Origin of the sequence: Gimesia benthica (assembly GCF_009720525.1) — a bacterium.
In the GTDB taxonomy this organism is placed as follows: Bacteria; Planctomycetota; Planctomycetia; order Planctomycetales; family Planctomycetaceae; genus Gimesia; species Gimesia benthica.
In genome coordinates, this window is record NZ_CP043930.1 from 4,321,960 (window position 1) to 4,377,592 (window position 55,633).

The following is a 55,633-nucleotide window of genomic DNA, read 5'->3' on the forward strand; positions in this document are numbered from 1 at the left end:
CACTGTCAAAGGTAAGCAGGGTGAATTGAAGTTTACCTACCATCCGGCGATGAGTGTGGAATTTGATTCGGAAGCCAACGAGGTCAACGTGATTCGTCCTGACGATGAGCGTAAGAATCGTGCTCTGCACGGTCTGACCCGGGCACTGATTGCCAACATGGTTCAGGGTGTGGAAACACCGTTCGTCAAAAAGCTGGAAATTCAGGGCGTGGGTTACCAGGCATCACTGAATGGTCAGAAACTGAGCCTGCAGGTCGGGTTTGCCAACACAATCGTGCTGGATGTGCCTCAGGGAGTGAATTGCGAACTTCCTAACGCAACCAACATTGTTGTCAGCGGACCGGACAAGCATATGGTAGGTCAGTTTGCAGCGAACATTCGCAGCGTACGTCCTCCTGAACCTTACAAAGGTAAAGGGATTCGTTACGAAGGCGAATACGTACGGCGCAAAGCCGGTAAGGCCTTTGCTAACTAACGGTTTTCAACTGCTGGTGATCCAGGTATTCTGACGGTCAGGCCGATGGCCACTGTTTAAGAGAAGATGACGGTAAAATGAAACTAGAAAAAACGCTGAAAAAACAGAAGTCACGACGTTCGTTCCGGATTCGTAACACAGTCCGTAAAACGGGCCGTTACCGTCTGTCTGTTTATCGTAGCAACAATCATATTTATGCCCAGATCATTGACGACACTGCAGGGGCAACCCTGGTTTCAGCCAGCACCAAAGACAAGTCTCTGGCCGGCGAAATCAAAGTGGGTGGCAACATTGCTGCCGCTGAAAAGGTTGGCAAACTGCTGGGTGAGCGGGCCGCTGAAAAAGGGATCAAAGAGGTCGCCTTCGATCGCGGACCTTACCGCTACCATGGTCGGGTAGCAGCCCTGGCAGATGCTGCCCGTCAGGCAGGGCTGGATTTTTAATCGAGACAACACTCAATACGGGTTGGAGAAGATACCGTGTCAAAAGAATCGACAAAACAAACGCCAGAAACCGTCATCCAGATCCGCCGTTGTGCCTGCGTAGTCAAGGGGGGCCGTCGGTTCAGCTTTACTGCTCTGGTCGTCGTAGGCGATAAAGAAGGCCGGGTAGGCTGGGGTTATGGCAAAGCGATCGAAGTGCCGCTGGCTGTGGATAAAGCAGTCAAGCAGGCCAATCGCAACATGGTCAAAGTGCCGATCGTTGAGCACACCGTGCCTCACGAGGTCGTCGGTCGCTTCGGTTCTTCCCGCGTTCTGCTGTTACCCGCTCGTCCTGGTACTGGTATTATTGCCGGCACTGGTGTGCGTTCTGTGGTAGAAGCAGTCGGAATTACCGACATTTACACAAAGAGTCGTGGATCCAACAATCCAATCAATGTAGTGAAAGCCACAATTGATGGGCTCTCAAAACTGCGAACCCGTGACGATATTGCACGCTTGAGAGGAGTAGAAGTCTAATGATTATTGATGACGTTCACCGCGGAATTCAAAAGAATAAAAAACGCAAGCGTGTTGGTCGTGGTCCGGGATCGGGTCATGGTAAAACATCGTCTCGCGGTCACAAAGGTTATGGCAGCCGTGCGGGTGCATCCCGTCGTACCAGCTTCGAAGGGGGGCAGACCCCGCTGGCAATGCGTGTTGCTAAACGTGGCTTCAATAATAAACAGTTCGCCAAGAAGGTTGCTGTTGTTAACGTAGCTGCTCTCGAGCAGGCCTTCGACAACGGTGCTGAAATTACTCCGGAAATTCTGGCTGCGAAAGGACTGGCTAAAGGTCGGTTCGATCAGGTCAAAATCCTGGGTAACGGCGATCTCAGCAAAAAGCTGAGCGTGACTGCTCACCTGTTCTCCGCATCTGCAGAATCCAAGATTCAGGCAGCCGGTGGTTCAGTCAGTCGGATTTTGTCATAAGTAATTGATTCAAGGACTTGATTTCAGCAGACAGGAATACGATTCCCCTTTTCTTCTCTATTCGTTAAGATCTGAAGCACAAAGATTATCCATTTTTCTTCTGCTGAGTTATGACACAAAGGACCGCTATCCATGCTCGGTAAATTAACTGTACTCTTCAAGATTCCCGAGCTTCGTCGAAAAATTCTGCTGACACTCATTCTGCTGGCAGTTTACCGGATGGGGTTCTGGATTGCGCTGCCGTTCATCGATCAGGCACAGCTTTCCGAGACATTACAGGATCTGCAAAACCAACAGGGTGGCCTGGGACAGGTGATGCAGGTGATCTCACTGTTCTCGGCCTCGAATATTGGTCAGAGTACCATCTTCGGTCTGGGCATTATGCCTTACATCTCTGCTTCGATTATCTTCCAGCTGATGGGGACAGTCTATCCACCGCTGGAACGTCTGCAGAAAGAGGGTGAAGCCGGGCGCAAGAAGATTAATGAATATACACGTTATGCAACGGTCGTGATCTGTCTGGCACAGAGTTACTTCTGGATCCATACTCTGGCGGGTGGTCTGGGCTCGGGTAAGAGTCTGATCCTCGACGGGTACGGCGGCCTCTATTACCAGATGGTGGCGACCATCACCATGACCACCGGGACGATCTTCCTGATGTGGATTGGTGAGCAGATCGACGCTTACGGAATCGGAAACGGGATCAGTCTGCTGATTATGGCAGGAATCCTGGCCCGGATGCCGCAGGCAGGCTGGAGTCTGATTGAACCGGCTCTGGATAAAGGGATCGCACTGGGAACCGACACCGGGATTGACCGGTTGCTGATTCTCGCTCTCGTGTTTGTCTTCGTCGTTGTCTGGGTGATTGCGATTACCCAGGGACAGCGTCGGATTCCGATTCAGAGTGCCAAGCACGTACGGGGTCGTCGGGTTTCCGGCGGTCAGCGTCAGTCACTGCCGCTGCGTGTTAACCAGGCAGGTGTGATGCCGATCATCTTCGCTTCCAGTCTGCTGATGTTCCCTTACTTTGTCTTCCACTGGATGAGCTCGGTGTGGACCAGTTCCACCTTCCTGTCCATGCTGGACGGGGCTTTCCAGCCGATGAGTCGTGGTTTTGTATACACAATCTCTTATGTGATATTGATTTACTTCTTCTGCTACTTCTGGACGGCGATTACCTTTAATCCCAAGGATATGGCAGAAAACCTGAAAGATTACGGTTCGTTCATTCCGGGATATCGTCCTGGTGCCCGGACAGCCGCCTATCTGGAAGCAGTCATGGTTCGTATCACATATGTGGGGGCTGCGTTCCTGTCACTGGTCGCGATTATTCCAACGCTGGTATCAACCTGGCTGGGTGTCGACTTCCTGGTGGCGAGTTTTTACGGTGGAACCGGATTATTGATTGTGGTTTCTGTAGTGCTGGACCTGGTCAACAAGATTGACAGCCATCTGGTTATGCGAAACTACTCTGGATTACTTGAGAGCGATCTGTAAGGCATAAACGGGCGAGTCGCAGCGAAATTCACCAAAAAAGGGGTGTTTCGCTTGTCGATTTACGCATAATGCGTTTATAATTTCCTGATTCGCTCCGCTTCGGAAATTGTACAGGTTTGATACGAAGCCGGAGTTTGCTCATTTTATGGGCGCAACTATCTGAATTTACACGAGTTACAGTGTTTGAGCCGGAGAGGTTCTCTCTGCTGACTCGCCAAACGTGAACCAAACTAATAGAGAAATCGTAGTACGATGAAAGTCCGAGCCAGTGTTAAGCGGATTTGTGAGAGCTGTAAAGTCATCAGACGGAAGGGCCGTGTTTACGTGATCTGCTCTTCCAACCCTCGTCATAAACAGCGCCAGGGTTAGTCTCGCACTCAGTTTGCATGATTTAATTTCAGTTTTTACAACCAGCGGAGTGAAATAAAATGCCTCGTATTCTCGGTGTTGATATTCCGAACGAAAAACCTGTTTATGTTTCCCTGACTTACCTGTACGGCATCGGTCGGGTAACGGCTCTTGATATCTGCTTCAAGCTGGAAATCAATCCCCAGATGAAGGCCAAAGACCTGACCGACGATGAGCTGAGTCGTATCGTGAACGTACTGGATACCGACTATTCCGTCGAAGGTCAGTTGCGTCGAACCACACAGCAGGACATCGCCCGTCTGCGGGACATTCAGTCATACCGCGGAATTCGTCATCGTCGCGGACTGCCCGTACGCGGCCAGAATACACAGACCAATGCCCGTACCCGCAAAGGTGGTAAGAAAACCGTTGCTGGTAAGAAGGGTGTTAAGGACGCTCGCCACTAAGACCGGTCCCTGGTTCAGGGTATCTGATCAGAGGCGAGTTGAGAGACGATACAATGCCGGCATCATGTTCGGCTTAACGAGAAAACATTCCATCAAAATGAGTTTCAGTTTCTGAGATCCAACAGACAGAAACATCAGGAGTTGCAGAGTGGCTAAAGTCAAACGAAAAAAAGTGAAACGTCACATCACTAAAGCGATTGCTTACATTAAAGCAACGTTTAACAACACCACGGTTACGATTACCGATCTGAACGGTGATGTACTCTGCTGGGCCACAGCAGGTACTTCCGGATTCAAGGGAAGTCGTAAGAGCACTCCTTTTGCTGCTCAGCGGGCTGCAGAAATCTGTGCGGAAAAAGCTTCCAAGTTTGGTGTGAAAGAAATGGAAATTCGCGTCAAGGGACCTGGTTCCGGACGGGAAAGTGCAATCACCGGTCTGCAGACAGCTGGTATCTCGATCAAGGCGATCGAAGACATCACCCCGCTGCCACACAATGGTTGCCGTCCTCCGAAAAAACGTCGCGTCTGATCCGTTACGCAGGTGACGCTGTGAAGACTGTGCGCGAAAGCGTTCAGACTGAAATTAAAATATAACGAGAGTGCCGGTTTCCGAATCGCATTCTGTTTAAATGTGTTCTTGGGAGATTATTTCAATGCGAATCCGTTGGCGAGGACTGGAATTACCAAGCCGTGTCATCCCTGACCGGGACTCAATGACATCCACCTATGGTATGTTTGTAGCCGAACCATTCGAACGTGGATTCGGTGCGACGATCGGCAACAGTCTGCGGCGCATTCTGCTTTCCAGCCTGGAAGGCAGCGCAGTGACACGCGTCAAAATTCAGGGCGTGCAGCACGAGTTCACCACGATTCCCGGTGTTGTCGAAGACATTACCGAAATCTGCCTGAACCTCAAGTCGCTGATCGTCAAGAACTCCAGCTCGACTACCAAGACACTGCGAATTGAAAAACACGAGCGTGGTGTGGTTACCGGTGCTGACGTCATTACCGACGATCAGGTTGAAGTGATCAACAAAGATCTGGTAATCGCCACCATGACCGACGACGTTCCACTCAACATGGAACTGACCATTGATAACGGCCGTGGATATATCCCCGCTTCCGAGCATGCTCAGCATGAAACCGAAGTGGGTGTGATTCCCCTCGATGCCACGTTCTCACCGGTCGTTCGCGTCCGTTACAAAATTGAAGATACCCGTGTTGGTCAGCGGACCAACTACGACAAGCTGATCCTGGAAATCTGGACCAACGGTACCGTGAAACCCGATATGGCCCTGGTAGAAGCTTCCAAGATTCTGCGGAAACACCTCAATCCGTTTATTACTTACCGTGAACCCGGTCCAGAAATGCCACCGGAAGGCGGTCTCAAAGGAATGCTGGATACGACCGGTTACGCACCGATCGACCTGGAACTGGAAGAGAAACTCAACCAGAGTCTGGCCGAGCTGAACCTGTCTGTCCGGGCGACCAACTGCCTGGAATCGGAAGGGATCAACACCGTTCGCGACCTGGTCGGCAAAACGGAAGATCATCTGTTACACGTACGTAATTTCGGGGAAACCACACTGGTTGAAGTTCGTGAACGACTGAACCAGATTGGTCTGCGTCTGGGGATGAAGATTCCCAGCTCGTCTTCACAACAGCCGCGTTAATCGGACAGAGCAACGCGATTATTGGTTATCAAACATCGAGTTCTTTACTCTCAGCAATCAGAATAATTCAGAGTTAAGTCATGCGACACCGAATGAGAGGCCGCAAATTAGGCCGCAATGCATCACACCGTAAGGCGATGTTCCGCAACATGGCGGTGAGCCTCATCAAGACCGTCCGGATCGACGAGGAAGCTGAAAACGCTCCCAAGGTTTCCGGTCGGATCACCACCACCGTGCAGAAAGCCAAAGAACTGCGTCCGTTCATCGAAAAGCTGATCACGGTTGCCAAGAAAGCTCAGCCACACATCGAGAACGCTGCCCAGTACGCAACTTCCGCTGAGAAGAACTCCAGCGAATGGAAGACCTGGCGTGAATCTGAGCAGTGGAACCAGTGGAACCAGGCTCTGGCACCAGCTCTGAGCTACCGTCGTCGGGCATTCGCAGAACTGCGTGACAACGAAGCCGTCGATATCCTGTTCAACGAACTGGCAGAACGCTTTGCAGAACGCAATGGTGGATACACCCGCATTGTGCGTCTGGCAACCGTCCGTCTGGGCGATGCCGGTGCGCAGGCTATCATCGAATTCGTCGGCGAACGAGATCGTGTTAAGCCGACCCGCCGCAGTGAAACACTGGGTTCTGCCGCAACAGAGGAAGCACCAGCTGACGAAGAAGCTCCCGCTGAAGAAACAGCAGAAACAGAAAGCGAAGCAGCCGCTGACGAAGCTCCTGCCACTGAAGCAGAAGCCTCAGAAGGGGAAACTGCTGAAGCTGAAGAAGAGAAAAAAGAGGAGTAAACCGTCGCGAGTCGAATTCGACTTTGCGGAAATCCGGTTTCCCGCTAAAATTTTAAAGCTAAGAGTATCCCTGATATGCTCTTAGCTTTTTTTACGTCCGGAGCGATAACAATGGAATGGAATAACCGACCGCATCCGGACGGAAAACAGTACCCGGCTCGACCTTGTGTCGTTGTGAAGTTGTAGCGGAAAGGATTCTGGCGCAGCATGTCAACGCAGCCTTTTAATTTCAGTCACGCGATGTACCGCCTGTGCAGCGACGTCTCGCGTCGGCTGCCTGAATTTCATCATGTCGATATGGACCGGATCGCGGTCGCCTTTGCCCAGGCCCGCCGCAATGTGCCTTACGGTATGCAAGCTAAGTTGACGCCTCTGCGGTTTGAGAACGGGGCTCTGCAGACCACGCGCTACGGCCGGAAGTGGACGGTGCAGCGGGTGTATCAGGATCAGCAGGAGATGCTCTATATTCTGACGTTCTATCTGCCGCGGTTCCTGAACCATTCGTTCAAAGAGAAGATGATCACGGTGCTGCACGAGCTGTATCACATCAGCCCGGCTTTCGATGGCGACATCCGCCGCCTGGCAGGTCATTACCACGTGCATTCACACAGCCAGAAAGAATACGACGCCCATATGGCGGTACTGGTCGACCAGTACATGAAACTGAACCCACCCTCCGAACTGTTCGGGTTCCTCAAGTGCCGCTTCTCGACGCTGCAGAAAAAGCACGGCGGCGTGGTGGGGCTACAGATCCCGATTCCGAAACTGATTCCGGTGACCGATACGCGGATTGCGTAGTTGTCATTCGATTCTAAAACAGGTGAGAGATCTTCGTCCGTTTATGACAGCGACGCTTTTAATTCCTGCAGGCGGTTGAGCTCATCGAATGTGGCGTGGAGCAGTTCCTGTCCCTCCTCTTCGACCACCAGGGCCTGCGCGCTCACTTTTGGTTCCAGTCCATAGTGCTGCAGATAATGGAAGAGCGCGTTCTTGTGATCTGCGATTTCCATTTGTGCGATGATCTGTGGGAAGTTGGCAGTGATGCGCTGCAGGCTGTGATCGACCGACCAGGGCATTTCCGGTTCGACGATCAGCAGCAGAACCGCTCCCTGGGCATGTGGGCCATGATAATATGCCTGCCCCAGCTTCTGACCAACGGCGATCATACCTAAGGCGTGGCCGTTGACCACCGACAATGAGTGGCGGGCATCGGAAAGTTCGGGGATTTCTTCTCTTTCACCCAGCCGCTTGAGCTCCAGTGCCGCCTGCGTGCGTTCCGGGGGCAGGGAGCTCATCTCATTCGCCCAGGACCAGAGCCAGCTGGAATCGCCGTCGGCTTCGGTTCCCAGGATCTCTGCCTGAAATTCATAGCGGTCTCCGAATGTGAGGAGTCCGGTAGAAACGTCGTAACCCCAGTCCAGGTCTTCTACCAGGTCAGCTAGAAGCAACTGTCGATCGAAGGCAAAACAGAGGTGCTGATTCAGGAGCGTGTTGTAGTCCATGCGTTTCTTTCCGGATGAGAGTCAGAAACCGAGAGAGTTTCGAGACGGTTACAAAGCGGCCTGATTTCCAGTGTAACTGCTGAAGTTGTGAGAGCGAGGAGAAAGTGAGAGATCATGCTGATTTTGGTGGGTGATTTCGTGTTAGCCTTCGTCCAGCCATGGTTCATCCCAGACAGGCGTTTGCTGATCGGGCAGGAAGAAGGCGGGGATGCCGTCGCTGGTGGCGAAGGCGGCCTGGGGGCCGCAGTGTTTGGCGAGTTCGCTGGCGATGCGGACAATCAGCGTGAGATGGCCCTGGAAGCTGAGGGATGGACTCTGGTCGGGGGGATGGAGCCGGTAAATGTCGGCGGATTCTCTGGGGCTGGTGTGGGGACCGCCGAAGGCCTGGTTCAGCAGCGGGTCATCGGATTTATATTCCCAGTTGACCATCTCTTCGGAAGCGACGGTGGCGGTGAAGTCCTCTGCGGAGCCGCGGACATCGCCGGTGAAACCTGCCAGGGATTCCAGGATCTGTGTGAGATCGGCGCGGCTCACAGAGCGGCCGGCGGGTGTTTCCAGCGAAATCGGCACGCCACACTCGCGTCCCCATTCCAAGAGCTGTGGTGTGACAGGCGTGAGGATGTAGCTGATACTCATATGGTCCTGACTCCTGCTACCGAGTTTGTGATGGTGCTGTTTTATCTGCTACCTGAGTTGATAATACTTTTTCGGGGCGATCAGCATCAACAGTTTGGGGCCGATGATCAGGTACATGATCAATGTGCCGACCAGGGCAGAGCCGGCGGCGACGGGCAGGCTGCTGTTATTCAGAAAGAGTGGCCCGATGATGGTGCCGGCGATCAGGCCGATCAGCGGGGAGATCCAGAGGTACCACCAGGAATAAATCGGGGGAACTTTGGTGCGGAGGCGTCTGCGGTAGTCATCCAGTTGTTCGCCGGTATCGGCCCAGTGGAAAGTGCGTAATGCGCGGGGGCCGCCACAATGGGCGCAGACGGTTCCCAGGCAGAGATTAAAAGGGTTGCATAAGCCTTCGAAGTCGCCGCCATTGACCTGGGTGGATTGCCGACATTTCTGATGGACGTAAACACGCCCTTCGCGCAGGGTATATGAAGCTTTGGCCATCGGGTGCTCACTATAAGTGGGTTATCAAAGTAGATGGTCGGTGGGCAGCCAGCTCAGCGCTGTGGTTGCCCGTCGTCAGTGTGCCTGCGGACTTTGATTTTAGCGTGATGGGAGTAGGGTGCCAGTGAAAACTGTTGATTTCTGTTTGCGATACATGTTGAATGGCGATCATCTGCAATCATTCATGAATTCTGCTGCGAGAATCAGAGAGCCTTGTCATGTCACCCCGCATCAAGCACTTCGATGATCTGTTACCCGAGGATTTCTTACCGGATTCGATCTGGGTGGATGCCGAGTCTGGCGACTGGTTTCCCGGTTGTCCAGCACTGCCTGCAGGACTGGAAGAGGATGATACGGTGGAAATTCCTGCAGACTGCTATCGAGGTCAAATTGATCTGTTGCGCGAGGTGGGCCGGTTTTATGTGAAAGGGGGGCTCTGTTTTTCTGATGGTTCAGAGCACTTCGGCCGGGTTGCTGTCCGGGCTTATGATCTGACTCCTTACTGTGTGGATGTGTTTCATGCAGGGGAGTGGCTCTTCATCGCACATGAGGCCAGAGAACTGTGTCGAGTTCAAGAGAGGGTTGCACTCTGCAGCGCCTTTCAGACCAACCTGGATAAGATCTTTCCGTTGCTTGTGCAGATTCAAGTAGAAGGGTTGCCTGCGATCTCTGCTGTATTTGAACTGACAGAAGACTGAACGACGGTTAGCGAGTTCTCATGAAGTTGACATTGTCAGTCAGTGCGCGTGCAAAGGCCGATGATTCTTTCACCCGGTTAGAATCATCGGCCCTGCTGGTGGGTAGACTTTTTAGTTTGGTTGCGGTTCGCTTCCTGCGAGAGGCCGCTTTGAGTTCAGAATTACTCAGATGGTGGTCCGGCACAGCGGATCAGGTGGTCGTGGTCGATGTAAACCACTTCTTTGGTCTGATCAGTGTTGGAGAACGGAATGGGCCAGTCTGAGCGAATGGTTTTGTCGTAGTAGACGGTGCACTTGTAGTGACAGTGGTGCTGACGAGCTGGTCCAACCATGGGGTAGAAGCGGCACTCGCCAATCCGGTCTACGATGGGTTCTACCACCATGCGGACATTGTTGCGAGTGGTTTCTGCCAGGAACCAGACTCCGCCACCGGTTTTATCCGGCAGAGCACGAATGACTTCATCCGGGCTGGGTGGATCGAGACAGAACAGCGGTGCGTGTTCGCCTTCGACCGGATCCAGAATAGGAACTTTGTTGTAGCGTTCTTCTTCCCAGTACGTGTCTTCAACCAACTGTGACCAGTAGGCGGTGACCGGGATGAGAGGAGTGGTCCGCCAGAAGACAGAGCCGGCGTAGGCCACTTCCACAAAGCCTTTCACCAGCGTACAACCACTGGTATTGATTGTTAACAAGCAGGCACAGCCCAAAAGCAAAGCACGGCTGAATTGCTTCCCGATTTTGAACATCCTTCTTCCTCCGGGTGAATTGAACGAAGTGGTTTGATGTGTTTTTGACTTCGTCATCAGTGTTAGTGAGCGGTGAGCTCGATAAGTAGATGTCATGTTCTGTCGTCTGGCTTCTTGCCTGATGGAGACAGACTATGACTCCCTGTTCTTCTTATCGGACTCTGCGTCCGTGAATCTTGTGAAAATTTAACGGTTTTGACGATTTCGTCGGTAAAAACCGTTGTGATGGCCTGGCGGGAGCGTGTTCACTGTGTGTTCACACTCTGGTGCCAGAAAAAATGCCTTCCAGAAAGCAAGTTCCGGAAGGCATTTCCACGTTTTGGTCAAACTGGTGAGTGACTTACCAGTTCTTTGGATTCATGAACCACCACCAGCGGTCGGTGCGAGGGCGGAAGTTCAGTTTCCAGGAGCCATCATCCCATTCGAGCTGAGCCTGACGCCATCCCAGTGGAACCTGAGGATAGGGGTAGAAGGGCCCGATGTAAGGGAAGGCACTGGCTGAGTACTGGCTGGGGTAAGCTACCTGAGCGTAGTTCGGGTAGTTTGCATAAGTTGGCCAGGCAGTTTCAGGCAGGTGCGGGCTGTTGTAAACATTGTTGGCAACAGGACCCATGCCAGGCTGGGGGCTCATCATTGGAGGGCCACCAGGACCGGGATTAGGAGCCTGATAGTTCATGTAGTTGGTCGGCTGAATCATAGACGTCTGGGGAGCAGAAGCCTGAACCTGCAGACGGTTATCAACCGCTTTCACACCGGGAACACGCTGGGCAATCTGGGTTGCCATCTGTTTTTCCCGAGGAGATCCAATTGATCCCTGCAGGATAGCTGTTCCGTTTTTGAAGCGGATTTCCACTTCGTGAGCGGATGCCAGGGCTGGTCCCAGTGCTTTGGCCAGTTGTTCTGCCATCTGCTGGTTGCTCACGCCGGCACTGCGAGGAGCAGCAGCCTGATGAGAAACGGTTTGCACATTGGACCGTCGGTTTTCCACGGATTGTTCGAACTGAGCCTGTTGCAGAGACCCTTTCAGGAAGGGATCTGCTGAAGCAGAGGTCTGGACAATGTCGTCCGCTCTACGGAAAGGATTGAGGCTCTTTTGAGGAGTCCCAGGAGCGGTTGAAGCAGTCGGGTTACCGGCAGCTTCACTGACAACCAGGCGGTTGTCGACACGAGTCACACCTTCGACCCGTGAGATCAGCCGGGTGGCCTGTGCTTTTTGTGCAGCAGTCGGAATTTTACCGGAAAGTACTGCAACACCTTTGTTGAATTCGATTTCCATGTTGTAACCGGTTAACCGGGCTTGTCTCAGAGCGTCGGCAATGTCATTGGCGACTTTCTGATTGTTGGAAATCTTGCCCGATACAGCGGTCGAACTAGACTGTTCAGATTTCTTTGTGAAGAAATCCAAGGGTCCGGCCATTGTGATACCGGGAGTCACCGCCATGATCCCCAGCGTCAAGACCCACTTACGATACCGTTTCATGAACAACTCCGTTCCCAATTGTAGAGAGATATTTGATTTCGTCCATTACATCAGAGCTCTATCTATCGTCAGGTTCGCACTGTGAGTCATTCCTGCTGCGCAAACGAAACAATGAGATTGCTATCCTGATTGATCGGTCATTGGGGTCCGGTTAAATAAGTTATTCTGATTATTTCGATGGAATTGGTTAAATGTTCTCGGGATTTTTGCGGTCAAGTGAATGTAAGTCTATGATTTGTAATGGGATAGGTTGAAATGTGTGAATTCGGCTGAATTTGGAAAAATGCTGCTGATTCTCTCAGGCAGGCAAATCACCTGCTGAGTGGGGGTAGCTGGGGCGTTGTCTGCAGCCTGTGGAATTGGCGGTCAGGCCCGGTGAGCCGGTTTTCAGGTTTCAAAACGAAAAAAATGCGTTCTTCACCCTCTGAGGGCTTGTCTGTCCATAGTCATTCCAGAATTGAATTGTTATGCTTAGCTTCCAAGGTGTTCCCATTTCAACTTACAAATAGAGTTTAATTTTACCAAAGAAGCGAAAATGGCTCGAAAGTCTCCCAGTCGTCTGGAAATGCGCCGTCAGGCAGAAGCGGCCGAAGCGGAAGAAAAATCATCTCCCAAGAAGAAAGCCACTAAAAAGAAGAAGGCGACCCGTAAGAAGAAGTCGGCCAAAGCTGATGTGCGCCGTCGTCTTGTCTGGGGTGTTTTCACAGGGAGTATGAAGGAAGAGTCTCGCTTCCCATACGATCAGCGTGATGCCGCAGAAGAGCGGATTGAACAGCTGCGTACCAAGAACGCCAAGAAACTGTACTTCATTCAGCCGGTCAAAGAACCCGTTGACGGGGAAGCCGTTGTTGCGAAGATTCCTGTCGACGATACAGCAGATCTCGACGACGAAGATACATCGAACAGCGACGACACCGATGATGAAGATGTCGACTCCACAGATGATTCCGATGACCTGGACGATGTCGATCTGGATGACAGCGATGATGGAGACGATGTGGAAGAAAGTGATGATGATGTGGAAGAAGATCTCGACTGATTTCCGGTTTCCTGAAGTCCCCTGAACCGACTACAATAATCCCTGCAACTCCAGCGAGAATTGCAGGGATTTTTTTATGCCTGTTTCATCTCCCGTCTGACGTCAGCTGTCACCAGAAGACTTTTATCGCTTAGAAAGAACCGGACGATGCAAACCCGATTACGATCCTGGCTGAATGGTCGAAACGTGACTCTGTCTCTGGGGCTCTGGCTGGTAGGGAGCCTGACAGGCTGTGCAGAACAGCCTGTGCCTGCAGTGGAAGCTGCCACGCAACAGCCAGGCCAGAACGCATCCGTGGAGGAAGCAGACGTATGGCAGGTGATTTACGTGAATGACCAGCGGATTGGTTATGCCCGTTCGCAGACGCAGCAGTCAGGTGAAGGGGAGAGCCGGGTCGTTCTACAGCAGAGTGATTCCTATCTGAAGCTGAAGCGATTTGGACAGGCTCTGAATCTGGAGACGCATCTGAAAACGAAAGAGACGCCGGCTGGTGAGTTGCTGGCGTATACGTTTGAAATGCAGAATCCCCCCGCTGCTTCAACGGTTTCTGAGGGCGAAGTACGCGACGGAACCCTGCACATTAAAACCAGTGTGGCGAATCAGGCCAAACAGTCGCAGTTGAAATGGAAGCCGACATTTCATTCTCCCAGTTATATAGACCAGTTTTTCCAGAAGCAGCCGCTCCAGCCGGGCGAGGAGCAGTCATTCTCAATGCTGCTGCCCGAATACAACAAAGTAACCGACGTGCAGCTCAAGGCCCTCGATTATGAGAAAACGGAGCTGTATGGCGGTGAAGAAGCCGAATGTCTGCATGTGGAGATGAAACAGTCCCTGTTGCCTGGAATGACGATTGATCTATACGTCACGCGGGAAGGGAAGATTCCCAAAACGGTGGCCGATTTCCTGGGATCGGCGATGATTACTTATACGGTAAGTAAAGAGGTCGCCCTGGAAGAGTTGTCTGGTAAGGAACTGGATCTGGCGGTGCAGACGCTGATTAAGGTCAAGCCGATCCCCGGGGCGCATAATACAGAGCGTGTCGTCTATGAGATTACGCTGACCGATGGGGATCCGACGTCAGTCTTGCCGGAGAGCGAGACGCAGAAAGTGGAAAAACTGGACGCACATCGGGCCCGGCTCACCGTGGAGAAGGCGGCAGCGCCCCAGGAGTTTCCCGCAGCGGATGTGGATGCTGAGTATCTGCAACCTTCCCAGTTTCTCCAGTCTGACGATCCACGAGTGATCGAGCATGCGAAGCAGGCGGTGCAATCTGAAACGAATCCATGGAAGCAGGCTGTGCAGATGGAAAAGTATGTGCACGAGCATCTGCGAAAGAAGAATTTTTCGACGGCACTGGCGTCTGCGGGCGAGGTGGCGAAGAATATGGAAGGGGATTGTACAGAGCACGCAGTTCTGCTGGCGGCGATGTTGCGGGCCATGAAGCTGCCTGCACGCGTGGCGGTGGGGCTGGTCTACATTCCAAGTCGGGCGAGTTTCGGCGGGCACATGTGGACCGAGGTCTATCTGGATGGTCGCTGGATTCCCCTGGATGCGACTCTCGGAAAAGGGGGGATCGGCGCGGGGCACATTAAACTGGCGGACTCGAGTCTGTCTGAGAATGCCCCGGCACCACTGGCGATCTTCTTACCTATCTTACAGGCGGTGGGAAAACTTTCGATTGATGTGAAAGAGACAACGCCGGGAACGGCGCGTTAAAGGCCGAAACTCTGCTCATTTCGCGTTGTAAGAGTTACATTGCGGAGGAAAAAACGATGGTTTTCGTTTTGCAATTCTTGCAATTTCCACAAGGTGGATAATTTCTCTGAAAACGCTGCCTGATTTATATCCCTGTTTTTCAGGTGTTTGCGGAGTGAATGCTCACAATTCGAAATGGTCTCTCCCGCTTTGGCACGATTGCTGCATTATGTCTGCTGTGGGTAAAGAGAGAGACCCATGGAATTTTGAAGAGTTGAGAGACTTCAAAGTTCACGAGAGAAGAGAGAGATATTCCCACCGACCCGTGGAGGCGGGTCAGCCCACCCTGGGCCACTCCAAAACATCATCCCCATCTTAGAGCCGAGAGGATTCCCGTGTCCTCTCGGCCCTTTCTATTTACAGACCGAGAAAACCGGTTGATCGCATCAGATGTCATCGGGCATCGAGGGTAGTTCCCAGTCCGACCCGTTTTCATCTTCATTCTGTCTGAGTGCATTCAGCGCGGCCCGTTGTTCAGCTTCTTTTTTGGTGGAGCCCCAGGCCGGCTCATACTGAATCTCGCCGATGATGGCGGTCACCTTGAAAAACTTCGAATGATCGGGGCCTTTCTCATCAACCAGTTCGTAGACCGGGGTCTGAGAAAACTTCTTCTGCGAATACTGCTGTAACAGACTCTTGTAATTGAAGCCGTGCACCGAGCGTGAGGCTTTCATGTTTTCGCGCTCGATCAGCGGATCCAGGAACTCGTGCACCGGTTCCATGCCGCCGTCGAGGTAGATACCGGCAATGATCGCTTCGAACATACCGGCCAGGAGCGATTCGGGGAGCGTCTCGGTCATCGCCAGTCCTTTACCGACGAAGATGAAACGATCGAGGCCTTTCTCGCGTGCCAGCCGGGTACAGGTATTGCGGCTGACGACCGCCGACTTAATGCGGGTCAGCTCTCCCTCGGGAGAATTGGGGAACTGGTGGAACAGCTTCTCACAGACCAGCGCACCCAGAATGGCGTCGCCGAGGAACTCGAGCCGCTCGTTGGAGTCCATGCGGGTTTTGGCGGCGGAGGTGTGGGTCAGGCAGCATTTCAGCAGTTCATAGTTGGTGAATGAGTAACCCAGATTGTGTTGACACTCCTCAAGGAGTACGTCGATCTCTGCGGGACTGAGATCGTACAGCATGCGCGCCTCCTGTGATTTGTGGCTTTGAGGAATATCAATGAATGAAATAATTCAGAATCTGAAATGGCCCGCGGGAGTCTGAAATGATCTTCCCTAAGTACAGATAAATATTAACATTAGCAAAGATTTGAAGAAAACAGAAAAACTGGGGAATCGTCGAAATGGTCGAAAAATATTCAGGTTTTCAGGTGTTTTCCTGTGTCTGTGTACCGATTCCGGGACCCTGAAAGCGGCCAGATCAGAAATTTTTTTTGAAGCAGTCCCAACAGAATTCCCGCTTCGGCTCGTAGTAAAGACAGTCCAGCCGCTTGATGAAACGAGTGAAAGCTCGCTGTTGTGCACACAACACGATCACAATGGCCCGCCCGGGCAGGCGTGATCACCGCCATTTTTTCCGCCAATTGTATTTTTTTGTACTACGGATTTGAGTCAGCTATTTCTCATAGAATCCAGAAAGAGATGGCCCGAGGCATATCTGTCAGCCATTTAATTTTAGGAGGGTAATTTTAATGAAAGCGTTAACAGCAAATCGAAACTGGATGTTCGCTATCATAGGTAGCGCTTGTCTGGTGGGTGCCGCAGTGGGTGTGGCTCAGAAAGATGTATCTTCTGACGTCCCGGTGGCTGCGAGTGCGACAGAGTTATCAAGTATATTCCGCGATGTCAGCAAACGGGCAATGCCTTCGATCGTATCGATCGAAACGGTCAGCAAAACATCCCAGGTATCAAATCAGCAGATGATGCCTTTTGGCGATGACTCCCCGTTCAAAGATCTTTTTGAAAATGATCCGCGGTTCAAAGACATGTTCAAGCAGTACCAGAACCAGCCGCGTCGTGCTCCCCGCAAGATGGGAACCGGTTCCGGGTTTATTATTAACAAGTCAGGTCTGATCATGACCAACTCTCACGTGGTGAATGGGGCCGATGTGGTCAAAGTCACCCTGAACGATGGTCGCGAATTCACTGCTTCCGACATCAAGACCGACCCGCGGTCTGACGTTGCCGTGATTAAGATCGATGCACCAGATCTTGTAGCCATTCCGCTGGGCGACAGCTCCAAGATGGAAATCGGTGACTGGGTACTGGCGATCGGTAACCCCTTCGGTATCGGTATGAGTGTGACGAACGGGATCATCAGTGCGAAGAGCCGTGGTCCAGGAATTAACGATCGTGAAGACTACCTGCAGACTGACGCAGCCATCAACCCTGGTAACAGTGGTGGTCCACTGTTGAACCTGCGTGGCGAAGTGATCGGCATCAACACTGCCATCTCCAGCCGCAGTGGTGGCTACGATGGTGTCGGGTTTGCGATTCCGGTCAACATGGCTCGCTGGGTCTCAGGACAGTTAATTGATCATGGTATGGTGAAGCGTTCCTTCCTGGGCGTAGGCATCCAGCCGATCAGCAACGATCTGTCCAAGTCCTTCGATATCAAAGTCGGTCAGGGAGCGATCATCACCCAGGTGATGGAAGATTCTCCGGCTGATAAAGCAGAACTCAAGACAGGTGACATCATCCTGAACTTCGCAGGTAAAGATGTTTCCGGTCCTCGGAATCTGCAGGGAATCGTCGAACAGCTGTCTGTCGGCAAATCCTACACGATGGAACTGTTACGGGATGGCAAACGTGTCCACAAGCAGGTCACGATGCAGGAAATGCCTAAGAGCTTCTCAGTCGCTAAGAACGAGTCTCCCCTGGAAGACTCCAGCAAAGGGAAGCAGAAGACCAGCGTCAACGATCTCAAAATTGAAGTTCAGCCTCTGACCAAAGAGTTGGCCAATCAGCTGGGCTACTCAGACGACGTTAACGGGGTGGTGATCACCTCGGTCGAGCCTGGTAGTGCTGCTGAAGAAGCCGGCCTGATGAAAGGTATGATCATTGAAAAGATTGGGACAACTGAAGTGACTACTATGGATCAGTTTAATCTCGGCTTGAAAGAAGCCAAAGAAAAAGACCGCGTTCTGCTGCTGGTTCGGAACCACAGCGGTGCCCGCTTCGTCGTGGTCCAGAAGTAGTTTCAGGATGGTACTCTCCTGAAAGGGGTGCCTGGTACAAGTCTCTGAGAAATGAGGCTTGTGCCGGCACCAGCAGCGGAAAGAGTTGTCCTCATTGAAAATTCCTCACCGCATCGTATGCGGTTCCGCGTTACGTCTCGGTGGTATTCCTGGAATACTGCCGAGGCGTTTTTTTATGCGCGGTCAGTAGAGAGCAACGCTTTAATCCTGCTCAGCTGGTGGGTAGCGGGGCCTTGCTCTCGGCGGGAACTTCTTTCTGAATCTGGTCGCTGTTGAAGACGACATCGATCAGCGTGGTCACACCGCGGTGCGACTTGGGGTTGTAGCCTTTGCGGATCTGCAGTCGCCAGACGAGTTCGCCGGTGAGGGAATCAATGCCTGTTTCATTGGTGGCGACAAAGGTTTCAAAGCTCTGGCCCGGTTCCAGCTTCTGGGGTGCTGACTCCTGATTGATGTTCTGGCCTTTGATGTTCCATTCCCAGGAGGGAGGCATGTCGTAGACGAGCACCCGTTCGCCGTCCGGATGCAGTTGATCGAGGCGGCTGACGAAATTGTTGGCCCGCATGGGGGAATCAGGGTTCTTACCGGGCACGCGGGAGAGGAGCAGTTTCTGATCCAGGGGTTCGAAGGTCTGATCGTCCGACATGTTTTCGAATTTGAGATAGAGCTTGAGAACATCGCTGGACGTCGGTTCGCGGGTTCGGCTGGCATCGCCGGTGTAATGCTCGAACTCCAGAGGGCCGCGGGTGACGCGGAGCGGGGTGACCATCACATTTCCGAAGCGTCGGCCCGGCCCACCCAGCTGGAGCGTATGCCCGGGAGGCAGTTCTGCATTTTCCGGGACCAGCTGCAGCGCGATTTCATCGTTCTTGATCGGGGGTTTGAGGTCGGGGAGACTTTCCAGCTGATGCGGATCACCCTGGTACTTCGCATAGAGCAGCATCGCGACCATGATCGTTGCGGCGATCGCGTAGGTCAGCGTGAGTGTGAACAGTCGCTTGGAGACCGTTTTAGGTTTACGGTAACTCTGTGGTGCTGGGGCAGCCGCCGGTTCCGGTGCTGAGGTCGTTGATTCCGTGGTCGCCGTTACCGCAGGGGCAGGGGTTTCACTGACGGCTTCTTCGCTGGTCTCTTCCGCGGCAGTTGCTGTTTCAGCTGTGTCCGCGGTGGTGTCCTCTGTTGCGGTCTCAGTTTCCGCGGTTTCGGATTCCGTTTCCGCGGTCGCTTCCTCTGTGGTCTGTTCGTCGTTACTTACGCCTGGCAGGAAGGAGAATGGGGAAGCGGTTTCGGTTTCGGCCGGCTGCTCTTCTGCGTCGCTGTCTGTTGACTCTGCAGCGGTCTCTGATTCGGCGTCGGTCGTAGTTTCTGCTGAAGTGACTTCCGCCTCTGCTTCAATAGCTTCGTCTGTGGATGACTCGGGCTCGGCTACCTCTGCGGTGTCGTTGTCTGCTGATTCCTTGGCGCCGCCGGGAGGAAGTCGAATTTGGGTGTTTCGCGTTTTTCGGTTTTGCGAGCCTGATTGGCACCCGGCAGGAAGGAGAAGGGAGAGGCTGTCTCTTCGTCAGTGGCGGCCTCTTCGCTGGCGGTTTCCTCAGAAGTCGTTTCTGCGTCTGCCTCGGCGACGGGTTCGTCCTGGGTTTCTGCTTCCACTTCTGCGGTCTCTGTCTCGCTGGCTTCCGCAGCTGGTGGATCCGCTTCTTCGTCGGCGTCCAGGGAGACGAGCACGGGTTCACTGGTTTCGGGGTCGACCTGGAGGTGCACCTGGCAGAGTGGGCAGGCAACGACTTCGGCTACTTCTTCGATTTGGATGGAACCCCCACAGGCGGGGCAGGTGACTTCAATACTCATCCATTTCTCCGGTTGATGATAGACGCGTTGATGATATCTCAGGCATGAGCAGGACTGGCGGTAGTGAGGTCATCACCAGAAGTTCTGGCGGGCAGACGAATGTGATCTGGTGATGGGTATGAGCACTCAGAGGAGATCCTGCGACACTTGTCTCCAGTCTATTCTGTCCTGACTCTGGTACCGAAGCAAGTTTGATTGCCAGTCAAAGGGGACAAAAGACAAAACAGGCACGCTTGTCCACAACTGGATCTGTTCGGCGTTGGAGAGCCGGGATTCGTCGCTGAGTTCGGGGTCGACGTCATTCAGGATCAGGCCGGCAATTTTCAGGCCGCGCTGTTGCAGGGCCTCAATCGTCAGCAGGCTATGGTTGATGGTACCCAGACCGGCGCGGGCTACGATCAGCAGGGGATATTTCAGTTTCTCTGCGAAATCCACAATCAGCTGCTGAGAGGAGAGGGGGCAGAGCACGCCTCCCACTCCTTCGACGATCAGGAACTCGGCTTGAGACTCCCACCAGCGAACTCCTTCCAGGAGCAGAGCTTCGTCGATGGGACGGCCCTCTTTTTCTGCGGCCACCGGTGGGGCCAGCGGGGCGTGAAAGGTTTGCGGGCAGATCCGTTCAGGGGGCAGATCGGTACCGCCGATGGCCTGCCGCAGGAGTTCGACGTCTTCCCAGTAAGGCTGGCCCGTCGATTCGTCGATGACGCTGCCGCTGCACGCCGGTTTGTAGGCCCCGGTGCGAACCCCTTCTGAGGTCAATTGCCGGGCTATGGCTGCGGAAATGTAGCTTTTGCCGACGCCGGTATCGGTGCCGACAACCATCAAACCGGGGATCTGTAATGGAAAAACGTCCACAAGCGGTGTCCTGCTGAGTCGGGATTCTTATCAGTTTCAGGGGAAGTACTGCCAGTCGCTGCTTGCGATCAGCCCTGCTCCGCTTTTATGATGAGAGGGGAACGAATGCAAACCGCAGGGCCGTTCCGGTCTGAAATTCAGGCCGATTTTTCAGAGAGGGCCTGCGGGATTGAAACGAATATTCAGTATAGTAGCAATTCAGATTGTGTCATGAAAAAGAAAAAAGGATCTTCAGGGGGCGCCAGCCTCGACTCGCTGCTGGATACGATGACGAATGTGGTCGGAATTCTGGTCATTCTGCTCACCGTGACTCAGCTCGGTGTAGGGCAGGCCGTCGAACGTATTAAAGGTGCGGTCACTGAAGAAGCGATGGAAGAATCTCAGCAGAACGTCAAAGAGCTGCGTGAGAAACTGGCGCTGGAAAAAGAACAGCTGGAAACCATCAAAGAGCTGACACAGAAAAAAGATAACGTCAACGTTGAAGAACAGCAAGCTCTGGCAGAGAAGCTGAAGAAAGAGCTGGAGAAGCTCAAAGAAATCCGGGTCGATATCGATAAGCTCAAAAAGCAGATCGACGAACGCGATAAACAGGTACAGACACTCGAGAAAGAGATTGTCACCAGGGAAAAAGAACTGGCAGACATCAAAGCGAAACTGGCGAAAACTCCCGATCCGGGGCCGACACCGAACGCGAAAATCGTGAACCTGCCCAATCCGCGTGACGCACCCAAGGGCGCGAAGCCTATCGAGTACATCTGCCGTCATGGCCGTGTGATACGAGTGGAAATTCCTGCGCTGCAACAGTTGGCCTACCAGGCGATTGCACAAAGCCGACTGGTAACTGCTCCCGAGCAGGCCGTGGACTGTGCGAAGCTGGAAGAGTTATTCGAAAACAAGAATGTGGGGAACCGGGATTGGCGGATTAAGCTTAAAGCCGTCGGGGGCGTTCCCTATCTCTTACTGGAGCTGCGCGAGGGGCGGGGCGATACGACCGAACGGCTGTCGAAGTCGAACGCGCTGTTTCGTCAGGAGATCCGCAAGATCAACCCGCAACTGTTCTATCTGGACTTCCGCGTCTGGGCAGACAGCTATGATACCTATCTCGTGGCGCGAAGTTATGCGGATCAGCGAGACTTGATGGCCGGCTGGACGGCTCTGGATCCCAACTCTGATTTCCGCGTTCCGCTGGGAGGCAACCTGAAGCTGACCTGTGAAGGTTACAAGCCGCCTCCCTCTTCTCCGAAACCGCCGGAACCGGATCTGCCACCGCCTACCAAGCGCGATCTGCCAGGCGGCAAGATCGACTGAGCAACCCGCTCGAAAAAGGGCGCTGTGGTGACAATTCCCTCCCGCTGCGGGTGAACGAACTGGAGCTTCTAATCAGATATGCCGTTATTTCGCATGTCTGACTGCATTTCACAATCGGACTGAGGTGTTTCCTTTATTGACAAGGATCTACAAAGCAACTGACAGGAAAAGTTTGCTCTGTTTGCCCGGTTTGATGCGGGCTTGTCCGTTCAGTGTCGTTCTATTTTACCTATAGTTCGCAGAATCTGGTTCGGAAAGCTGAGTAAACCATCAATGGAAATTGATCAAAGAGTAACTCCAAGGTTTCCTTATGCTGTCCTCGACTGACGGTCGATTCAGTGTTGTGTAGCCCTGAAAAACAGGGTTCTGAGGAATTATCAAGTTCCTGTCTCAACATGAGGTTGAAAAGTCTGTGGTCTTAGAATCTTCCCCCCAGCATTCTCTGGAAATTGTCAAAGGGAAAACCCGGTTTCCCGTGCGACCTCTCCAGGGAGACCGTCTGACAATCGGCGCGGGCACCTGTTGCGGTCTGCAGCTTTCCGGTCAGTCGATGCCGATTCTGCATTCGGTACTCCAAATTGCAGAGGGCGAATTCACCATCGAGGCACTTGCTCCTCAACCCAGACTGTTACTCAACGGGATTCCGCATCAGACGTCAGTACTGGCTGACGGTGATGTGATCACCATCGGTCCCATTGAATTTGTGTTTCGACAGGGTCAGCATTCCCAGCCAGCCATGAGCATTTCCCGCGCAGGATTATCTGGCTCGCCTGCTGAGACGAGCGCTCCCATCACCCCAGATAAAAGAGATCACTCAATGACGAATGAAACAATTCTCAAGGACCTGTCCGCATCTGAACTGGTCGACCTGATCGAACAGGACGTACAGATGATCGAGCAGTATGAGTCCCGGAGAGAGCAGGGAGCCGCTGCCCTGCTGTCACAGGTACATCAACTGAAAGACGAATCGGAGCATGACCAGCTGTCTGTTGAGGAACAGTCGGAACTGATGGCTGACCTGGAAACGATGATGGAAGAGCTGACACGTTTCTCGGCAGAACTCCAGCTGCGTGCGGATCAACTGACCAGCCGCGAGCGTCAGTATGAAGTTGCTGCTGCTTCCCTGCTGGAAACACAGGAGAAGCTGGCATCTCAGTTGGATACAACCCTGGATCACGTCGGTTCGCTCCGGGATGATCGGAAAGAAGATGGCGGTTCCCACCGGGCCATCGCTTAAGCAAACAATATTATTGCGATCAATCCTGTGTGCGGTCAGTTATCTGGCCCACACAGGATTTTTTATGCGCGGCATATGACCCCCTGCTAAAGCCATAAAAAAGACCGTGTGGGAACACGGTCTGGGTCGATCTCGATTTCAGTCTTATCAGCAGCGAAGATCAGGAAGCTTCGCGGAACCGCAGTGACGGCTTTTCGATGGTGACGATCGTATTGGGCAGCACGCTCTTCATCAGCGAGACACTGGCGCCAATCACGGAGTCGTGGCCGATCACAGTATCGCCTCCCAGGATGGTGGCGTTCGCGTATATCACAACGCCCCGCTCGATGGTGGGGTGACGCTTCTGTTCGCGAATGATGCGGCCTTCGGAGTCTTTGGGGAAGCTGAGTGCCCCGAGCGTGACCCCCTGGTAGACCTTCACATGTTCGGCGATTTCACAGGTCTCTCCAATTACGACACCGGTACCGTGGTCGATAAAGAACGAGTGGCCGATGGTGGCACCCGGGTGAATATCGATCCCGGTCTGCGAGTGAGCCCATTCCGAGAGCATACGCGGAATGATGGGTACATTGAGTCGGTATAACTGATGGGCGAGCCGGTAAACGGTGATAGCTTCCAGTCCGGGGTAGCAGAAGATGATTTCATCGAAGCAGGTCGCTGCGGGGTCTCCGTCGAGAGCCGCCTGGACGTCGGTCGCCAGGGCGCGGCGGATTTCCGGAATGGTTTCCAGAAACTGAATCGTTCTCTTCTGCCCTTCTGCTTCGAAGTCAATCTGCTGCAGTTTCTCGCAGTCGGCTCCGTGTTGCTGGACATGCTGGTGCCGCAGGGCGCGGCCGATTTGTACGGTGAGAATATCGTGCAGGGAGTCAATAATGTTCCCCACATGGTATGTCACGTTGCTCATGTGCAGGTTCTGACGACGACTGTATCCGGGAAAGATGACGTCTTTCAGTTCCTGGGCGGCTTCAATCACGGCGTCCTGGCTGGGAAGCGGACAATGCCCCAGATGATGAATGGTGCCAATCTCGTGGTAGGTTTCCACGATTCGGTCAGTCAGTTCAGGGAGCCGTTCTTTTTGCCGAAAATCCGTAGCCATTTGAATTTTCCTGCCTGTATATGAGTGTCGATAGTGGAGCGGGTGCCTGATTTCAATCCCTGCTGATCAGGACACGCTGTGATCGATAAAAGTTCTATATTTTGCCTTAGCTGACAGGCACCATTCCTGCAATTCTATGCTCGCCAACAAAACAACGACAAGTAGACAGAGGAAAAAATGCTGCTTAGTCTCAAATCGGCGTCCTGATCACCGGAAATTGAGTATTTCTTACAATCCCTCTATCCGGATGTGTGGATCGGCAGACAGCGGCGTGTCAAAGATTGCCTGCGCAGAAGGGCAACTCTATCCCCTGTGCCCGTGGGTGCAAAAAACGAACTTCGTAAGTTGCTCACACAAAACACGATACAGCGTGGCAGCGGTCAGCTTACCCAATCTGAACTCAGGCAAACTTATCAATGCCTGTGACGCGGGAAGCCGATAAAACAGAGAGAAGGGGGAACCGCCTCCTTCGTATCCGAAAAGTAGACCCGTGATGAATATGTAATACGAGGGCACCCTGTGAACCATTCCACCAGATCTCTTCGCTGGCTCACGCCGACCATCCGTCGGGAACGGAATGAGTGGGAGGCGTTTTGTGCCCGCGTGAATGATGCAGAACCGCTGTCGCGGAATGCGGCGGTCCTGTCTTCTCTGCAGGATCAGTTTCGCGAACTGGATCAACAGAACCGGGAACTGAAAATCCCCGCACTGCAGCAGGAACTGAAACAACTGCAGGCGCGGGTGAATGTAATTCTGCAGCGGTGCAGACTTTATCTGGATGCGACCGCGGTTCGGACACTCTCTGCATCACAGCTCCCGCACCTCACACGGATTCTGGACTTCGTTCAGACCGAGCTGGTCTATTTGCGACAACAGCTGTTACTTTCACAGACGACAGTCCATTATCTCAAACAGCTGGTACTGGCGGCCGAAGATATCTGGACGCAGTCCTACTGTAACCCGAACTACCTGTTGAATCTGATTCGGAAGATTAAACACGACGATGCGCACCTGGATGATCCGGGGCAGTTGCTGTTTCTGTCACTGCGGGATATGGAAGCGGTGGCCCGCGAGCAGATTGCCCATCCGGATATTCTGATCTATCTGCGTGGGCTGGAAGTCGCGCGGTGCAGTTATTATGTGAGCCGCCAGATTCCGGCGTGGCGCGACAGCTGCGATCTGTTAATGATGGCCGGTATGCTACATGACCTGGGTTGGCTGATGCTGAATCCCCAGCTGGCGAAGAAAGCAGACGGCCAGGAGAATCAGAGAAATGATGAACGGGGCGAGCATCCGATTCTGGGAGCTGCACTGTTGGGGGGGCTGCGGGGCTTTCCGGGAGACTCGTACCTGTCTGAGGTCGTGGCTCAGCATCACGAACGACTGGACGGGACCGGCTATCCACGTCGGCTGCATACATATCACCTGGGCGAACATTCGCGGCGGATGGGAGTGATCTGCCGCTACCTTGAACTGAAAAACGATCGTCGGGAACTGACGGCCGACGGCATCCGTACCTGCGATGGGGAAGAGCTGGCCTTCGGTGCGGCTCTGCAACTGTATCGCGAAACCCTGCAAGGGGAATGGGATGCGAAGGTCTCGGAGCAACTGTTCCTGGCGCTGGATAAGCAGCTGCCTGAGGAACTGCACGAGGCAGATCGACACAACGATCCCTTTTCACTGAAACGTTTTCAAAGTTATCGACCCGATGCGGCGCATACCGAACTGGCGTCACCCCATTTTTCGCTGGATCCGGAATCCCGGTTAAAAGATTCTGTTACTGATCACCAGACTGAGATATGACACGTAAAAAGAACGCACCTGCAGAGACCATGACTCTGGAAAGTGACAGCTACTGGTTCGAAGCCCGGCAGCCCCTGGTCTGCCTGGTATTTCTGACGCCGTTGCTGCTGATCTATGAACTGGGTGTCCTCTCGATGGGAGGCAGTCAGCCGGAACTGATCCGCAATGGCGCGGATTACTGGATGCGGAGCTGGCTTTCACAACTGGGACTGACACAGACCTTTCTGCTGCCCTGCCTGATTGTGGGAACGCTGCTGGTCTGGCATTTGTGCTGCAAACATCCGTGGAAAGTTTCAGCGGAGACGCTGGTGGGGATGTTCGCGGAGAGTCTGTTGTTTGCCTTCTGTCTGATCGTGCTGGGTCAGGTGCAGGATCTGGTCTTTCAGCAGTTACCCTCGCCGGTCATGATGTTTATCAAACAGGAATCAGCTTCGCGCGTGGTCAGTTTTGTGGGAGCGGGCGTTTATGAAGAGGTGATGTTCCGGCTGTTGCTGCTGCCGATCTGTTATCTGCTGTTCCGGGGGATGATGCTGCAGGCGCGCTGGTCGGCGGTGCTGGCGATTATTTCCACGAGCCTGATCTTCTCACTGGCGCATTACATTGGTGCCACCGGGGATCAGTTTTCGGTATTCAGCTTCACTTTTCGCACGCTGGCGGGGTTGTTCTTCGCCGGCCTGTTTTTCCTGCGGGGGTTTGGCATCACCGTGGGTGCGCACGCGACCTACGATATTATCGTCGGGGTCATGATGCTGGAGATTACAGTCGAGTAAGACCGCGACCAGCCGGTTCTACCAGAAACTGTAGTAGCTGCCCCGTCCATAGCCGACATTAAAGCCGGACTGGAAGACAATGCTCTGATAGAGCGTGGGGCGATAAGGCCAGATTCCGCAGTAAGGACCGTAATACCCGCCGAAGTAGCCGGGATAATAGGACCAGGGGGTTCCGTAGTAGGAGCCCCAGTAGGGCGTGTAACTTCCCCAGAGCGGTCCATAGCTGCCAAGTCCACCCCAGACGCCGTAGCTGCTGTACGCCGGGTAATATGAGCTGGCGATCCCGGAGAAGGGGGAGCAGTAACAGGATGAGTACGAACCCCACGCGCCGCAGAACGGGCGATAATAGTAGCCCGAGTTAAAGTTATTCCCGTAATAAGAGTAGCTTGTACGCGGGTAGTAGTTATACCCGTAATACGCGGGGCGGTAGTAACGATACCCATAGGCGAACGATGAGTAAGGCCGATAGCGGTAGGTGTAGCGACGTCCGCCGTATCCGTAGAACGTGGAGCGGGCCACGGGAGGATAGGGGCGATACGAAACGGCGTTGTAGCGATAGCCGTTGTAACCATACCTGTTGTAGTGCGTACGACGGTATTGTGAATAGACAGACGAAGCGTGGGGATTGCGCTGATACGAGTAGCTGCTGCGATGCGCGGCTTCGGTGGAAGTGGCGCTGCAGAGAACGATCAGGCAGAGAACGGCGCTGAGTCGTTGCCACACGGGTCGAGAAAACAGTAGATCGCGTATCATGATTTCGGTTCCCCCGTCATCCATGACGTAGATCAGTCTGATCCCTTATGTTGATGTTTCAGAACTCGAACAGCGACTGCGTCTTCACCACGGCCAGTTCATCGGGGAAAGTATGAAAGGCGTGAATCAACAGGCTGTTCTGATTGGCTTCGTAATCGATGATGCTTAACGCACCGGGGGTCAGGCGGCTTTCGGAGATGAAATGATACGCCAGGTCGGCCCCTTGGGCATCCATCAGATATTCTTCGTGTACGTTTTTAAAAATGACGTAATCCAGTTCCTCAAGCTGATAGCTCACCTGGTAATACAGGCCGGACTCCAGCCGTACGGATTCAGAACGGCAGCCCCGCACCGGTTTTTCCAGCAGTCGTTTCTGGCTGGGCAGCGGATTCTGAAATGAAGTCAGAATCTCACAGACCGCGTGGCCCTTGTGCTGAATGCTGGCAATGTGGCCGGTTTCGCAGACGCGCAACGTGGCCGCATAGTCTTTCTGCAGAATGTCAACCGAGGCGCAGGTGGTGTAGAGCTCCGGGTGAATCGAGCGCCCAATTAAGCGAAAGATCAGGTCGTTTACTTTCGGTCTGGCGGAACGGACACTCATTGTTATGAATCCAGTGATTGGAACTGTCTGTCATATAAATACTTAGTATCAGAGACTGTCGGTGCGCCCGACAGGACCCGGGTGGTCTAAAACTCTGAATGGATCGATTCTAAGCGATCGGCAGACTAAATCCAAACATGCATTCCCAAGAAATTCAAAGTCGCCCCGAATTTTGATAAAGCCTGCATTGGAATTGACTTTGCTCGCCCGCAGGTTCTCTTCACAGCCCACTATCAAAGAAGGGGCTTGACTCACGTACAAATGTAATTAAACTGCGGCAATTACATTTGTACTTGAGGAGAGAGGCATGACGGAACGGCCCGCCTTATCGAAAGGCGAAATGGAAGTGGCCCGCGCCTTGTGGGATCTGAAACAGGCGACGGTCCGCGAAGTGTTTGAAACATTTCCCGAGTCGCGGGGCATCGATTTCACCACGGTGCAGACCTATCTGCGCAGACTGGAACAGAAGGGCTACATCAAGGCCCGGCTGGAGGGGCGAACCCGCGTCTATTCGCCGCGAATCAAACCCCGTACCGTAATTCGCGAAACAGTTGACGACCTGGTCGATCGTCTGTTTGCCGGCGAGGCGTTCCCGCTGATGCAGCATCTGATCGAAGATCGCCACGTCAGCCGTAAAGATCTGGACGCGTTAAAATCATTGCTGGATGAGTTAACGGAGGAGCGGGATGGCGGCAATCAGTCCTGAATGGATCAATCTCGTCTGGCAACAGGTCTGGCAGTGTACGCTGCTGGCGCTGATCGTCTGGCTGATCTGCAGAGTGGTGCGGATCAGGCGGGATTAACTTACCAGAAACAGAGTAAGCGTTGTTTTCTGCTGGTCATACCGTCCCTGCCCCAGGTTGGAGATAAAAAATAACTCAGTCTTACTCCTCCGTCCCGCTGACGTTGAAGACGAGGCTCTGTCCGTCGGGGCTGAAGCAGACGTCGCCGATGATGTCGCCTTTGACCTGGATGTCGATGGGGGTGGGGGCTTTATCTTCCGCGGGATTGAACTGCATGAGTTTTCCCGGCCGGGTTCCCGATCCGAAGACGATGCGGTCTCCCTGCGGATCCCAGGCCATGTCGGCATAGGGGGCTTTGTCACTGTTGAAGTGCACCTTATAACCGGCGTCTTTGCCGGCAGCGTTGATCGTGGCGATGTCGTAGGTGCCGTTGTCTGACCTGCGACCTTTGAAGCAGAGCCAGTTGCTGTCAGGCGACCAGGCCATGTTCCAGTAGATGCTGTTGTAGGGCGCATCGCCCAGGGAGAAGAGGCTGATTTTTGTGCCTTCGATCAGATCATAGACCTGGATGGTGACGCCCCCGGGGCCATAAAAAGTGTAGGCGATTTTTCTGCCATCCGGGGACCACTGTGCGCCCCAGCTATCCGGGACGATCAGTTCCCGACTGGTGCCGTCTGCGTGCATCAGGGCGGCGCCTCGTGGTGAAATGCTGGAGCAGGCTATGCGGTTTCCGGCGGGTGACCAACTGGGCATGACACCTGAGCCGATTACGTTCAACTGGCTGCCATCCGCGTTACAGATCATTACCTTTCCGTCCGAGAACGACTCTCCCTGCTGTGATTTGCGACCGTCAAAGGCGAACTTCGTTCCATCGGGCGAGAAGACCGGAGAGCCGGCGGTATGGTATTCACCGGGCACAAGGAACAGTTTCGCTGCGCCTCCCTCTGGTGAGACCTGATAAAAGCGCACGCGTTTGACGTTCGTTTTTTCGTCCGCGTAACTGGAGTGACCAGCCTGGCAGATGAGGCCGATCGTACAGATGAGTGTCAGCAGTTTGGGAAAGGAGTGCATCTGATTCTCTCTCTGTGATTACAGGGTCTGGCAGATAAGCAGGCTCTCGCTATTTATCGCGGGCGTTGAACAGCAGCCGCTGACCGTCGGGCGAAAAGGTGACGTCGCCGTTGATGTTTCCGTCCACGGTGATGTCCAGCGGCGTGGGTGGTTTGTCCTCCGCGGGATTGAATTGCAGCAGTTGTCGGGGTGAGGTCGGGGAGCCAAAGACGATCTGGTCTCCCCGCGGCGACCAGGCCATGTCCTGGTAAGGAGAGCGTTTACTGTTGAAATGAACTTTATAGCCTGCCTTACTGCCGGCGGTGTTGACGGTGAGGACATCGTAACTCCGGTCCTCAGCCCGTCGGCCCAATATGCAGATCCAGTTGCTGTCGGGTGACCAGGTCATGTTCCAGGTGAAACTGGCGTAAGGATTGTCGTCTTGGGGAAAGAGTTCGGTCGTCGTGTCTTCAATCAGGTTATAAATGCGGATGTTGTTGCCGTAGTAGTAGGCGATGCGTGTTCCATCGGGTGACCACTGTCCGCCCCAGCCTCGCTCAGCGATGATTTTCTCATTAGTGCCATCCGCGTTCATCACCGCGACACTATAAGGGGGTTTGGAGAAAGCAATGCGGTTCCCGCCGGGTGACCAGCTGGGCATTGCGCCGGGACCGAGGACCTTAAAGTCAGAGCCGTCTGCGTTGACGACCATGATGTGGACATTCGAGAAACTTTCCCCCTCCTGCGATTTCCAGCCATCGAAGGCGAGCTTTTGACCATCGGGAGAAAATACGGGTGAGCCGGTGTTGTAATAATCCTTTGCGACGAAAAACACCTGGGGATCTTTGCCCTCGGGGGAGGCGATATAGAAGCGGGTGCGGTTGGTCTGCTTTTTCTCATCCGCGCGGGACTCAGAATCGGGAGTGAGAACGAGAGTGAGACAGATCAGGCAGCCGGTGAGCACGGGCAGTATAGATTTCATCTTGGATCCTTTGCGAAATCACGATAGTCATATTTTCAGGCAGGCGGTGTTCAGCTGTTATAGCATTTCCCGGAAGTGGTTCAACGAAAAAATCATAGATCGGCGGGTGTCGTTGTGGGGTGTAGAACGAGTCTGCCTGAAATCACAAGATCAGTTTTTGAACTAAGTGGGGAATTGAGTTAGTTTTGCAGAAAGGGATGAGCTCGGCTTGAGGTCTGCCTCAGATGCAAGTAGCCTGATGTAATAAAGACCTGCGAGGGGAAGAGTGGGTCTGATCTTTTTTTAATTCAGGAGTTGCTTGATGAAGAATTCCAGTTTTGTGAATCGCGAGCTGATCTGTACGACGTTGATCGTGTTCATCGTCAGTGGGATCGCCGCGTGGGCCGCCAGTAGCAAGACTGTGCCGGATGTCGAATATGCTAAATCCACCGTCGACTTTGGGATTGTGGTCAGCGACCTGGAGAAATCTCTCGAGTTCTATAAAAATGCCCTGGGCATGCAGGAACGCGAGATGTTCGCAGTGACTCCCGAAATGGGAGGCGACTCGGGTCTGTCTGATTACCAGGCGTTCAAAGTGTATCCCCTAGTACTGGCGAATGACAAAACGGCAACCAACGTCAAACTGATGCAGTTCAAAGAGGCACCGGGTAAGAAGGTCGACAACTCCTTCATCCACTCATCACTGGGGGTGAGCTACCTGACGCTCTACGTCAAAGACATGAATGCCGCTCTCGCACGGGCGAAAGCTTATGGCGTCAAGCCGATTGCCAAAGGACCGATCTCACTGCCGGAAGGTTTCCCTAAAGGGGTTTACCTGGCACTGGTTCGCGATCCCGATGGCAACCTGGTCGAACTGGTCGGTCCGAAGAAATAATCGATCTCCAATCCAGACGAGCCAACCATGATGACACTCAATTGAGTGTCATCATTTTTTTGTGCTCATGCCGTACTTCTTCATTTTGTTGTACAGCGTGACGCGGCTGATGCCCAGCGTTTTGGCCGTGTTGGTGCGGCTGTAGTTGTTCTTGAACAGAGCCTGCTCGATCAGTTCTTTCTCGGTAACCGCGACCTGATCGCCCAGTCGTTCGGAGTCGCTCTGTCTCTGGTGACCCAGGATGACCGACGGATCGTTGGTTGGTCCGGCCTGTCCCATGAGAATGTGTGTCGGCAGATTTTCTCTACGTAAGATACCGTCGCGACAGTAAATCACGGCACGGCGAATCACGTTTTCCAGTTCACGCACGTTGCCGGGCCAGGGGTAGGCGTGGAGTGCGTCGAGGAATTCATCGTCGATGCCGTCGATCACAATATTGTGTTTCGTCGCCATCTGTTTGACGAAGCCTGTTGCCAGCATAATAATGTCTGACTTGCGACGACGCAGCGGAAGGACGTCAAACTTCAGCATGTTAAGACGATAGTAAAGGTCCGGTCGGAATTTGCCCTGTTCAACCAGCGGTTGCAGGTCCATGTTGCTGGCCACGACGAGTCGTGCCTGGTTGACGTGTGTCTTATTGGAACCGATCGGTTCGAACTCGCCGGTTTCGATGACCCGTAACAGTTTGACCTGCTGTTCGGGACCGAGCACATCGATTTCGTCCAGCAGAATTGTACCCCGGCCGGCAGCGAGAAACTTCCCTTCCTTATCGGCGTGAGCACTGGTAAACGAACCTCGGGTGTGACCGAAGAGTTCACTTTCAATCAGGTCGTTGGGCAGAGCACCACAGGCGACGTTCAGGAATGGCTCATCCCGGCGGGGAGAGACTTCGTGAATCAGCCGCGAGAGGTAAGTTTTGCCGGCTCCGGTTTCCCCGATGAGCAGTACGGTGACATCGTGCTGAGCGGCGATTTCCAGTTCGTTGAGCATGATCTTCATCTCATGCGAACTGGTTTCAAAGCGACGGGTAATCCCGTGCAGAATGGATGTGTCCGATTCCAGTGGGATCTCCTCCTGTTGACTGTTGCGTCGGGAACCAGAGGAACTGCCTCGACCAGCACCACCGCCGGTTGATGCGACGGGGTTCCCGCCCGCGTTCATGGACATGGTTTCGCTGACCAGTACTTTTTCTTCCGGGTTCAACAGTGAGTCGATGTCGAGCAGCAGTTCCGCTTCGCTGGCAAAGCCTCTGATGTGTTTCAGGGTGCCGCAGGCGACTCGACGTTCGAGGATTTCCGGACATTCCTCCTCGGTCAGCATGATCAGCTCGGTTTCGGGAGCGTGGCGTTCAATCTGCTCGAGCAGATGATCTTCCTGGTGTCCACCTGAAATCAGGAACCGCAGATCGACGAGAATGGAGTCGATCTCCTGTTCCCGGCAGTTGGCCAGGCAGTCTTCCAGAGTACTGCAGATGATCAAATGAAATGTTTTCTTGAAATGTGCCAGGATCTGTTGCTGAAGGACAGTATCGCGTGTGACGAGAATCAGTGTAGGCAGTTCCATAATGACTTTCTCTATTTCCAGATGACCAGGTGGTAACTCAGGATGTTGAACCTCGATCTGGTGTTAACACGGTGAGCGTGTCTGACCGAAGTGCTTCTGTTTTTAAACAAATGCAATGCCAGACTGTTAAGGAATTCAGACGCACTCTGTTTAAGTGACTGAAGTCAAACAGCTTGAGAAAAGTAAAACTGTCTGGAATGCCTGGGTAAGGCACCGTGGTCTGTGGTGAAAAGGCATCATGCAGCGCGCGTGTTGTTTTTTGACAACGGTTGCGGGCTGCTGATGGCAGGGATCGTAACGATTTCAATGGGAGAGGGTGAAATTGGCAGGGGCGCGCTATTGGATGATGATTTACGGCTTGTTAAACTTCAGAAACAGCAAGACGGTTTCATGTCAGTAACATCAGAGAGGATAGTGCAGTGGCAACGTTTGCAGTCATCCTGGCAGCAGCAGGAAAGAGCAGCCGGTTTCAGTCGAAGGGGGCGGAGATCCTGGGATCGGGTCCGCAGAAGAAACCCTTTATGGATCTGAAAGGCCGCGCCGTCTGGGTGCGTTCGGCGGAGATCTTTTCCAATCGCGAAGATGTGAAGCAGCTGATTATCTCGGTCTCCCCGGATGATATTGAATGGTTCAAGCAGAAGTTCCGTCCGAACCTGGCGTTCATGGATATTGAAATCGTTCCCGGAGGAGAGGAGCGGGCGGACTCAGTACAGAACGCACTGGCTCGTGTGAAAGCCGACATCGATTACGTGGCCATCCACGATGCCGCCCGACCACTGATTACCGATAAGTGGGTGGGAGAACTCTTTGCGGCGGCAGAGAAGCACCACGCTGTCATTCCCGCTGTGCGGGTTTCGAGCACACTCAAGCGGGTAGGCAAGGATCGGCAGATTCAGGAAACGGTCGACCGCACCGATCTCTGGGCAGCGCAGACGCCGCAGGTATTTCAACGGCAGATCCTGCTCGACGCCTATGCGAAGCGGGGTGATTTCCAGCCTACCGATGAAGCACAACTGGTAGAACATATCGGGCAGGCGGTGACGATTGTGGAAGGTTCTCCCCTGAACCAGAAGATCACGACGGCCGCCGACTTCAAAATGGCTGAAGCTCTGGTGAATGCCCTGCCCAAACCCAAGGGAATTCAGGCCCTGCATCCCTTCGCGGATGAGGAGCCGCGGGGGATCCTGTAAGCCGCGGATGTGAGTTTGGTAAAACTTATGTGAAGCCGTGGTTTCTGTTTGAGCTTCTGAAAGGGGCGGGTTAGACTTGAACCGCGTGATCCCCCGTTCAATAAAGGATGAGACCATGAGTTCTACCCCTGATGCTCCCGAAACACCCGATTCCAAACCCGCTCCCGCAAAGAAGAAAGTCAGCACCCAGCGGCGGATTATTTCCTGGGTCTTCATTCTGATTCTGCTGGGCGTGGTACTCCTGGAATGGCGGGCGAAGACCTCGCAGGCGAAGACGTTCGACAATCTCGACGCTGCCAGGGAAGCCGCGGGAAGATCAGGGGAAGTTCCTTTCGAAGACTTCCAGGCCAGCATGATTCAGGGAAGCCCTTCCGAGGAACTGGATGAATCAGGGGCGATTCTCAAGCTGTACCACTATCGCTGGGGAGGCGTCTTCAAGACATACCATCTGCGGATGCTGGTGGACAATGATGGCCAGGTGATTGTATTCGATACCGCTGCCGAAGGAAGTTCGGTTAGTGGGATGCCCCGGATTTCGAAGGAGAGAATGGATGCTTTCGTGAAGGGCCAGAAGGAGTACGTGAAGCAGAAGGCGGCAGAGTCAGCCGAGGCAAAGGCGTCGAGAGACAAGCAGGCTGCAGAAGAAGCCGCGGCGGCCGAAACGAAGTCGGAGAATTGAGGGCGCACAAAAAAACGCATCCGAAAGGGGATGCGTTTTTTGTGTATTGTCAGATCTCAGTGATTACTGATTGTTCTGCAGACGGGAGAGACGGGCACGCCGTTCTGCACGTCGTCTGTTTCTTCGGTTTTCATCGCTGGGCTTTTCGTAGTATTCGCGGCGACGCATTTCTTTTTTGATACCAGCGTGTTCAACAATCTTGCGGAACCGTTTGACTGCCTCCTGAATAGATTCGTTTTCTCGTAACCGAAGCTTAACCACTCAAATCACCTTTTCTTTTTCCTGATTTCTGTCATTGTCTGGTTCACAGATCCACTCAAATCGGGATCTACTTAAGTATCAATCGGTCTCATCTGAGATGAGAATTCAGACGAATTCGACTGTAACGGGTCGCACAAAGGGACCTCGCGCTACAGAGCGGGACCGATAAAGATAACAAACCCATCAGGTTCTGCAAAGCCAACCGCGGAAAATACTCGATGAATTTCCTGCAAAAAGTGTTCAGACGAGCACGTCTATTCGGCTTTGAGGATCCCCATCCGTTCCAGTTTGGACTGACATTCGTCCCGTTCCCGGCTGCGTTTGAGCGATTTCCAGGTCTCATCCTGCACTTCGAGGAAGAGTTCGGAAGAGAATGGCGGTGCCAGCGAATCGGTGGCCGCCTTGGCCATGAGGCGTTCGATGACCCCTTTATCAAGGCGTGTCAGGAACATGGCTCCCTGGCGATAGTCTTCAAAAGCTTCCCAGACGACGGGGAACAGGGGTTTGACGATCTGTTCGCCAATGGCCCGTGAGTACTCCTGGATCTCCCACTGAGCGTGCGAGTCCATGCGTAAGCTCAGGAAGTGAATCAGGTTATGTAAATCGATTTTCCAGTAGGCTTCGGTATAAGTTGCCAGGGGAAGGTCTTTGCGAGCCTGTTCACGGGCGACACCGGCTTCAAGGCGGGCTTCGTAGACGGCGCGGGCCTTTTCCTGGAATTCGGTTTCTTCCGCAGTCAGCTGAGCGCCGACATCCTCGGGGAGAGGGGCGTCGCTGCCCTGCCGGTTCGAGGTGGCCTGGGTCCGCCATTCGCCGGGAAGCGTGGTCTGGGCGGAGTCGATGGCGACCGAGTAACGGGTGCTGTATTCGTTGACGTTGGCGGTCCGGTGCCGGATCCACTGGCGCCAGCAGTCCATCGGGACACGCACGAGGAACTTCAATTCGGCCATTTCGAAGGGTGTGCTGTGACGATGACGCATCAGATAGCGGATCAGCGTGCGGTCGTCGGAGACGCGTTTGGTCCCTTCTCCGTAGCTGACGCGGGCCGCCTGGACAATTGAGCTGTCGTCGCCCATCACGTCGACCAGGCAGACAAACCCGTCATTGAGAACAGGAACTTTTTTCCAGCGAAGCTGTTCAACGAGTTCAGACCGCTCCGTCATCGGAAACACTCCCAGCAAGTATCAAAAGAGAATTGAAATATGAGATCAGGGGCAGGCAGAGGCATGTAATCTGCCAACAGCCATTTATAGTCAAACGGGCGTTTAAACGACACCGTACCGGCGGCTGAGTCTGCCAAAATCGGCAAAATCCCGCCGGAATCGTATTGGATCTCAGTAAATCGTGAGGCGGGACTGGATGTCCACCGTCCGGTTTTCCCGCGAGGATTTGAGGGCGGCGAGCAGGATTTCGGTCACATGCCGGGCCGTGGCGGCGTTCGACAGCGGGGGCTGGATTCCCTGGCGGATGCAGGCGGCCCAGTGCTGGTGCGAATTCTGCACGGGATAGGTCGAGAGGTCGATTGACTCTTCGACGAGCGGGAGGTCTTCATTGACGTCCGAACTGGGGTAAAAATAACTGAGCAGTTTGGGCTGACGACAACTGACGATTTTGCCCCGGGTGCCGTGCACAGAAAATTCGTAGGTCCGGGCGGCATCGCACCAGCCGGTCTGCGCGGTGCCGAGGGCTCCGTTTTCAAATTCGAGGATCATCGACGCCGTGTCTTCCAGGCGGGTCGGCTTGGCGACGGTCGTCAGTTTCGCGGTGATTGATTTCACTGCGCCCACGGTGCCGACCAGGTTCGCGATGGCGTAGACGCCCATATCGAACAGAGCGCCGACGTCGGCCTTGTCGGCGTCGAAGAACCAGAGGTCGTCGGACGGCTTTTCTTCGAGGATCTGTTGAATGCCGGCGTAATAGACTTCGGGTCCCCCATGGCTGGCGCGGGCCTGGGCCGAAGAGATCGTGCCGAGTTTGTCATCCTGAATATAGTTGCGGGTAGCCAGCACCTGCGGGTTGGACATGTAGGGGAGGGCGAGCACCGTCTGGTTGTGGTTGGCGGTCTCTTCCACAAACGCATCGGCTTCGTCCATCGATGTGCTGAGTGGCTTCTGCATAAAGACATGCTTGCCAGCCTGGATGGCTTTGATGCCCCATTCGACGTGCAGCGGATGGGGGAGGGCGATGGCGACGGCGTTGATGCGTTCGTCGTCGATGATGTCCTGGTAATTGTGGGTCCATTCGAGAACGTTAAACTTGCGACAGAGGACTTCGAGGCGGGACTGTTTGCGGCCGGCGAGCATCAGGACGTCGCAGTTGCTCACGGTCTGCAGTTCCGGCAGATGCATTTTGGCAGCGATGCCTCCGGCTCCGATAATGCCGACTTTCAATTGTTCCATCACAGTCTCCTCATACCACGGTCACGTTGAAAACTCAGAGGATTTCAGTGTCTTCATTTTCGCTGTGGCTGTAAAGGATACAGGGTTACCGTGCAGCGGAGAATTTCTCAATCAAGAGTGGAACCGGGCTTCTGGCCGGCGATGATCAGATTCCAGGTCAGTCGGTTCAAGAGCCAGGCGGGCAGGTGCTCCAGACAACTGTCGGTCCAGCAGGCCAGTTTCGCACAGGGCGTGGTGAGCCACTGCGGAGAGAGGGGGACTTCGGCGAAGGGGGTTGAAAACAGTCCCTGGGGGCGCAGGCGGATGTCAGTGAGACCGGCGCGGCTGCAGGCAGCCTGGAGTTCGGCTGACGAGAGTTCCCGTTGATCGGAGGAGTAGTTCGCGTCAATGCGTTTGCGGATCATGCGGGCGAAGGAGATCACCGGGTTGGCGGGCTGCGGTTCATTGGCGACGAGCCAGCCTCCTGGTTTCAACAGTTGGACCAGCGCTGCGAGTGTCGCGTCGAGATTGTCGAGGTGGTGCAGCAGGCCGATGGCAAAAATCAGATCGAACGACCGGCCCGGCTGGAACTCCTGAATATTCTGTGCCACGAATTGAATGCCCGGGCCCCCGTTGTGCGCGCGGGCATATTCAATCAGGTTTGTTGAGTAATCGACGCCACAGTAGTCGCCGATGTGGCCTTGCAGGTATTGCGCGGCGAAGCCCGCTCCGCAGCCGACTTCCAGTACCGTCGCGTTTTGTGAGAAGGGGACGGCCTGCAGGGTTTGCAACAGACGGTGACGCCGCGCAGCGCGCGAGGCGGGGAGCAGGTCCTTACGACAATACTCGCCTGCGATGCGGTCGAACAGTTCCCGGTCACGCGTGGCATGTTCTGTGGGCTGCTCTCCTGCGGGGAGTCGATTCAAGTTGTCAGACGGGCTTTGATCATTCATGATTCAGCGTGACGGACCTGCTTTTCTCAGGACGGACGATTCTGGCCGAAGACAAATCTGCCATACACAAAAAACTTCAGTATAAACGAGGTCGCCAGGACGGTGATCACGCGGATGTAATAATTTGAAAATCCGACTGCACTCAGCGCCAGCAGGCTCAGATATTCCAGAAGACGAAACGAGCCGTTGGTTAATGCAAAGTGCAGGAGTTGCCTGGCGAGGGGCGTGTCTGTAGAGAGAAACACAAACCAGCGGCAGCCGGCGAAATTTAGTGCGAAGGCGGTCAACAATGCGCTGGCGAACGCGAGTGCTTCGGGAACCCCGGCATAGAACAGTCCGTAGGCGATGCTGAGGTTCGTGGTCAGACTCACGATGGTCAGCAGTGCGAATCGGGTTGCTTTATGGGGAAACCTGTGGGCAATGGACACGGTACTTTTCTCAACAGAAACAGGAAAATGGGTAACTACTTCTGGCAGCGTTTATCGATCATATCTGCGAGCAGGGCGAAAAACGCAGTGTTCATGCCGAACATCAGCAGCATGACCGATTTGTCGGTGATGTTCTGTAAAACGAATACGTCGTAACAGATCGAAATCGAAAAGGCGATCAACTGAATGACAGCAAAGGGGCCGAAGACTTTGAGGGGGGCGAAATAGACGCCCAGGCGGATAATCAGCTGCAGGAAACGGAGGGTATCGCGGATGGGTTGTATTTTGGATTTGCCGATCCGGCGGGCGTAGCCGATCGGTTCGTAATGCACGGTGTACTGGTTCGTGAGATGGGCGAGCGTAATCGTTGTGGTGAAACTGAACCCGTCCGGCAGCAGTCCCAGAAACTTTTCTGCGAGGCTGCGGCGAAAGACGCGGAGCCCGGAATTCAGGTCGGGGATGTTCCGACCGGCGATCCAGGAAGCGTAGTGCCTGAGGAAGAATTTCGGCAGTTTTCGCAGCGTGGAATACTCGACGTCATCTGCGGTGCGCGAGCCGACCACCATGTCGTATCGATCCATGTGTGCGAGCAGGTCTTTGATCCGTGCATTGGGGTAGGTGCCGTCCGCGTCGGTTATCACGATCCAGTCATGGCTGGCGTGGCGGATTCCTGTTTTCAACGCAGCGCCGTAGCCCTGGTTCGTTTCATGGTGGAACAGCTTGAGATCGGGGTGTGTTTCGCGGAGGGCCTTGAGGGCTGCGGAAGAACCGTCGGTCGAGCCGTCGTCGACTACGATCAGTTCGTGCGGTCCCGTTTCGGCCAAGATGGCTTCCAGGTCGACGATCGCCGCCGGCAGCGCTGCGGCTTCGTTATACAGGGGAACGATGACGGTGAATGGTTGCAGTGACATAGGCCTGGTTCAGCGCGGCGGCTGTTCTTTCTGTTCCTTGTGGTGCGGGTGATCGGAATAGCGCTGCAATTCAGGAGAGGCTGCATCGCCGTCCACGATCCAGATGGTGCGGTCCTTGAAGTAATCGAAGAGTTGCTGATTTTTATCAGGTTCGAGGACCCGAGCCCAGACGACTTTGGCGCCGTCGATGTCAGCCCGGTTATAAATCCATTCTTTGTGTACGCTGTGATTCTGGTGATAGTTGACCAGCACCAGATGCTTGCCGGGTGTCGACTGCAGTCGTTCAAGGATCTGCTGACGGGCGCGGGCCCACTGATGAAATTCCGCGACTGCAGTCGGGAGGGCCCCCGAGGCGGCGCTGGCGATGGTGGTCAGAGCAGTTAATAAGAGGACGGTTGCGATCAATGCGCATCCCACGGGGCGCCAGTGGTGTTTCCAGACGGCCACGTAGCGTAGGCACTGGACCTGAAGTAGAATCAGCAGACAGCCGATAGGAGCTAGGTAGTGCGGGTGCCCGGAGGTGTCCTGGGCCAGAACTCCCGCGATGACCAGCGCGGAGGTGCCGACTGCAAACAGATTCGCCCGGTTGCGGAAGAGTGCGCCTGCTCCCAACAGGCAGATCAGACCGACCACGTAGGAACCCGTATAGACGAGATCGAATTTCAACAGCTTGACCGGCAGCGAGAAACGGGTGCTGTCGAATTCATGTTGAATCAGCTGGTTCGCGGGCGAGGCGTCGAGATCGTAGCTGTAGATCGTGCGGAACCGTTTTTCCGCGTCGGGTTTTTCCTTGCTGGAGACGAGAATGCCATCGAGGGAATGGGGCCAGTACTGTTCGATCCAGATCTGGTATGGGAATTTCAATGCATTCCCCGTCACGCGGAAGTTGTAATAGCCCATCCAGAGAAAAGCGGGGAGCAGCACCAGAAGCATCGGTAAGATGCAACGCAGCAGGACGACGCGCCACCCCGGTGAGTTGCGACCGATGAGCCAGACCAGCAGAACGAGGGCCACGGGGATCGCTGCCAGCAGGCCTTCATAGGGTCTGCTGTTCGCGAGCAGCACAAGACCTATGGCGAGCGCGAGGGACGTGAAACTGCGCGGCGCTTGTTTCAGACGGGGGAGTGCCCCGAAGAGCAGGGCACCGCCGAGCAGAGCGACCTGGCCTCCCCAGTAGGAGAGTCCCCAGCCGGTGAGGAAGGACGCATTCAGCGCGGCGAGAAAGCCGCCATACATGGCCCAGCGTCGTGGGACCCAGCCGCAGAGCATCCAGAAGATGGCAGCGCAAGCAGCGGCCATGCCGAGCCAGGCACCAGCAATCGGATAGCCGGTCGTGGCTTGTCCCAGAGCGAGCAACAGTCCCTGTGCGGGTGGATATTTCGCCTGGTATGTGGGCTGTTGAATGATGTGAAAGCTTTCGAAATGTTCCCACTGGGAATGTGTGGTGTTGGTCAGTTGGCCGGATGCAAAAGTATCTGCAGCGAGCAGGTAAGCGAACTCGTCGTGGACCATGGGGGCAGGAATGCGGATACAGAGACCGATGCCGAGTTCCAGCAGCAGGGTCAGACAGAAGAAGAACAGGACACCCCGGGTGACACTGTCTTTAAAGCGGCGCATGAGCCAGCGGAACGGTTTCAGGATCGAGACCGTCGGGTGCGGGCTGCAGATGGCAATCGCGATGGCGCAGCAGACAATGATCAGTGGTAAGAGGTTATTCATGAGTGTTGGCTGTGGTCACGGTATCCGGGAGAAGCGGGATTTCGCGGCTGTCTTTCGTCGAGGAGAGGAGAAAATATTGTGCGGGTCAATCAAGAGGGATGACAAGAGGGGAACAGGGACTTTTGCGGTAATCGAACAGATCATGTGTTTCAGGTGCGGGCTGTGATGTTGCCGAAACGCATCATTTCCGCAGCATCCCTTTGATCGGACGCATCGGTGCCGGTAGAATCAATGTCTGCGAACCCGGCTGCCTGAAGCCGGTTCGAAGTCCCCCAGCTTAAGGAGCTGCCATGCGAGAGTTTCATCATGTGGGTGTGATTACCGACGATCCACAGCCAGGCGAAATCTACGTGGAAGAGACAAAGGTGTATGTCACCAACCCGAATGAGCATCCTTATAAAATCGAATATCTGAGGTTCGAGCCCGATACGCCGGTCACCGGACCGGTTCGATATCAGCCGCACATCGCCTTTAAGGTGCCTGATATCGATAAAGAAATAGAAGGCTTGCACGTTCTGCTGGGACCGTTCCAGGCAATGGAGAATCTGAAAGTGGTTTTTGTGTTGATCGATGGTGCCGTCTATGAATTCATGGAGTTCTCAGAGGGTACCGAATTTGGAGAACTGACATCATGACGTTGTTACGTGGTTACCTGTGTGTGGCTGTCTGTCTGATCCTTTGTTGTTGTGTGACGCAGGTCACATCTGCGGAGGAAACAAAACCGTTGAAGATCGGCATCATCGGCCTGGATACTTCGCATTCGAGTAACTTCACGAAAATATTGAACAGCGCGGAGCCGAAGTTTCCCGAGTTCAAAGCCTGTCGTGTGGTCGCCGCTTATCCGCAGGGGAGTCGAGACATTAAGGAGAGCGTGGAATCCGTTCCCCAGATCACCGAGCAGGTGACGGCGCAGGGAGTGAAGATCGTACCCAGTATTGAAGTGCTACTGGACGAGGTCGATGTGGTGCTGCTGGAAAGTAACGATGGTCGCGTGCACCTCGAGCAGGCACTGCCCGTGCTCAAAGCGGGGAAGCCTCTGTTTGTCGACAAGCCGGTCGCCGGTGATCTGACGGATGTGATTGCCATTTACGAAGCGGCGAAACAATACAAGACACCGGTTTTCAGTTCCTCATCACTGCGGTACACCGATGGTGCGAAGAAGATTAACAGCGGTGTGGTGGGGGAGATCATTGGTTGTGATGCCTTCAGTCCCTGTCCGATGGAAAGTACCCATCCCGATTTTTACTGGTATGGAATTCACGGCGTTGAGACGCTGTATACGATCATGGGGCCGGGTTGTGAAACGGTGGTCCGCGTCAATACGCCGAATACGGATCTGGCTGTGGGGACCTGGGAAGACGGTCGGATCGGCACGTTCCGCGGACGCCGAAAAGAGAACAATGGCTACCAGGGAGGTTATGGTGGGACCGTCTACGGGAGTAAGGGGATTGCTCCGATTGGCAGTTTCAGTGGATACGAACCGTTGCTGGTGGAAGTGGTGAAGTTCTTCCAGACCGGCAAGGCTCCGGTGAGTCCGGCGGAGACGCTGGAGATCTATACGTTCATGTCAGCTGCGGATCAGAGTAAAACCAACGGCGGTCAGCCGGTGTCGCTTAAGGACGTGTATCAGCGGGCACACCAGGCTGCGTTGAAGAAACTGGCGGCGATGAAGGACTAGGTAGCGTTTCTTAATTCCGGATGGTATAGACCAAAGACGTTTCAACCGGGGCTAACTCCCTGCGGCTAATTGGTCTTTATTGCAGTCAATGTTCCAGAATTAAGAAAAGCCGGTTCACCCTGCGAGTGATTCAGGGTGACTCGGCTTTTTTATTGAGATCAGCTTCACGCCTTGTCAGGAAAGGCAGAGTTCGGAGGGCTCGGAGATTTCAGAGATCATCGCGACGAGTTGCCGACGATCGATGGGTTTGGTGATGTGATTGTTACAGCCGACGGCCAGACATTTCTCCCGGTCGCCTTCCATCGCGTTGGCGGTGAGTGAGATGATCGGGCCTGTGTAACCAACGTCGCGGACTTTACGTGTGGCACTGTAGCCGTCGAGAATAGGCATCTGCATGTCCATGAGGATCACATCGAAGAGTGCGCCTCGTTCCATCTCCTGGATCGCGGCCTGGTAAGCCTCTTCACCATTTTCGGCCACACTTACCTTGGCGCCTGCTTTCTTAAGGATAAAGGAGATCAGCTTCTGGTTATCCGGACCGTCTTCTGCCAGCAGGACATGTTTCCCACGCAGCGGAAACTCTTCTTCCGCAGACGTTGTTTTATTGTCTGCTGCAGCTGTCGCCGAAATTACATTTGTATCGAGAAGTTCGTGGAGCAGTTCGATTTCAGCCAGGCTGCCGGTCCGCACGGTTGCGGAGAAGCGGGAACCCTGGTTGAGTTCGCTCTGAACGGAGATGTCACCGCCGAGGATGTTGGCCAGTCGTTTGCAGATGGTCAGTCCCAGTCCGGTTCCCCCGTACTTGCGGGAGGTGGACGAATCGGCCTGGCTGAAGGGACGGAACAGATTTGTCATCTGCGCTTCCGACATGCCGATACCCTGGTCGACGACCGTAAATTGGATTTGAGGTTCTTCGTATGGTGCCTGCAGGAGTTCCGTTTCCAGACGAATCGTGCCGACTTCCGTGAACTTAATCGCATTACCAATGAGGTTGATCAGAATCTGGCGGATGCGGGTCGGGTCGGAATGGATTTGTGCGGGCAGAGGGAACTTGAAGTCTGTTTCGAGCTTGAGCCCCTTGGCTTCGGCGCGGACCTGCACGAGTTCCATGACTTCTTCCACGATGGTCTGTGGCGAGCAGGCGATGGATTCGACATCGAGTTTGCCTGCTTCAATTTTGGAGAGGTCCAGAATGTCGTTGATGAGTTCCATCAGGTGACCGCCGTTGCGGCGGATGGTATCCAGAGAATCGAGGAACAGTTCCGGCATCTGGTGTGTGCGGGCTTCGAGTTCCAGGATTTCTGTGTAGCCGAGAATGGCCGTCATGGGAGTACGGATTTCATGGCTCATGTTGGCCAGGAAGGCGCTCTTGGACTGGTTAGCGGCTTCGGCCTGTTGTCTGAGATGTTTCTGTTCACGCAGGAGGTGAATTGCACGGATGGCGTTACGGACCCGCGCCTTGATTTCCGATTCGGTGGCCGGTTTGGGGATGTAGTCGAAGGCACCCTCTTCAAAGGCGCGGGCAATTCCTTTGCCATCACTCTGTGTCGTGACCATGATGACCGCGATTTCTTCCGCCTTGAAGTTATCACGGACTTCGCGGAGGACGTCAAATCCGTTCCGGGTCGGCATTTCCACATCGAGCAGCACGATGTCTGGTTGCAGTTCGATGATTTTTCGCCAGCCATCCTCACCATCGACGGCCGAATAGATCGTGTAACCTTCGGGCGTCAGGGCTTTGGAGAGGATATGTCGTACGACTTCTGAGTCGTCGACAATCAATACCTTGGATTTACGATATTTCATGTTTCTGTTTTCTTTTGCCTTGGGTACGATTTTACGGCGGGTGTAAAACATGGAGATACACAAAATTAGGACAGGATTGTCTCGTACGAGTAAACAGAGTTTAGAAAACGCCACAAATTCGAGTCTGACAAGGTGACGGAGGTCTGGTTAAGCTGATTGGAGAAATCGCGCGGGGAAGTACACTGAGTATGGAAGATCAGTTAAAACGCTTGGATTCAGTGTCGGTTGATGTGTCTCAATCGTCAGAAACCCGCAATGCGGGTATTTCCAGTTGTAACGATTCCAGCATTTCATCCGAAGTGCCGGTGTTGCTCAGGCTGAGTTCCACAAGCTGAGGCGTACCAGAGAGATAGGCGACGCCGGTATCCGTGATGTCGGTATGGTCCAGAATGAGGACTTCGAGGTGAGGCAGCCGGGCAAGAATTTTGACGCCCTGATCGCTGATGCCGGTCCCGTCCAGTTCGAGGAACGAGAGCTGGTTGCAGCCAGCGATCAGTTTCGCGGTCTGATCTGTGACCTGGCAGTTCGACAGAGAGAGCGAACGCAGCGTTTTCTGTGCGGGCTGTTGGTGGAAGACCGCGAGCTCACTTTCATCAAATTTTGAGTTGGCCAGGCTGACATGCTGAAGTCCGTTCTGTCCCAGCAGCGTGGTCAGACAGGTTTCGTCTATCGTACAGAACCGCAGTGCAAGATCTTCGAGTTTCGTTAATCGAGCCAGGGCGCGGGCCCGTGGCTGGTTGATGTGAAAACCTTCCAGCGTTAACCATTTGAGCTGTGGAAAATTCGAGAGTTGCTGGAAGAGTTGGTCGATTTCTGAATCGCTGAGCTGTGCGGACCGCGTGAGATGCACTCCGTCGATGGATCGTTGATAACGCAGTAACGGTCCCGGGATGAAATGTTTCGCAGGAGCGTTTTCATAACCACCGCGGATCAATTCGCCCCGGGAATTACGAAATTCGGTTTCCAGGTGGGCCCCGTGTTTCTGAAAGAAGGCGACCCGCTCATGGAACATGACGATGAGAAACAGCGAGTAGGCCATCACAGTTCCCAGCAGGAACAGAACGATGAACAGGGGCCGTTTGAAAAGAGTCCGTCTGACTTGGTCGGCCTGCTTGATCGACGGGCTGTCATCCGGGGAACTCATGCTGTCTCCTGTCGTTCTAACGCGCGGTCCAACCGCCATCCACGGTGACCATGCTGCCGGTCATGTAGCTCGACGCATTACTGGCAAGGAAAATTGCCGCACCCTGGATTTCTTCCATCTGTGCCCAGCGGTTCATGGCGACGGCACCGACGATGAATTTCTTGATCTCTTCGGTCTCGGCGAACGGCTGATTCATGGGGGTGAGAAACGGGCCGGGGCAGATCGCGTTGCAGGTGATGCCGTACTCGCAGAACTCCAGGCCCATGGCCCGCGTCATCTGAACCATGGCGCCTTTGCTGGCGGTATACGGTGTGCGGTTGGAGAGCCCGACCAGACCGAGTGTGCTGGCCATGTTGATGATGCGACCGTAGCCGGCTTTTTTCATATGGGGGACGACCGACCGGACACAGAGCCAGGGACCGGTGACATTCACTTTCTGGACTTCCTCGAACTCTTCCAGTGTGAGTTCATCGATGGGACCACGGATGTTGATGCCCGCGTTGTTGATCAGAATGTCGATCCTGCCGAACTCCGAGATGGCCCGTTCGGTCATCGCGGCGACCTGTTCCGGATCGGTGACGTCGGCGGCGATACCGATCGCTCTGGTGCCGTAGTCGGCTTCAATCTGAGCTGCGGTTTCTGCTGCTTCTTCTGCATGCCGACTGGTCAACAGAACGTTCGCACCTGCTGAAGCAAGTCCTTCGGCCATGGCGGAACCGAGTCCTTTGGAACCTCCGGTGATGATGGCAGCGCGTCCGGTTAGATCAAACAGTTTGATGCCTGGCAGCATGATGTCCCTTCCTGTGGTTGTTTCGGGGCCGTGGTTGCGTACGGGTTGCTCAGCTGGTTGAGATCACGGAAATATGTTTCTGGAAAGCCGGATCTGTTTCCGGGAAGTCACTTCGATAGTGTACTCCGCGGCTTTCGCGTCGTTCAATGGCAGAGGTAATCATCAGTTGAGAGACGAGCAGCATGTTCTGCAGTTCCCAGCCGGGGAGTGCTTTGAATTCGCGATCGACGACATAGCGGCTCCAGAAATCGACTTTGTCCTGCGCGTTCTGCAGCGAGTCTGCGCTGCGGGTGATGCCGACATCCCGCCACATGAGGCTGGCCAGCGAGTTCCTTAAGTCCTTACTGTTGAGGTCTTCGTCCGAGCGTTTTTCGGTTTCCCATTCGGGCAACAGCGATGCAGAGTACTGATCGGGCATGCTGAGAGCGGCTGCGGAAGCGCCTTTGCCGGCTGCGGATCCGAAGATCATGCCTTCCAGCAGGCTGTTGGATGCGAGTCGGTTACTGCCGTGCAGACCGGTGGACGTGACTTCGCCGGCGGCCCAGAGGTGAGGCACTGAAGTTCGCGCCTGCAGATCGGTTTTGACGCCACCAATCATGTAGTGGGCTCCGGGGCGGACCGGGATCTGATCTTTGGACAGGTCCAGGCCGAAACCCGCACAGACCTTGCTGATGTTGGGGAAGCGTTCTTTGACCAGCTGCTTGTCGATGTGCCGCAGGTCGAGGTAGACGCAGGAGTGGCTGGTTTTCAGCATGCGATCGGTGATGGCCCGACTGACGATGTCGCGGTGCGCGAGTTCCAGATCGGGGTGGTACTCTTCCATGAAACGCACGCCGTTACAGTCCCGGAGGTAGGCGCCTTCGCCCCGGACGGCTTCGGAGACCAGGTAGCGGGCACCCCCCGCAATATAAAGCACCGTTGGGTGGAACTGCATGAACTCCATGTCCTGCAGGCGGGCACCGGCGCGGAACGCCAGGGCGTGTCCATCGCCGGTCGCCAGCGGGGGATTCGTCGTTTCACGGAACAGACAGCCCGCACCACCGGTGGCGAGAATGACCTGCTTGGCCCAGACGAGCGACTTGCCGTGGTAGCGGTTCCAGATGATGGCACCGCGGCACTGGCCATCTTCGGTGACCAGGTCGAGTGTGGGGGTTTTCATCCAGGTCTGAATATTGGGACGGCTCTGGACGGCGGCGACCAGGGCTCGCATGATTTCTTTTCCGGTGGCATCGCCCAGGGCATGCGCGACGCGTCGATGGCTGTGCCCCCCTCTTTGGTGAGTGCGATTTTGCCATCCTGTGTATCGAAGTCGGCCCCGAATTCGATCAGTTCCTGAATGTGTCGGGGCGCTTCGCTGCAGACGTATTCCACCAGTTCGGGATCACAGAGATCCTTGCCGGCGGCGAGCGTATCCTGCACGTGGTTGGTGATGTTGTCCAGTGGATCAAGCACACCGGCAATTCCGCCCTGGGCATAGGCACTGTTGGACTGGGTGACTTTGCCTTTGTTGACGATGATCGTCTCGAGGCGGGGATCGATTTCCAGTGCAGCGCGGCAGCCAGCGATCCCGCCGCCGATAATCAGGACGTCAGTGAAGATGTGCGGAATCCGCTTGGGATTGATACGAGCGAGGTAGCGTTGACCAGGTTCAATCTGAATCGGATCCAAGTCGGGTGCTCCTTAAACTCGTTGTCGGGAAGAATCTCAGATGGTCATGCAGGAAAAACCGCCATCCACGGCGATGTTAGTGCCGGTGATGAAGCTGCCGGCCTTACCGGAGGCCATCAGCAGGACCGCCCCTGCCAGCTCCTCGGGATCCCCGAAACGCTGGGCAGGTGTATGATTCATAATACTCTTTATGCGTTCGGGTGTCAGCACTTTACGGTTCTGTTCGGCAGGAAAGAAGCCAGGAGAGAGTGCATTAACCCGTACACCCTGTTCGGCCCATTCGCGAGCGAGGTTCTGTGTCAGGTTGAGCACAGCGGCCTTCGAGGCGGAATAAGTGAAGACGCGTGAGAGCGGAGTGATGGCACTCATGGAGGCAATGTTGATGATCGAGCCAGGGATTTCCTGCTCGAGCATGGCTTCGCCGAAGACCTGACAGGCGACTTTCACGCTGAGCAGGTTGACACGGAAGATATCGTCCCACTCTTTGTCGCTGATTTCGAGGAAGGGGGTCGCCGCGTTGATGCCGGCACCGTTGACCAGGATATCGGGTGTCCGATCACTGGCCTTAAGGTGTGCGATAATTGCTTCCAGATCGGCACGGTTCGTGGAATCGGCCTGGAAGAACTCGGCACTGCCGCCCAGATCTTTGATCATCTTCACGCGACCGTTGCCGTTTTCCTGGTTACGCCCCACGATAATGACATGTGCGCCGGCCTGGGCCAGGGCTTCTGCAATGGCGCCCCCCAGAACTCCGGTACCGCCGATGACGGTCGCCGTTTTGCCGGACAGGCCGAACAATGTCTGTAAATATCCGGATGAGTTTGATTCACTCATCGCATACCACCTTCTCTATCTCTCTACGATTCAATCACGGGAGCGACTGAAGTCTTAACCGATGAATTCCAGTTTGACGGGATTCGGAATGATGCCGGCTTCGTAACCCCTGTTGAGCAGAGTCGCGACTGCTTCGCGTCCCTTTTCGCCGAAATCGAGGGTCCAGTCGTTGACGTACATGCCTACGAACTTGTCGGCACTGCCCCGGTTCAGATCGCGACCGTATTTCAGGGCGTGATCGAGGGCTTCGTCGCGGTGTTCCAGGCCGTACTCAATGCTCCGTTTGAGGATCGCAGTGACTTCTTCCATCATTTCCTGACCGAGGTCTTTGCGGATGGCGTTGGCACCCAGCGGCAGGGGGAGACCGGTTTCTTCGTACCACCACTCACCCAGGTCAACGACCAGTTTGAGTCCCTGGTTGGCGTAGGTCAGCTGACCTTCGTGAATGATCAGGCCGGCGTCAAATTTACCCTGTTCGACCAGATTCAGGATTTCATCGAAGGGGTGTTCTTCGTATTCAAAATCATCACCCAGCAGGAGCTTGAGGGCCAGGAAGGCGGTGGTCAGCTTGCCGGGGATGGCGATTTTTTTGCCGCGGAGGTCGTCGATACTCCACTCTTCCCGGGCCACGACCATGGGGCCGTACTTGTCGCCCATGGAGGCACCACAGGAGCAGATCGCATAGGTGTCGGTCAGGTAAGCGTAGCCGTGGAGACTGACGGCGGTCAGTTCCAGTTCCGCGTTGAAGGCACGCTGGTTGAGGGTTTCGATGTCCTGTAACTCATGAGTGAATCGATACTTACCAGTTTCGATTTTGTCATTGGCCAGGGCATGGAACATAAAGGCATCGTCCGGATCGGGACTGTGGCCCACCTGAATTAACACTTTTTCGTCGGTCATCATGAATCACACAATATTGAAGTTGAGGGAAACAAGCACTGGAAACCTGGACCAGCAGCCGAGAGGGTCCGACCAGTTCATTTACTAGATTTAGCATGACACTATAGAGAGTTACGGGGAACTTAGCCACCGACTGAGCGGAAACAACTCAGAACGACCACGAAACGTATTCCGAATGGGGACTACCACGAAAGAGACTGCTCAGGCGAGGCTTTATTTGGTGTTGATTACAGAATGTGTACAATAGAATACTGTGAAGTTGTTTTTATACATCACTTCAGCAGTTTATCGAGCAGGTCGACTGCGGTGTCTGTGGTGGTGACTTCGAGTGCGTGGCATTCTTCGAGGTTGCGGAACCAGGTGTGCTGGCGTTTGGCGAACTGGCGGGTGCGGACTTTCAGGGTTTCGACGGCCTCGTCATAAGCGATGTCCCCTTCGAGGTGGTCGATCAGTTCCTTGTAGCCGAGTGCCTGTCGGGCGGTGCGGCTGAGTGGCTGTTCTGCGGCGAGCAGCGTTTTAACTTCGTCCAGCAGTCCGGCCTGCAGCATCAGGTCGACGCGGACGTTGATGCGGGTGTAGAGCCAGTCGCGATCAGGGGAGAGCCAGTAGACGTGCTGCGGTCGCTGGTCTGCGGGGAGGGCCGCTTCCTGGTGTTGCGAGGAAAGGGGCTGACCGGTGACGTGGTAAACTTCCAGGGCCCGCGTGACGCGGCGGAGATCGTTGGGATGCAGTTTCTCTGCGGAGACCGGATCCACTTCGGCCAGTCTCGCATGCAGAGCCAGGTTGCCTTCGGCCTCGACGAACTGTTCGAGTTCGCGGCGGAAATCCCAGTCGGCAGCGGGGCCTTCAAAGACGCCGCGTAAGACGGCCCGCAGGTAGAGACCGGTGCCTCCGACGAAGAGGGGGACATGTCCGCGGTCGATGATTTCCCGACAGCATTGTTCGGCGGCGGTCAGGTAATCGGCGACGCTGAATTCCTCATGCGGGTCGATGACGTCGATCAGGTGATGGGGAATTCTCTGCTGTTCTTCAGGCGAAGCTTTCGCGGTGCCGATGTCCATGCCCCGGTAGAGGGACATCGAGTCGAGGGCCAGGATTTCCGCATCCAGATGTTCGGCCAGCTGCAGGCTGAGTTCGGTCTTGCCGCAGGCGGTGGGACCGGCCAGAAACCAGCACTGTTTCAGGACTTCCGGGGAAAACTGCATGAGGAATTCGCTTCAGAAAGACCCCAGATCGCGGGGAAACCCGATCCGGGGTGTTGGGGGACTCGTTATTTCGAAAACATTCAGCTAGGATAGGCGCGGCGGCTCTGACCGCTTAGAAAACGTACTGTTGTAAAGTATATTTATCCGCGTTGAAAGTCGAAAGAGAGTGACCATGGCGAACTTCGAAGCCAGCGTGCAGCTGACCGCCACCCCCGAACAGGTATTCGAGTTTCTGATCGATACCGAAAATATCCTGAAGATCAGTCCTCCGGATGCCGGCCTGACATTTACGAAAAAACCGGACAAGCTCTATAAAGGGGCGACGATTGAATTTCGTATTCAGGGCTTCGGGCAGGTGCAGGAAGGGGTCCACGAGATCACCGTTTTCGATGAACCGAAGCTGTTTACCGAAAAACAGATTTCCGGTCCGCTCAAGCATTACATCCACGAACACGAAATCGTACCCAGCGGCGATAACCTGGTGACCGTGATTGACCGGCTCGAATTTCAACCGCCGGGAGGTCTGCTCGGATTCATCGTGACAGAATCCAAGCTGCTCGACGTATTCGACGAAGGCTTCTATCACCGCCACAACAAGCTCAAGGAAATTTTCTCCTGAGCAGAACGCACTCGCTGATTTGCGAGCGGGTTATTTGATGATCGGGCGATTGCCGCGGGGCAGTCGCTGACTTTCCGGTCGAGCGATGCGATCGGAAGGGGGACCGAGATCAGCCTGTACCGGTTCAAGGGTATCCAGTTGATAGATGGTCTGCAGCGCATCGACGCGCTGTTTGATTGAGGCCAGTGCTTCCAGTTCTTCTGCGATGGAAACATTAGACGCTTCGAGCATGCCAGCCACGAGCAGGCCGGCCCCCTGTTTTCCCGGTGTCAGTTCGCGGGGAACACCCGAGCGGGCCGTCGCTTCAAACAGGCAGGACTCGCGTGGAAAGAGTTCGGTGTCGTCGGCAAAGCAGGATAGTTGGATAGTGCCCAGTTCCTGTTCTGCATCGGCTGATTCTTTGTTGGCAACGATCGCGACGACTGCGCCGTTCTCACGGATCTGTACTGAGTGTGCCGATTCCGGAACACGGATTTCCGGTGCGAGAGGGAAATTCTGTTGGGAACCCCGCAGGCAGAGGCGACGCTGATCGTCAATCATCAGGCGACCGGCGCGGGTAAACAGAGTCTGTTCTCCGAGGCTGACCTGCAGAAAACCCTGACCTTCGATGGCGACATCGAGTTTGCGGCCGGTTCTAATCAGTTCGCCGGCGGTCTGCGAGAGTCGGGTCTGCAGGACCTGGCTGCCCATGCCGACGGCGATTGGCGGTGCAGCGGAGTTTTTCTCGCTGGCAGGCGTTTCAATGTATTCGTAGGGGAGCGCTTCAAATTCCACGTTCAATCGTTTGAATCCGACGGTGCCTGCATTGGCGATGTTGTTGACGATCACATCCCGCGACATCCGCAGGGCATCGACGGTAGGCCTTAGACGCTGCAGGAGTTCGTCCCGGTCGGCCTGTGACGAAAAGCCGATGAAGCCTCCCTGGTCGCTGCCCCGGTTGTGCGTCGAAGAGACGGACTGTTGTTGCGGCGGTGCGAGTTCCAGTGTCGGATTCAGTTCCTCCCATTTTTCGATGGGCATCCGCAGCGCGGTTTTGGGCTGCAGGAGCTTGCGAATGGCGAGCATGTCATTCGCGACTTTGGGGGGGACGCCTCTGAGTTCTTCAAACCAGATCTGAAGTTCTTCCGGGGTGGCGTGGGGTAGATGTTCTTTGATGATCGAGCGGATCAGCTTGTCAGCAGCGGCATCATCGTGTCTGGGTTTCTCGGCCAGCGGTTCTGCATTGAGAGGTGGCATGAGCGGGCCGGGTGTTTGGGGATGTTCGGCTTCCAGTGCGGGCAGCAGTGGCAGTGCGGGGCGGGCACTCTCGGGGTTCGCGAGAATCTTGCCCTGGCCGCTTTCGGGAACTGTCAGCCGGGGACCATCGAGTGTGGGCGCTTCAGCTGCGAGTTCTGTTCCGTCATTGGCTTCGGCGAGTGCGAGCTCGATTTGCGGTAGATCCGGCAGGGGCGTCAGTTCGTTCTCAGTCAGCGCCGGTTCCGGTTCTGTGACAGAATTCGGATCCTGCGCGAGTGAGAGTGTGACGGGGGTGGACTCGTCTGTGAATCCCAGATCTCTCAGATACAGGATGCCCTGAATGAAGAGGACACCTGCCAGCACACAAACAGAGACTGCAAAGATAATCCGTTCAAAGTTTTTTCTCATATCTGCTTCCTTGCAGCAACAAGGCTCGACTTCCAGTTTCGACCTGCTGATTGTTCTTGGGTAATCAGATGGTTTCCCTCTCAGACCTGATCTGACGCGTGGGCCAGATTGTCTGGCATTCGCGGCGGACGCTGGTTGCCGGCCAATCCGGGTTCGGCCGGTGTGGGAGGGATGGACCATTGGTAAAGGTATCGCAATTGAGACTTTAGAACAAGACTGTTCCGGGCTGCAACCGGAGAACCGGCGGCGATTACCGATCCGCCCTGATTCTGACAGGCAGGGGGCCGGGAGTGTAGCGGAATTGGATCAGAATACCGTACAATAACAGAGTCTTCATATATCAGACGCATGGATACCATCCCGCTTGCCCGCCCCCGGAACTGAATGGATCGAATCACGACTATGAACATGAATCTGCCCCAGGCTTACCGGATCCGCCAGCACTTTCCCGTGACGCGAGTTGACGATGTAGCGGAAGCGGTTACTGCTGCCTTGTCGAAGCTGAGTCTGGGGGAAGTAGTTAAACCGGGGGATTCTGTGGCGGTGCCTGTGGGAAGCCGCGGAATTGCCAATATTGCGCTGATTATCAAGTCGACTGTCGATTACCTGAAGTCACTGGGTGCGGAACCGTTTATTGTCCCGGCGATGGGCAGTCATGGCGGCGGGACCGCGGAAGGTCAGGCGCAGGTGATTGCCTCGTATGGGGTGACGGAAGCAGCGATGGGAGTGGAGATCCGTTCCTCGATGGAAACGGTGATTGTCGACCAGACGCCGCACGGGATTCCGGTTCATTTTGATAAGAACGCCTACGCTGCGGACCATGTGCTGGTCTGTGGTCGGGTCAAGCCGCACACCCGGTTTGTGGGGGATATTGAATCGGGTCTGCATAAGATGATGTTGATCGGCCTGGGAAAGCATGCGGGGGCCAAGATCTATCATCGGGCGATTGAAGATCACAGTTTTGAAGAGATCATCAAGGCGGTGGCAGCGTCGGTATTAGAAAAATGCAGTGTGATCGGTGGCCTGGCGATTGTCGAGAATTCCTACGATGAAACCGGCATGATCGAAGCTGTGCCGCCGGAGAACTTTTACGAACGAGAGAAGGAACTGCTGGAGATTGCCCGCCAGTGGCTCCCGCGACTGCCTTTCCCGAAGATCGATCTGCTGATCGTGGATCGGATC

At 54.6% G+C, this 55,633-nt stretch carries 59 protein-coding genes and 1 pseudogene (2 of these 60 running past the window's edge); 28 read left to right on the forward strand and 32 right to left on the reverse strand.

Annotation, left to right across the window (positions count from 1 at the left end):
• From rplF to F1728_RS16755, 11 genes are all read left to right on the forward strand, one after another.
• Window positions 1-475, forward strand: partial view of a 50S ribosomal protein L6 gene (gene rplF / locus F1728_RS16705; protein WP_145044961.1) — the 3' portion only. It extends 71 nt beyond the left edge of the window; the window shows 475 of its 546 coding nt (coding positions 72-546); its start codon lies beyond the left edge, outside the window; the stop codon is at window positions 473-475.
• Between the two features lie 77 nt (window positions 476-552).
• Window positions 553-918: a 50S ribosomal protein L18 gene (rplR, locus tag F1728_RS16710; protein WP_145044959.1), complete on the forward strand. Its 366-nt coding sequence runs from the start codon at window positions 553-555 to the stop codon at window positions 916-918.
• Between the two features lie 36 nt (window positions 919-954).
• On the forward strand, window positions 955-1,434 hold the full coding sequence (gene rpsE, locus F1728_RS16715; protein WP_155365056.1) for a 30S ribosomal protein S5: 480 nt from the start codon (window positions 955-957) through the stop codon (window positions 1,432-1,434).
• Window positions 1,434-1,886: a 50S ribosomal protein L15 gene (rplO, locus tag F1728_RS16720; RefSeq protein ID WP_145192462.1), complete on the forward strand. Its 453-nt coding sequence runs from the start codon at window positions 1,434-1,436 to the stop codon at window positions 1,884-1,886. The genes rpsE and rplO overlap by 1 nt, the downstream gene beginning before the upstream one ends.
• Window positions 1,887-2,018: 132 nt before the next feature.
• Window positions 2,019-3,383 carry a preprotein translocase subunit SecY gene (secY, locus tag F1728_RS16725; RefSeq protein ID WP_145192459.1) on the forward strand — a complete coding sequence of 455 codons (1,365 nt, stop codon included), beginning with the start codon at window positions 2,019-2,021 and terminating at the stop codon, window positions 3,381-3,383.
• 252 nt (window positions 3,384-3,635) lie between these two features.
• Complete coding sequence (rpmJ, locus tag F1728_RS16730; protein WP_144980856.1) at window positions 3,636-3,752, forward strand: 50S ribosomal protein L36; 117 nt, start codon at window positions 3,636-3,638, stop codon at window positions 3,750-3,752.
• Between the two features lie 59 nt (window positions 3,753-3,811).
• Window positions 3,812-4,198 (forward strand): 30S ribosomal protein S13, encoded by a 387-nt coding sequence (rpsM, locus tag F1728_RS16735; RefSeq protein ID WP_145192456.1) that lies wholly within the window; start codon window positions 3,812-3,814, stop codon window positions 4,196-4,198.
• A gap of 148 nt (window positions 4,199-4,346) precedes the next feature.
• A complete protein-coding gene (rpsK, locus tag F1728_RS16740) occupies window positions 4,347-4,727 on the forward strand; it encodes a 30S ribosomal protein S11 (protein WP_145044949.1) in 381 nt (126 codons plus the stop codon).
• 124 nt (window positions 4,728-4,851) lie between these two features.
• Window positions 4,852-5,871, forward strand: coding sequence for a DNA-directed RNA polymerase subunit alpha (locus tag F1728_RS16745; protein WP_145044946.1), 1,020 nt, complete (start codon window positions 4,852-4,854; stop codon window positions 5,869-5,871).
• 80 nt (window positions 5,872-5,951) lie between these two features.
• The gene (gene rplQ / locus F1728_RS16750) at window positions 5,952-6,668 is read left to right on the forward strand and encodes a 50S ribosomal protein L17 (RefSeq protein ID WP_155365057.1); all 717 of its coding nucleotides are present in this window, start codon (window positions 5,952-5,954) and stop codon (window positions 6,666-6,668) included.
• Window positions 6,669-6,875: 207 nt separating this feature from the next.
• Window positions 6,876-7,466 carry a putative metallopeptidase gene (locus tag F1728_RS16755; protein WP_155365058.1) on the forward strand — a complete coding sequence of 197 codons (591 nt, stop codon included), beginning with the start codon at window positions 6,876-6,878 and terminating at the stop codon, window positions 7,464-7,466.
• A gap of 41 nt (window positions 7,467-7,507) precedes the next feature.
• On the opposite strand, the gene F1728_RS16760 is transcribed toward F1728_RS16755, so the two are convergent.
• The 3 genes from F1728_RS16760 to F1728_RS16770 all read right to left on the reverse strand — a co-directional run bounded on the left by F1728_RS16760 (window position 7,508) and on the right by F1728_RS16770 (window position 9,292).
• Window positions 7,508-8,170 (reverse strand): DUF6882 domain-containing protein, encoded by a 663-nt coding sequence (locus tag F1728_RS16760; protein ID WP_155365059.1) that lies wholly within the window; start codon window positions 8,168-8,170, stop codon window positions 7,508-7,510.
• A 141-nt stretch (window positions 8,171-8,311) separates the two neighbouring features.
• Window positions 8,312-8,806 carry a hypothetical protein gene (locus tag F1728_RS16765; protein ID WP_155365060.1) on the reverse strand — a complete coding sequence of 165 codons (495 nt, stop codon included), beginning with the start codon at window positions 8,804-8,806 and terminating at the stop codon, window positions 8,312-8,314.
• 48 nt (window positions 8,807-8,854) lie between these two features.
• Entirely contained in the window at window positions 8,855-9,292 is a 438-nt protein-coding gene (locus F1728_RS16770; protein ID WP_155365061.1) for a SoxR reducing system RseC family protein, read from the reverse strand.
• A gap of 218 nt (window positions 9,293-9,510) precedes the next feature.
• Between F1728_RS16770 and F1728_RS16775 the strand changes: the two genes are divergently transcribed.
• The gene (locus F1728_RS16775) at window positions 9,511-9,990 is read left to right on the forward strand and encodes a hypothetical protein (protein ID WP_155365062.1); all 480 of its coding nucleotides are present in this window, start codon (window positions 9,511-9,513) and stop codon (window positions 9,988-9,990) included.
• A gap of 161 nt (window positions 9,991-10,151) precedes the next feature.
• Here F1728_RS16775 and F1728_RS16780 read toward each other — a convergent pair whose 3' ends face one another.
• Together F1728_RS16780 and F1728_RS16785 are read right to left on the reverse strand one after the other, a co-directional pair.
• The gene (locus F1728_RS16780) at window positions 10,152-10,736 is read right to left on the reverse strand and encodes a hypothetical protein (RefSeq protein WP_145192428.1); all 585 of its coding nucleotides are present in this window, start codon (window positions 10,734-10,736) and stop codon (window positions 10,152-10,154) included.
• Window positions 10,737-11,076: 340 nt separating this feature from the next.
• Window positions 11,077-12,216, reverse strand: coding sequence for a BON domain-containing protein (locus F1728_RS16785; RefSeq protein WP_155365063.1), 1,140 nt, complete (start codon window positions 12,214-12,216; stop codon window positions 11,077-11,079).
• Between the two features lie 535 nt (window positions 12,217-12,751).
• Between F1728_RS16785 and F1728_RS16790 the strand changes: the two genes are divergently transcribed.
• Window positions 12,752-13,255: a hypothetical protein gene (locus tag F1728_RS16790; protein ID WP_194242404.1), complete on the forward strand. Its 504-nt coding sequence runs from the start codon at window positions 12,752-12,754 to the stop codon at window positions 13,253-13,255.
• Window positions 13,256-13,402: 147 nt separating this feature from the next.
• A complete protein-coding gene (locus F1728_RS16795) occupies window positions 13,403-14,971 on the forward strand; it encodes a transglutaminase-like domain-containing protein (protein WP_155365064.1) in 1,569 nt (522 codons plus the stop codon).
• A 425-nt stretch (window positions 14,972-15,396) separates the two neighbouring features.
• Here the strand turns inward: F1728_RS16795 and rnc are convergent, their stop codons facing one another.
• Complete coding sequence (gene rnc / locus F1728_RS16800) at window positions 15,397-16,146, reverse strand: ribonuclease III (RefSeq protein ID WP_149338375.1); 750 nt, start codon at window positions 16,144-16,146, stop codon at window positions 15,397-15,399.
• A 509-nt stretch (window positions 16,147-16,655) separates the two neighbouring features.
• Here rnc and F1728_RS16805 point away from each other — a divergent pair.
• Entirely contained in the window at window positions 16,656-18,161 is a 1,506-nt protein-coding gene (locus F1728_RS16805) for a Do family serine endopeptidase (RefSeq protein ID WP_155365065.1), read from the forward strand.
• 211 nt (window positions 18,162-18,372) lie between these two features.
• On the opposite strand, the gene F1728_RS16810 is transcribed toward F1728_RS16805, so the two are convergent.
• From F1728_RS16810 to bioD, 3 genes are all read right to left on the reverse strand, one after another.
• Window positions 18,373-19,113 (reverse strand): hypothetical protein, encoded by a 741-nt coding sequence (locus tag F1728_RS16810; RefSeq protein ID WP_155365066.1) that lies wholly within the window; start codon window positions 19,111-19,113, stop codon window positions 18,373-18,375.
• 473 nt (window positions 19,114-19,586) lie between these two features.
• The gene (locus F1728_RS16815; RefSeq protein ID WP_155365067.1) at window positions 19,587-20,009 is read right to left on the reverse strand and encodes a hypothetical protein; all 423 of its coding nucleotides are present in this window, start codon (window positions 20,007-20,009) and stop codon (window positions 19,587-19,589) included.
• 126 nt (window positions 20,010-20,135) lie between these two features.
• Window positions 20,136-20,864: a dethiobiotin synthase gene (gene bioD, locus F1728_RS16820; RefSeq protein ID WP_155365068.1), complete on the reverse strand. Its 729-nt coding sequence runs from the start codon at window positions 20,862-20,864 to the stop codon at window positions 20,136-20,138.
• Window positions 20,865-21,074: 210 nt separating this feature from the next.
• Here bioD and F1728_RS16825 point away from each other — a divergent pair, with 210 nt between their 5' ends.
• Window positions 21,075-22,172, forward strand: a complete 1,098-nt coding sequence (locus F1728_RS16825) for a hypothetical protein (RefSeq protein ID WP_155365069.1) — start codon at window positions 21,075-21,077, stop codon at window positions 22,170-22,172.
• A gap of 412 nt (window positions 22,173-22,584) precedes the next feature.
• Window positions 22,585-23,409 carry an FHA domain-containing protein gene (locus tag F1728_RS16830; RefSeq protein ID WP_194242405.1) on the forward strand — a complete coding sequence of 275 codons (825 nt, stop codon included), beginning with the start codon at window positions 22,585-22,587 and terminating at the stop codon, window positions 23,407-23,409.
• A gap of 160 nt (window positions 23,410-23,569) precedes the next feature.
• Here the strand turns inward: F1728_RS16830 and F1728_RS16835 are convergent, their stop codons facing one another.
• Window positions 23,570-24,505: a serine acetyltransferase gene (locus F1728_RS16835; RefSeq protein ID WP_155365071.1), complete on the reverse strand. Its 936-nt coding sequence runs from the start codon at window positions 24,503-24,505 to the stop codon at window positions 23,570-23,572.
• Window positions 24,506-25,024: 519 nt separating this feature from the next.
• On the opposite strand from F1728_RS16835, the gene F1728_RS16840 reads away from it, so the two are divergent.
• Both F1728_RS16840 and F1728_RS16845 read left to right on the forward strand, forming a co-directional pair.
• The gene (locus F1728_RS16840; RefSeq protein ID WP_155365072.1) at window positions 25,025-26,308 is read left to right on the forward strand and encodes an HD-GYP domain-containing protein; all 1,284 of its coding nucleotides are present in this window, start codon (window positions 25,025-25,027) and stop codon (window positions 26,306-26,308) included.
• The gene (locus F1728_RS16845; RefSeq protein ID WP_149338357.1) at window positions 26,305-27,078 is read left to right on the forward strand and encodes a CPBP family intramembrane glutamic endopeptidase; all 774 of its coding nucleotides are present in this window, start codon (window positions 26,305-26,307) and stop codon (window positions 27,076-27,078) included. The genes F1728_RS16840 and F1728_RS16845 overlap by 4 nt, the downstream gene beginning before the upstream one ends.
• Window positions 27,079-27,096: 18 nt before the next feature.
• Here F1728_RS16845 and F1728_RS16850 read toward each other — a convergent pair whose 3' ends face one another.
• Both F1728_RS16850 and F1728_RS16855 read right to left on the reverse strand, forming a co-directional pair.
• On the reverse strand, window positions 27,097-27,831 hold the full coding sequence (locus F1728_RS16850; protein WP_155365073.1) for a hypothetical protein: 735 nt from the start codon (window positions 27,829-27,831) through the stop codon (window positions 27,097-27,099).
• Between the two features lie 58 nt (window positions 27,832-27,889).
• Window positions 27,890-28,432 (reverse strand): DUF2617 family protein, encoded by a 543-nt coding sequence (locus F1728_RS16855; protein ID WP_155365074.1) that lies wholly within the window; start codon window positions 28,430-28,432, stop codon window positions 27,890-27,892.
• A 307-nt stretch (window positions 28,433-28,739) separates the two neighbouring features.
• On the opposite strand from F1728_RS16855, the gene F1728_RS16860 reads away from it, so the two are divergent.
• On the forward strand, window positions 28,740-29,138 hold the full coding sequence (locus F1728_RS16860) for a BlaI/MecI/CopY family transcriptional regulator (RefSeq protein ID WP_149338350.1): 399 nt from the start codon (window positions 28,740-28,742) through the stop codon (window positions 29,136-29,138).
• Window positions 29,139-29,309 (forward strand): hypothetical protein, encoded by a 171-nt coding sequence (locus tag F1728_RS16865; RefSeq protein ID WP_155365075.1) that lies wholly within the window; start codon window positions 29,139-29,141, stop codon window positions 29,307-29,309. It abuts the gene before it with no gap.
• 7 nt (window positions 29,310-29,316) lie between these two features.
• Here F1728_RS16865 and F1728_RS16870 read toward each other — a convergent pair whose 3' ends face one another.
• A complete protein-coding gene (locus F1728_RS16870) occupies window positions 29,317-30,246 on the reverse strand; it encodes a TolB family protein (RefSeq protein WP_155365076.1) in 930 nt (309 codons plus the stop codon).
• A 49-nt stretch (window positions 30,247-30,295) separates the two neighbouring features.
• On the reverse strand, window positions 30,296-31,207 hold the full coding sequence (locus F1728_RS16875) for a TolB family protein (protein ID WP_155365077.1): 912 nt from the start codon (window positions 31,205-31,207) through the stop codon (window positions 30,296-30,298).
• 301 nt (window positions 31,208-31,508) lie between these two features.
• Between F1728_RS16875 and F1728_RS16880 the strand changes: the two genes are divergently transcribed.
• Window positions 31,509-32,081, forward strand: coding sequence for a VOC family protein (locus F1728_RS16880; RefSeq protein WP_155365078.1), 573 nt, complete (start codon window positions 31,509-31,511; stop codon window positions 32,079-32,081).
• A 51-nt stretch (window positions 32,082-32,132) separates the two neighbouring features.
• Here F1728_RS16880 and F1728_RS16885 read toward each other — a convergent pair whose 3' ends face one another.
• Complete coding sequence (locus F1728_RS16885; RefSeq protein ID WP_228030210.1) at window positions 32,133-33,644, reverse strand: sigma-54 interaction domain-containing protein; 1,512 nt, start codon at window positions 33,642-33,644, stop codon at window positions 32,133-32,135.
• Window positions 33,645-34,063: 419 nt separating this feature from the next.
• Here F1728_RS16885 and ispD point away from each other — a divergent pair, with 419 nt between their 5' ends.
• Entirely contained in the window at window positions 34,064-34,834 is a 771-nt protein-coding gene (ispD, locus tag F1728_RS16890) for a 2-C-methyl-D-erythritol 4-phosphate cytidylyltransferase (protein WP_155365079.1), read from the forward strand.
• Between the two features lie 115 nt (window positions 34,835-34,949).
• Window positions 34,950-35,513 (forward strand): hypothetical protein, encoded by a 564-nt coding sequence (locus F1728_RS16895; RefSeq protein WP_155365080.1) that lies wholly within the window; start codon window positions 34,950-34,952, stop codon window positions 35,511-35,513.
• Between the two features lie 63 nt (window positions 35,514-35,576).
• Here F1728_RS16895 and rpsU read toward each other — a convergent pair whose 3' ends face one another.
• From rpsU to F1728_RS16935, 8 genes are all read right to left on the reverse strand, one after another.
• Window positions 35,577-35,774, reverse strand: a complete 198-nt coding sequence (gene rpsU / locus F1728_RS16900) for a 30S ribosomal protein S21 (protein ID WP_144980715.1) — start codon at window positions 35,772-35,774, stop codon at window positions 35,577-35,579.
• A gap of 254 nt (window positions 35,775-36,028) precedes the next feature.
• On the reverse strand, window positions 36,029-36,937 hold the full coding sequence (gene thyX / locus F1728_RS16905) for an FAD-dependent thymidylate synthase (RefSeq protein WP_155365081.1): 909 nt from the start codon (window positions 36,935-36,937) through the stop codon (window positions 36,029-36,031).
• A gap of 171 nt (window positions 36,938-37,108) precedes the next feature.
• Window positions 37,109-38,173, reverse strand: coding sequence for a Gfo/Idh/MocA family protein (locus F1728_RS16910; protein ID WP_155365082.1), 1,065 nt, complete (start codon window positions 38,171-38,173; stop codon window positions 37,109-37,111).
• Between the two features lie 107 nt (window positions 38,174-38,280).
• Window positions 38,281-39,105, reverse strand: coding sequence for a class I SAM-dependent methyltransferase (locus tag F1728_RS16915; RefSeq protein ID WP_155365083.1), 825 nt, complete (start codon window positions 39,103-39,105; stop codon window positions 38,281-38,283).
• Window positions 39,106-39,131: 26 nt separating this feature from the next.
• Entirely contained in the window at window positions 39,132-39,533 is a 402-nt protein-coding gene (locus F1728_RS16920; protein WP_194242406.1) for a GtrA family protein, read from the reverse strand.
• Window positions 39,534-39,568: 35 nt separating this feature from the next.
• Window positions 39,569-40,444, reverse strand: a complete 876-nt coding sequence (locus F1728_RS16925; RefSeq protein WP_155365085.1) for a glycosyltransferase family 2 protein — start codon at window positions 40,442-40,444, stop codon at window positions 39,569-39,571.
• Window positions 40,445-40,453: 9 nt separating this feature from the next.
• Window positions 40,454-42,163 (reverse strand): hypothetical protein, encoded by a 1,710-nt coding sequence (locus tag F1728_RS16930; protein ID WP_155365086.1) that lies wholly within the window; start codon window positions 42,161-42,163, stop codon window positions 40,454-40,456.
• A 149-nt stretch (window positions 42,164-42,312) separates the two neighbouring features.
• Entirely contained in the window at window positions 42,313-42,471 is a 159-nt protein-coding gene (locus F1728_RS16935; RefSeq protein WP_155365087.1) for a hypothetical protein, read from the reverse strand.
• On the opposite strand from F1728_RS16935, the gene F1728_RS16940 reads away from it, so the two are divergent.
• Both F1728_RS16940 and F1728_RS16945 read left to right on the forward strand, forming a co-directional pair.
• Entirely contained in the window at window positions 42,454-42,798 is a 345-nt protein-coding gene (locus tag F1728_RS16940; RefSeq protein WP_155365088.1) for a VOC family protein, read from the forward strand. The genes F1728_RS16935 and F1728_RS16940 overlap by 18 nt on opposite strands.
• Window positions 42,795-43,841 carry a Gfo/Idh/MocA family protein gene (locus F1728_RS16945; RefSeq protein WP_155365089.1) on the forward strand — a complete coding sequence of 349 codons (1,047 nt, stop codon included), beginning with the start codon at window positions 42,795-42,797 and terminating at the stop codon, window positions 43,839-43,841. Before F1728_RS16940 ends, F1728_RS16945 begins: the two co-directional genes overlap by 4 nt.
• 174 nt (window positions 43,842-44,015) lie before the next feature.
• On the opposite strand, the gene F1728_RS16950 is transcribed toward F1728_RS16945, so the two are convergent.
• From F1728_RS16950 to miaA, 8 genes and pseudogenes are all read right to left on the reverse strand, one after another.
• Window positions 44,016-45,647 carry a response regulator gene (locus F1728_RS16950; protein WP_194242407.1) on the reverse strand — a complete coding sequence of 544 codons (1,632 nt, stop codon included), beginning with the start codon at window positions 45,645-45,647 and terminating at the stop codon, window positions 44,016-44,018.
• A gap of 235 nt (window positions 45,648-45,882) precedes the next feature.
• Window positions 45,883-46,791 carry a leucine-rich repeat domain-containing protein gene (locus tag F1728_RS16955; RefSeq protein ID WP_194242408.1) on the reverse strand — a complete coding sequence of 303 codons (909 nt, stop codon included), beginning with the start codon at window positions 46,789-46,791 and terminating at the stop codon, window positions 45,883-45,885.
• Window positions 46,792-46,807: 16 nt separating this feature from the next.
• Window positions 46,808-47,581, reverse strand: a complete 774-nt coding sequence (locus F1728_RS16960; RefSeq protein WP_155365092.1) for an SDR family NAD(P)-dependent oxidoreductase — start codon at window positions 47,579-47,581, stop codon at window positions 46,808-46,810.
• 49 nt (window positions 47,582-47,630) lie between these two features.
• Complete coding sequence (locus tag F1728_RS32595) at window positions 47,631-48,050, reverse strand: L-aspartate oxidase (protein WP_390644245.1); 420 nt, start codon at window positions 48,048-48,050, stop codon at window positions 47,631-47,633.
• A gap of 69 nt (window positions 48,051-48,119) precedes the next feature.
• Window positions 48,120-49,249, reverse strand: a pseudogene (locus tag F1728_RS32600) (L-aspartate oxidase); the annotation flags it as partial.
• Window positions 49,250-49,285: 36 nt separating this feature from the next.
• A complete protein-coding gene (locus F1728_RS16970) occupies window positions 49,286-50,083 on the reverse strand; it encodes an SDR family oxidoreductase (RefSeq protein WP_155365093.1) in 798 nt (265 codons plus the stop codon).
• Between the two features lie 54 nt (window positions 50,084-50,137).
• Window positions 50,138-50,986, reverse strand: a complete 849-nt coding sequence (locus tag F1728_RS16975; RefSeq protein ID WP_145192328.1) for a menaquinone biosynthesis family protein — start codon at window positions 50,984-50,986, stop codon at window positions 50,138-50,140.
• 269 nt (window positions 50,987-51,255) lie between these two features.
• Window positions 51,256-52,188 carry a tRNA (adenosine(37)-N6)-dimethylallyltransferase MiaA gene (gene miaA / locus F1728_RS16980; protein ID WP_155365094.1) on the reverse strand — a complete coding sequence of 311 codons (933 nt, stop codon included), beginning with the start codon at window positions 52,186-52,188 and terminating at the stop codon, window positions 51,256-51,258.
• A gap of 172 nt (window positions 52,189-52,360) precedes the next feature.
• On the opposite strand from miaA, the gene F1728_RS16985 reads away from it, so the two are divergent.
• A complete protein-coding gene (locus F1728_RS16985; protein ID WP_149338312.1) occupies window positions 52,361-52,807 on the forward strand; it encodes an SRPBCC family protein in 447 nt (148 codons plus the stop codon).
• A 30-nt stretch (window positions 52,808-52,837) separates the two neighbouring features.
• Here F1728_RS16985 and F1728_RS16990 read toward each other — a convergent pair whose 3' ends face one another.
• Entirely contained in the window at window positions 52,838-54,451 is a 1,614-nt protein-coding gene (locus tag F1728_RS16990; RefSeq protein WP_194242409.1) for a flagellar hook-basal body protein, read from the reverse strand.
• A gap of 384 nt (window positions 54,452-54,835) precedes the next feature.
• Between F1728_RS16990 and F1728_RS16995 the strand changes: the two genes are divergently transcribed.
• Window positions 54,836-55,633 carry the 5' portion of a lactate racemase domain-containing protein gene (locus tag F1728_RS16995; protein ID WP_228030211.1) on the forward strand. Its footprint extends 501 nt past the window's final position, so only the first 798 of its 1,299 coding nucleotides appear in the window; it begins with the start codon at window positions 54,836-54,838; its stop codon lies off the right edge, out of view.

Excerpts from the sequence above, each read along its gene's own strand:
- F1728_RS16935 (WP_155365087.1), bottom strand. The coding sequence starts at position 42,471 with ATGATGAAACTCTCGCATGGCAGCTCCTTAAGCTGGGGGACTTCGAAC.
- F1728_RS16930 (WP_155365086.1), bottom strand. The coding sequence starts at position 42,163 with ATGAATAACCTCTTACCACTGATCATTGTCTGCTGCGCCATCGCGATT.
- F1728_RS16970 (WP_155365093.1), bottom strand. The coding sequence starts at position 50,083 with ATGAGTGAATCAAACTCATCCGGATATTTACAGACATTGTTCGGCCTG.
- F1728_RS16745 (WP_145044946.1), top strand. The coding sequence starts at position 4,852 with ATGCGAATCCGTTGGCGAGGACTGGAATTACCAAGCCGTGTCATCCCT.
- rplQ (WP_155365057.1), top strand. The coding sequence starts at position 5,952 with ATGCGACACCGAATGAGAGGCCGCAAATTAGGCCGCAATGCATCACAC.
- F1728_RS16810 (WP_155365066.1), bottom strand. The coding sequence starts at position 19,113 with ATGGTCGCGATGCTGCTCTATGCGAAGTACCAGGGTGATCCGCATCAG.
- thyX (WP_155365081.1), bottom strand. The coding sequence starts at position 36,937 with ATGACGGAGCGGTCTGAACTCGTTGAACAGCTTCGCTGGAAAAAAGTT.
- F1728_RS32595 (WP_390644245.1), bottom strand. The coding sequence starts at position 48,050 with ATGATCTTCGGATCCGCAGCCGGCAAAGGCGCTTCCGCAGCCGCTCTC.
- F1728_RS16875 (WP_155365077.1), bottom strand. The coding sequence starts at position 31,207 with ATGAAATCTATACTGCCCGTGCTCACCGGCTGCCTGATCTGTCTCACT.
- rnc (WP_149338375.1), bottom strand. The coding sequence starts at position 16,146 with ATGCTGTACGATCTCAGTCCCGCAGAGATCGACGTACTCCTTGAGGAG.
- miaA (WP_155365094.1), bottom strand. The coding sequence starts at position 52,188 with ATGCAGTTTTCCCCGGAAGTCCTGAAACAGTGCTGGTTTCTGGCCGGT.
- F1728_RS16825 (WP_155365069.1), top strand. The coding sequence starts at position 21,075 with ATGAAAAAGAAAAAAGGATCTTCAGGGGGCGCCAGCCTCGACTCGCTG.
- F1728_RS16910 (WP_155365082.1), bottom strand. The coding sequence starts at position 38,173 with ATGGAACAATTGAAAGTCGGCATTATCGGAGCCGGAGGCATCGCTGCC.
- F1728_RS16765 (WP_155365060.1), bottom strand. The coding sequence starts at position 8,806 with ATGAGTATCAGCTACATCCTCACGCCTGTCACACCACAGCTCTTGGAA.
- F1728_RS16880 (WP_155365078.1), top strand. The coding sequence starts at position 31,509 with ATGAAGAATTCCAGTTTTGTGAATCGCGAGCTGATCTGTACGACGTTG.
- F1728_RS16775 (WP_155365062.1), top strand. The coding sequence starts at position 9,511 with ATGTCACCCCGCATCAAGCACTTCGATGATCTGTTACCCGAGGATTTC.
- rpmJ (WP_144980856.1), top strand. The coding sequence starts at position 3,636 with ATGAAAGTCCGAGCCAGTGTTAAGCGGATTTGTGAGAGCTGTAAAGTC.
- F1728_RS16985 (WP_149338312.1), top strand. The coding sequence starts at position 52,361 with ATGGCGAACTTCGAAGCCAGCGTGCAGCTGACCGCCACCCCCGAACAG.
- F1728_RS16815 (WP_155365067.1), bottom strand. The coding sequence starts at position 20,009 with ATGAGTATTGAAGTCACCTGCCCCGCCTGTGGGGGTTCCATCCAAATC.
- F1728_RS16755 (WP_155365058.1), top strand. The coding sequence starts at position 6,876 with ATGTCAACGCAGCCTTTTAATTTCAGTCACGCGATGTACCGCCTGTGC.
- F1728_RS16945 (WP_155365089.1), top strand. The coding sequence starts at position 42,795 with ATGACGTTGTTACGTGGTTACCTGTGTGTGGCTGTCTGTCTGATCCTT.
- F1728_RS16760 (WP_155365059.1), bottom strand. The coding sequence starts at position 8,170 with ATGGACTACAACACGCTCCTGAATCAGCACCTCTGTTTTGCCTTCGAT.
- F1728_RS16860 (WP_149338350.1), top strand. The coding sequence starts at position 28,740 with ATGACGGAACGGCCCGCCTTATCGAAAGGCGAAATGGAAGTGGCCCGC.
- F1728_RS16955 (WP_194242408.1), bottom strand. The coding sequence starts at position 46,791 with ATGAGTTCCCCGGATGACAGCCCGTCGATCAAGCAGGCCGACCAAGTC.
- F1728_RS16950 (WP_194242407.1), bottom strand. The coding sequence starts at position 45,647 with ATGAAATATCGTAAATCCAAGGTATTGATTGTCGACGACTCAGAAGTC.
- F1728_RS16940 (WP_155365088.1), top strand. The coding sequence starts at position 42,454 with ATGCGAGAGTTTCATCATGTGGGTGTGATTACCGACGATCCACAGCCA.
- F1728_RS16855 (WP_155365074.1), bottom strand. The coding sequence starts at position 28,432 with ATGAGTGTCCGTTCCGCCAGACCGAAAGTAAACGACCTGATCTTTCGC.
- F1728_RS16865 (WP_155365075.1), top strand. The coding sequence starts at position 29,139 with ATGGATCAATCTCGTCTGGCAACAGGTCTGGCAGTGTACGCTGCTGGC.
- F1728_RS16925 (WP_155365085.1), bottom strand. The coding sequence starts at position 40,444 with ATGTCACTGCAACCATTCACCGTCATCGTTCCCCTGTATAACGAAGCC.
- F1728_RS16960 (WP_155365092.1), bottom strand. The coding sequence starts at position 47,581 with ATGCTGCCAGGCATCAAACTGTTTGATCTAACCGGACGCGCTGCCATC.
- F1728_RS16835 (WP_155365071.1), bottom strand. The coding sequence starts at position 24,505 with ATGGCTACGGATTTTCGGCAAAAAGAACGGCTCCCTGAACTGACTGAC.
- rplR (WP_145044959.1), top strand. The coding sequence starts at position 553 with ATGAAACTAGAAAAAACGCTGAAAAAACAGAAGTCACGACGTTCGTTC.
- F1728_RS16990 (WP_194242409.1), bottom strand. The coding sequence starts at position 54,451 with ATGAGAAAAAACTTTGAACGGATTATCTTTGCAGTCTCTGTTTGTGTG.
- F1728_RS16845 (WP_149338357.1), top strand. The coding sequence starts at position 26,305 with ATGACACGTAAAAAGAACGCACCTGCAGAGACCATGACTCTGGAAAGT.
- F1728_RS16795 (WP_155365064.1), top strand. The coding sequence starts at position 13,403 with ATGCAAACCCGATTACGATCCTGGCTGAATGGTCGAAACGTGACTCTG.
- F1728_RS16975 (WP_145192328.1), bottom strand. The coding sequence starts at position 50,986 with ATGATGACCGACGAAAAAGTGTTAATTCAGGTGGGCCACAGTCCCGAT.
- rplO (WP_145192462.1), top strand. The coding sequence starts at position 1,434 with ATGATTATTGATGACGTTCACCGCGGAATTCAAAAGAATAAAAAACGC.
- F1728_RS16780 (WP_145192428.1), bottom strand. The coding sequence starts at position 10,736 with ATGTTCAAAATCGGGAAGCAATTCAGCCGTGCTTTGCTTTTGGGCTGT.
- F1728_RS16885 (WP_228030210.1), bottom strand. The coding sequence starts at position 33,644 with ATGGAACTGCCTACACTGATTCTCGTCACACGCGATACTGTCCTTCAG.
- F1728_RS16770 (WP_155365061.1), bottom strand. The coding sequence starts at position 9,292 with ATGGCCAAAGCTTCATATACCCTGCGCGAAGGGCGTGTTTACGTCCAT.
- F1728_RS16805 (WP_155365065.1), top strand. The coding sequence starts at position 16,656 with ATGAAAGCGTTAACAGCAAATCGAAACTGGATGTTCGCTATCATAGGT.
- F1728_RS16870 (WP_155365076.1), bottom strand. The coding sequence starts at position 30,246 with ATGCACTCCTTTCCCAAACTGCTGACACTCATCTGTACGATCGGCCTC.
- F1728_RS16785 (WP_155365063.1), bottom strand. The coding sequence starts at position 12,216 with ATGAAACGGTATCGTAAGTGGGTCTTGACGCTGGGGATCATGGCGGTG.
- rpsM (WP_145192456.1), top strand. The coding sequence starts at position 3,812 with ATGCCTCGTATTCTCGGTGTTGATATTCCGAACGAAAAACCTGTTTAT.
- F1728_RS16850 (WP_155365073.1), bottom strand. The coding sequence starts at position 27,831 with ATGATACGCGATCTACTGTTTTCTCGACCCGTGTGGCAACGACTCAGC.
- F1728_RS16895 (WP_155365080.1), top strand. The coding sequence starts at position 34,950 with ATGAGTTCTACCCCTGATGCTCCCGAAACACCCGATTCCAAACCCGCT.
- F1728_RS16790 (WP_194242404.1), top strand. The coding sequence starts at position 12,752 with ATGGCTCGAAAGTCTCCCAGTCGTCTGGAAATGCGCCGTCAGGCAGAA.
- F1728_RS16915 (WP_155365083.1), bottom strand. The coding sequence starts at position 39,105 with ATGAATGATCAAAGCCCGTCTGACAACTTGAATCGACTCCCCGCAGGA.
- secY (WP_145192459.1), top strand. The coding sequence starts at position 2,019 with ATGCTCGGTAAATTAACTGTACTCTTCAAGATTCCCGAGCTTCGTCGA.